Here is a 57,671-nt window from a genome sequence, read left to right on the forward strand (position 1 = left end):
TGGCACCTCGTCGATTGATCAGATCAAGGATAGGTGCCAACGACCACGAATGCCGAGTTTTTCAACAGAATCGGCCACGAGCGGCCATTCGACATCGCGACCCGAATCGCCGACAATCCTCCGAGGATGGTTCTAGCAGTATTTTCGGATTGATTGAATATCGCCCTATGACCGTGAGAGAAGGCGGCATTTGTGCCCGCGCCATCGCTTATCTGAAGCCCATGGTGCAAGACTCAACGCCAGCAATATCGTTGTCAGGCGAAGACTCGCCTGTTCTCCGTCCTCTCAGCGACGACCTATTGGTTTCATATGTCGTAGACGCATCTGATCATTTGGCTTTCGTTCAGCACCGGCATCTGGAACAGGAGTGTGTTTCGGCTGATCAGCTTCATTCAATCGCCGTTTCAAATTTGCAGACTCTTGCGGAAGAAAGACTGGTTGTTCGCGAGTACGGTTCCATATATGTTGCACTCATGGGAGGTAACTTCGAGGCGAGTCTTCTCATGCTTGATGCCATGTGGAATCACTGGTATGCACATGTCGCCCCACGGGGCTTTGTCGCAGTTGCTCCAGCGCGTGACCTCCTTGCATTCTGCGACTCATCTTCCGCACAAGGGTTAGTGGAGCTTCGGCAAGTCGTAGAGCGGTCCGGGGATTGCGACCATCGACTGCTCCCTCACTTGTACCGACGCATAGCCGGCGCATGGAGGCAACTGCTTGTCACGCCGTGATCAGGGACGGCGATTCAGGCGCTCTGCGAATTTAGGCAAGATAGACGCCAAGTCCAATAGGACAGATTCGCGTCTAACGACGATGCGAATGTCCGCTTTCGCTTCCGCGACTGTCTCTTCAGGGTCGGTAAGCGACCCCCACGCATATCAATGAAAACAACATCTCCGATCACGACAATGAGAATCCTGCGCTTTGCCCCGCTGCTTGCCCTCGCCGCCGCTCCCATCGCCCACGCTGCCGACAGCCAGTCCTGCAGCGACGAAACCGTCACGGCCATCGCCCGCTGGGCCGGCATCGCGAGCGCACGCATCGCCACGCGCGATGCGAATCGGCTCGTCGTCGCGTCGTCGTGCAAGGCCATGCCGAACGCGCCGGAAACGACGATCGCGGCCGTCGCATTCGATTCACTGCCGAAGAGCAAGAATCCCGACGAAAGCAAAAAGCTGCAGGTCATCGCGCTCGTCGAGGGCGACAAGGTCGTGGCGGCCGAGCGGTCGGTAGTCGAAGAGGATGCGGCGACGGAGATCGGCGAGAACAGCTATCGGATCGACACGGCGCCCTACCGTTTATCGCCCGATGTGCGCGCGTTCGGCGTCGTGTTTACCAGCAGCGCGCGCGGGCCAAGTTGCCCGGATGCCAACACCAGTGAGGAATTGACGCTGTGGGTGCGCGAAGGCAGCCGTATCCGCCCGGTGTTCGGCACCAACCTCTACGGCTGGGTCAGCGTCGAAGGCGACGCCTGCGGCCCGGGCGCAGGCGATGCGCGCAGCGAAGAGGCCCGGATGACGATCGCCGTCGAGAAAACGTCGAGCCACGGCTTCGCCGACCTGTCGATCACGGCGCACATCGCGCAGACGCAACGCAAGAACGGCGATTACTCGGATACGGGCAAGCGCACGGCACGCACGATCGTCCACTACGACGGCAAGTCCTATGGAATCGACATGTTCCGGAACTTCTGGTATTCGCCGGCCGCGATGAAACGCTTCAAGTAACGCCGTGGGCACGACACTGCCCCGCCCGCCTACTCCATCACCTTCGGCCCGATCGCATCGGTCGGCGCCGGCATCCGCAACGCGTCGTCCCGCACGCGTCGCGCCTCGCGCGCCGAATAGCGATCCTTGAGCCGCAGGAACGGTTTCTCGACGAGAAAGTAGCTGGCGGTCGCGGCAATCAGCGCCCACACGATGCCGAGCGGAAACGCATGCGCGACCGGCAGATCGGGATTCGCAAACGGCTGCTGCCACAGATAAAGACTGAACGAAATCGTGCCGACGAACACCACCGGCCCGGCGCGCAACCAGCGCGCGCACCAGAACTCGCTGCGGAAATTCAGCACGACGATCACGATCGCGATCAACGCGGCTTCGAGCGTCACACCGTACGTCGCATTCCAGAAACCGCCGAGCCGGTGTTCGGCGAGCGGCATGCCGAGCAGCACGACGAACACGAGCGCCGTCACGATCCGCGCCTCGCCGCGCCACGAGCCGATCCACGCTTCGAGCCGTTCGCGGTTGAGCGACGCATAGCAGCCGATCAGGATCGGATCGATACCCGTGTGCAGCATCATCCCGAGTTGTCCGCGCAGCGCCGGCGCGACGAAATACGTGGCGGCGCGCACCAGAGGCACGATCAGGATCAGTGCGGCCAGCCAGCGCGTGCCGGCCCGGCGCATGCCGAACACGAACAGCAGCGGCCAGAACCAGTAGAACTGCTCCTCGAGCGCGAGCGACCAGAAATGGCCGAGGTACCACGCACCGTCCGGATGCAACGCGTTGTCGCCGGTCAGCCCGAACCACGCCGAGTAATTCCACAGGTGCAGCGCCGCATAGAGCCATTGCCGGCGATCGACGTCGAACTCGCCGGCGAAGGCCATGATCGCAACGGCCGCGAGATACACATAGCAGGCCGGCCAGATCCGCAACGCGCGGCGCACGTAGAACGACGTCAGCGCGACGCCGCCCGTGCGCGCGAACTCGGCGCGCAGCACGTTGGTGATCAGGAAACCGCTCAACACGAAGAAGATCAGCACGCCGAGCCTGCCGTCGGCGATCAGCCGCAACGGCGCGTACCAGCCCGTATAGCCGCCGGGCAGCACATGCTCGGCATGACCGACGACGACCATCGCGACCGCGACGGCGCGCAACCCGGTCAACTGCGTGACGCGATGGTTCATCGGCTGGTGTCCGTTGGCACGGTAAAGGAACGGGAATCGGCCGGCGCCCGATTGGCCAGCCGACCCGCCGCCGGGATTTTGTATGAAAAATATCGGAATGAAATTGCTTCAAAAATCCGGGGAGCAAATACCGCCAGCGGCGGACGCCCCGCCACAACGCGCCAACGTCCGGCGCGACGAATGGGCATAATGACAAGCCTTGTCCGGCGGCGGCCGGGCCGATGCCCACGCAACGAATTTTGCGGCGCAGCAATCTCCGCAGCACCGTACGCGCCCGCACACCGGTCCGCGCCTCGTCCGCGTTCTCTCGACCCTCACCCGGAGTCTGCCTGTGTATCCACCGATCGAACCCTACGCCCACGGCCACCTCGACACCGGCGACGGCCACCGCATCTACTGGGAACGCTGCGGCAACCCGGCGGGCAAGCCCGCCGTGTTCCTGCACGGCGGTCCCGGCGCCGGCTGCGGCCCCGACCATCGCCGCCTGTTCGATCCCGAGCGCTACGACATCCTGCTGTTCGACCAGCGCGGCTGCGGGCGCTCGACGCCGCATGCGAGCCTCGAGAACAACACGACGTGGGATCTGGTCGCCGATATCGAACGCCTGCGGGAGATGGTCGGCGCCGAACAATGGCTCGTCTTCGGCGGCTCGTGGGGCAGCGCGCTGGCGATCGCGTACGCGGAAACCCACCCCGAACGCGTGAGCGCGCTGATCGTGCGCGGCATCTTCACGATGCGACGCGCGGAGTTGCTGTGGTACTACCAGGAAGGTGCGTCGTGGCTGTTCCCCGATCACTGGGAAGACTTCCTCGCTCCGATTCCGGAGGCCGAGCGCGGCGACCTGATGGCCGCCTACCATCGCCGGCTGACCGGCGACGACGAAGCCGCGAAGCTCGAAGCCGCACGCGCGTGGAGCGTCTGGGAAGGCCGCACGATCACGCTGCTGCCCGATCCCGCGCTCGCCGCGCACTTCGCGGACGGCCACTACGCGCTCGCGTTCGCGCGGATCGAAAACCACTACTTCGTGAACAAGGGCTTCGTCGAGGAAGGCCAGTTACTGCGCGACGCGCACCGGCTCGCCGGCATCCCGGGTGTGATCGTGCAGGGCCGCTACGACATCGCGACGCCGGCACGTACCGCATGGGAGTTGTCGAAGGCGTGGCCGGATGCGACGTTCGAGATCGTGCCCGGCGCCGGGCATGCATACAACGAACCGGGAATTCTGGAAGCGCTCGTCGCGGCGACGGACCGGTTCGCGGCCTGAGCAACGTAACGCGACGCGGAGCGTGTTTCCGTACCTGCTGGCACGCTTACGCGCCACACGATCACAACGCGGCTTCGACGATCGTCCTGCCGCTGATCGCCCGCTCGACGAGTTGTTCGTCGCCGACCTTGCGGATCGCGTCGTCGAGCAACCCTTCCGGTTCCTCGGTCGCCACCTTCAACAGGCCCGACAGCCCGCGCGCGTCGAGCACTACCAGCGTCTCCATCGAATCCGCGCGGCTCACGAGCACGCGGCGCAATGCCGGGCCCGCGCCGAAGCTCGCACAAAGCTCGATCGTCTCGCCGCCGAGCGGGTAGTCGAAGTGCTTGATCATGGTCTGCCGCCGTTGCATGGAAATGGCGCCGCGCGACGGCGCGGCGCCATGACGTCGACGCACCCGCGCGTGCCGCCGGCGCGCCGAACCGGAGTCCGAGCCGTTCGCCGGCATCACCATGCTAGGCGTGCAGTATTAACGAAGACTTAAAGCGCGCGATAAAGCGCGCGAGCCCCACCCGGCGGCCCTTCAAGCCGCATCGAGCGGCTCGACCGTCACGCCGACCCTCAGCTCCTGATCCGCGCCGCCGCCGCGGATCACGCCGCGCAGCGGCGTCACGTCCGCGTAGTCGCGGCCGACCGACAGCATCACGTAGTCGTCGCCCGGCGCGCGATCGTTGGTCGGATCGAGTTGCAGCCAGCCGCCGTCCTCGGGCCACGCCGGATCGTACACGTCGACCCATGCATGCGACGCGTCGGCGCCGATCAGCCGCGGCTGGCCGGGCGGCGGCTGCGTCAGCAGGTAGCCGCTGATGTACCGCGCGGCCAGCCCGAGCGAGCGCAGTGCGCCGATCATCACGTGCGCGAAATCCTGGCAGACGCCCTTGCGCAACCGCAGCGCATCGAGCGCCGACGTCGTGATGTCGGTGCTGTTCGGCGTGTACGCGAAATCGGCATGCACGCGGCGCATCAGGTCCCACGCAGCCTGCACGAGCGGCCGTTGCGGCGTGAAGCTCGCGGCCGCGTACGCGGCGAGTTCGGGGTCGCACGCGACGTGCGGCGACGCGAACACGAACTCGCTCGCCGGATCGTACGGTTGCCCCGCGCGGAACCGCAAGCGGTCGCGCACGGCCTCCCATGCGGTGGCATGCGCGGCGTCCGGGTTCGCGATCGCAGGCGGCGGCTCGCCGCGCGCGCCGAGCGACCACGCGGGCGGCGTCACGCGCACGGTGCTGCGGCTGCGCACCAGCAGCGTGTCGTGCGGCAAGTTCAGCGCGAACGATGCGCGCGCATTGCCGAACGCATCGAGTTCGGTGCCGACCGATTCCGGTGCGGGCTCGATGTCGAGCGAGAACGACAGCACCTGCTGGCGCGGCGTCGCGAGCGGTTGCAGGCGTGCCTGGTGCTGCGCGGATTCGACGCGCGCCGCGTAACGGTATTCGGTGTCGTGCGTGACGCGCAGCAACCGGCCCGGCGCGACGGCGGCCGGCGCATCCGTCGCGACCGGTGCCGAGGCCGCGGCAGCCGGCGCTTGCCGCGCGCTTACGGCGCCGGCCGGTGTTTTCGGCACGCCTTTCGTCGTCACCATAGCGTCCTGCCCGCCTCGCGCACGTGACTGAAATAGCGCTCGCCGATCCGGTTCGACAACTCCCACACCGCTTTCGCCGTCGTGTCGAGCGCGGCGAGCAGCTTATCGTGCCGACCGCCTTCGGCGGTCTCGCACAGCTCGTGCAACGACCACGCGGGTATGTTCGGAACCGTCTCGGCCAACTCGGACAGCGCATAGCCTTCGCTGCGCTCGACCTTCGTCAGCCGGCCGCGCAGCGCCTGCACGACCCAGCCGAGCGAGCGCGGGTTGTCGGTATCGAGCACGACGAGCGACAGCAGCGGCGCGACGTCGAAGCCGCGCTGGAACCGCGAACGGAACGTGATCGTGCTGTCGAACAGTTCCAGCACGAGTTCGAAGCCGTCCTGCCGATGCACGGCGCCTTCGTCGAACGCGAACTTCAGCACGCTGCACAGGAAGTCGAGCCGGTCGATCTGCCGGCCGATCGACAGCAATCGCCAGCCGTCGTCGCGCGTCATGTTGTCGGTCTGCGCGCCGGTGATCGCGCCGAGCAGCAGGCCGACGCGTTCCAGCAGTTGCAGCGCCTCGTTGCCGATCTGCTCCTCCGCCTCCGGTTGCCCTGCGCTGTCCGCGAACAGTTGCGTCGCATCGTCGATCAGCCGCCACTGATCGCTCGACAACCGCTCGCGGATCGCGGCAGCCGCGCCGCGCATGCCGAACAGGCACGACGCGATCCCCGACGTGCGATCGGCGCCGCGCGTCAGCGACGTCGCCAGCTCGTGCTGGAACGCGCGCGGCGCATCGACGGCCTGCGGCGCGTCGGCGGCGATCAGCCCGGTATCGCGACACAGCGCGTCGAGCAGTTCCAGATGCGCGGGACTGTCGACGTCGTCTTCGCCGCGCAGCCGTTCGAGCGCGGCACGCGCCAGGCGCATCAGGTTGGTCGCGCGCTCGGTGTAGCGGCCGAGCCAGAACAGGTTCTCGGCCGCACGGCTCGCGATCGCGCGCGGCCGCTCGACGAGATCGTCGGGGCCGAGGTGCGTCTGCAGCAGCGTCGTCGAATCGACGATGCCCTCGGTCATCACCCACGTATCGACGGTGCTGCCGCCGCGCGGCATCGGCGCGTTGAACAGCGTGTCGCGCGTGCCGACCCGCGACAGACCGCCCGGCAGCAGCCGCCAGCGCTGCGCGCCGTCGGCGAGCGCGAACACGCGCAGCAGCAGCGGCTTCGGCACGATGCGCGCGCTGCCGTTGCCGTCGGGCGCATCGGGTCGCGGCCAGGTCGGCGCCTGCGACAGCGGCAGGTCCGCCTGCACCGTGTAATGTTCGGGCCGCGCGAGAATTCGCGCGCGCCATTCCGCCAGTTGTGCCTGCGTGAGCCGCGCGCCGATCACCGGTTCGAACGCACCGCCTTCCTGCACGTCGGGTGGATAGGATGCCTTGACGATACCGCGCGCGAGCTGCGGCAGCGCGTCGTCGCACGCGGCCGCCTCGCCGCACCACCACGAATGCACGGCCGGCAGCGTCAGCGTTTCGCCGAGCAAGCCTTCCGCGAGACGCGGCATGAAGCCGAGCATCGCCGGCGATTCGAGGAAGCCCGAGCCCGGCGCGTTCGCGAGCAGCACGTTGCCCGCGCGCACGGCCTGCAACAGCCCCGGCACGCCGAGCATCGAATCGGGCCGCAGTTCGAGCGGATCGAGCCACGCGTCGTCGACGCGCCGCAGGATGCCGTGCACGGGTTCGAGCCCGCTCAGCGTCTTCAGGAACACGCGGTTGTCGCGCGCGGTCAGGTCGCCGCCTTCGACGAGCGTGAGGCCGAGATAGCGCGCGAGATACGCGTGCTCGAAATAGGTCGCGCTGTGCGGCCCCGGCGTCAGCAGCACGATCCGCGAATTCTTCGCGGCGGGGCTGAGCGACTGCATGCTCTGCAGCAGCGCACGGTACGCGGATGCAAGCCGCTGCACGCGCAGCCCGCGAAACCCGCGCGGAAAGAGCCGCGACACGATCAGCCGGTTCTCGAGCAGATAGCCAAGGCCGGCCGCGCCCTGCGTGTGCTGCGCGACGATCCGCCACTGGCCGTCGGGGCCGCGCGCGAGATCGAACGCGACGACGTGCAGCCACGTATCGCCCGGCACATGCGCGCCGCGCATCGCACGCAGGTAGCCGGGGTGGCCGGTGACGAGCGCAGGCGGCAACAGCCCGCGGTGCAGGATCGTCTGCGGCCCGTACAGGTCGGCCAGCGTCGCGTTGAGCAGCCGCACGCGCTGCAGCACGCCGCGCTCGATCGCGACCCAGTCCTCGGGCGTGACGATCAGCGGCAGCAGGTCGAGCGACCACGGGCCGACCGCGCCGTCGCCGGCGCGCTGCTCGTGCAGCTGGTAGAACAGGCCGTTCTCGCGCATGCGCCGGTGCAGCGCGTCGGCGCGGCGGTCGAGGTCGGCCACGCCGTCGCTGCCGATCGACGTGAAGAAATTGCGCCACGCGGGTGCCAGCGCGGGCGCGTTCAGGCCGGCCGCGCTGCCGCGCAGTTCGTCGTAACGGCCGGCGGCCGCCGGCGCCGCGAGCGCGGCGGCCAGTTCGGCGGCGTCCGGCTGGGCGCCGGAATCGAAAAGCGTGGGCATCGCGTCGAGAGCGGCGAGATGATCAAGGTCAATGGGCGGCACGATGTCGTTCCGTCGTCAGGGTGCAACCGCACATGCGCGCCGCCGCACCGGCGGCAAGCTACCGCGGCGCACGGCCGCAATCTGCCCGCATCCTAGCATTCCGGCGCGGCCGCCGGGAGGTCGCGAACCCCGCATCGTCGTCCGCCCTGTCATCGATCGATCACGGCCGCCGCAAATCGAGCGTGAACGGGAATTCACGGCTCGGCGCGGCCGCCGCGACATCCATCCGCCCCGGCGTGTGCCCGATCTCGACGAAGCGCGCGAGCCGGCGGCTCTCGGCTTCGTACGCATTGACGGGGAACGTCGCGTAATTGCGCCCGCCCGGATGCGCGACGTGATACCGGCAGCCGCCGAGCGAGCGTTGCAGCCACGTATCGACGACGTCGAACGTGAGCGGCGCATGCACGCCGATGGTCGGATGCAGCGCCGACGGCGGCGACCACGCCTTGTAGCGCACGCCCGCGACGTATTCGCCGACGGTGCCGGTCGGCTGCAGCGGCAGCGCGCGGCCGTTGACGGTCACGACGTGCCGGTTGTCGTTCAGCCCCGTCACGCGCACTTCGAGCCGTTCGACCGACGAATCGACGTAGCGCACCGTGCCGCCGATCGCGCCCTCCTCGCCCATCACGTGCCACGGTTCCAGCGCACCGCGCAGCGACAGCTGCATCCCGTTCACCGCGATCTGGCCGAACAGCGGGAAGCGGAATTCGAAATGCGGCGCGAACCACGCGGAATCGAACGCGAAACCGGCGTCGCGCAACTCGGCGAGCACGTCGTCGAAATCCATCTTCAGGAACGCGGGCAGCATGAAGCGATCGTGCAGCGCGGTGCCCCAGCGCGTGAGCGGCGTCGTGTACGGCGCGGCCCAGAAGCGGGCGACCAGCGCGCGCAGCAGCAGTTGCTGCACGATGCTCATCCGCGCATGCGGCGGCATCTCGAACGCGCGCAGTTCGAGCAGGCCGAGCCGGCCGGTCGACGAATCGGGCGAATACAGCTTGTCGATGCAGAACTCGCTGCGGTGCGTGTTGCCGGTCACGTCGATCAGCAGGTTGCGCAGCACGCGGTCGACGAGCCACGGCGGCATGTCCTGTCCGAACAACAGCTTGTTGCGCTGGATCTCCGCGAACGCGATGTCGAGCTCGTAGAGCTGGTCGTTGCGCGCCTCGTCGACACGCGGCGCCTGGCTCGTCGGCCCGATGAACAGCCCCGAGAACAGGTACGACAGCGACGGATGGTTGTGCCAGTACGCGATCAGGCTCGCGAGCAGGTCCGGGCGGCGCAGGAACGGGCTGTCGGCCGGCGTCGCGCCGCCGAGCACGAAGTGGTTGCCGCCGCCGGTGCCGACGTGCCGCCCGTCGACCATGAATTTCTCGCTGCACAGCCGCGATTGCCACGCAGCGTCGTACAGGAATTCGGTCTGGTCGACGAGTTCGTCGAAGCTCGCGGCCGGATGGATGTTCACCTCGATCACGCCGGGATCGGGCGTCACCTGCAGCAGTTTCAGTCGCGCGTCGCGCGGCGGCGGATAGCCTTCGAGCACGAGCTTGACGCCGAGTGCGTGCGCGGTCGACTCGATCGCGCCGAGCAGGTCGAGATAATCCTCGAGCGCGGCGAGCGGCGGCATGAACAGGTACAAGATGCCGTTGCGCACTTCGACGCACAGCGCGGTGCGCGTGATCCACGCGGCCGATTCGAAGCGCTCGGGGCGGCGATGCGGGTCTGCAGCGCCCGCTCGACCGCTCGCGGCCGCGCCATCGTCACGCCACTGCATCACGGTCGGCGCGGACGCTTCGCGCTGCACGCCGGCCAGATAGCGCGGCGCGTCGGCCGGGCCCGCGTAGCGGGCGCGGATCGCAGCGGCGTCCGGCAGCACATCGCGCGGCGCGAACGGATCGCGTTCGACCAGGTACGGATAGTCGGCGCGGGCCGTCCACGGCAGCGAATCGAGCGGCAGCCGATAGCCCATCGGCGAATCGCCGGGCACCAGATACATCCGCTCGTCGCGGAAAAACCACGGGCCCGTCTGCCAGCGCGGCCCGTCGAGGCCCGGACTATCGCGGCCCGACCGATCGCGGCCCGGCCCGTCATCCATGCGCTTGATCGGCAGCACATAGCCGACCACGCTGTCGAGCTGCTGCTCGAACACCTTGCGCAGCCGCGCACGTTCGAGCTCGTCGTCGAGGCGCGCGTCGAACGGATCGACGTTGACGGGCAACCGACGCTCGCGCCACAGGTAGTACCAGACGTCCTCGTAGCCGGGCCGGATGAATTCGCCGGTCAGGTTCAGCCGCGCGGCGAGCGCGTCGATGAAGCGCTTCGCGTCGTCGGTGGTATACGCGGACGGCTCGCGCTCGTCGGCGAACAGCGACGGATCGTGCCACACGGGCTGGCCGTCCGCGCGCCAGAAGATCGACAGCGCCCAGCGCGGCAGTTGCTCGCCCGGGTACCACTTGCCCTGCCCGAAATGCAGGAAGCCGCCGTCGCCGTATTCGGTGCGCAGCCGCTGCACGAGTTCGGTCGCGTAGCCGCGCTTGGTCGGGCCGAGCGCATCGGTGTTCCACTCGGCGCCGTCGCGATCGTCGATCGACACGAAGGTCGGCTCGCCGCCCTGCGTGAGCCGCACGTCGCCGGCGGCCAGCGCGCCGTCGACCTGCGTGCCGAGCGCCAGCACGGCATCCCACTGCGACTCCGTATACGGCTTCGTCACGCGCGGCGACTCGTACACGCGCGTCACGCTCATCTCGTGCTCGAACGACACTTCGCACTCGTCGATCAGCCCTTCGACCGGCGCGGCGCTCGTCGGCTGCGGCGTGCACGCGAGCGGAATATGCCCTTCGCCGGCGAGCAGGCCCGACGTCGGATCGAAGCCGATCCAGCCGGCGCCCGGCAGGTAGACCTCGCACCACGCGTGCAGGTCGGTGAAATCGACCGACGTGCCGCTCGGGCCGTCGAGCGATTTCACGTCGGGGGTGAGCTGAATCAGGTAACCCGACACGAAGCGCGCGGCGATGCCGAGATGGCGGCACAGCTGCACGAGCAGCCACGCGCTGTCGCGGCACGAGCCGGACGCGAGTTCGAGCGTCTGCGCGGGCGTCTGCACGCCGGGCTCCATCCGCACGAGATAGCCGATGTCGCGCTGAAGCCGCTGGTTCAGCGCGACGAGGAAGTTCACGGTGCCGGCCGGCGTGCGGTCCACGCCGTCGAGATACGCGCGAAACAGCGGCGCGGCGCTCGTCTGCGGATCGCATGCGAGATACGGCGCGAGCTCGGTCTTCAGCGCGTCGTCATAGCTGAACGGATATTGCTCGGCGCTCGCTTCGAGGAAGAAGTCGAACGGGTTGTACACCGACATCTCGGCGACGAGATCGATCGTGATCTCGAAGTGCTCGGTGCGCTCGGGAAACACGAGCCGCGCGAGATAGTTCGAAAACGGATCCTGCTGCCAGTTGATGAAGTGCTGCGCGGGCTCGACCGTCATCGAATACGCGAGGATCGGCGTCCTGCAATGCGGCGCGGGCCGCAGCCGCACGACCTGCGGGCCGAGGTTGACGAGCCGGTCGTAGCGATAGCGGGTGGTGTGATGCAGCGCGACGTGAATGGACATGGGAGCTCGAGTCGGGTTGGGCCGGCCGCGCACGCCGCGTCGCTTCCGACGCGGCGGCCCGGCATGGCGGATTCGGCGAAGGCGCGCGCCGGGTCAGACGAGTTCCGGCGTCTGCACGACGCTGATCTCGACGCCGACGGCCGTCGCGCCGAGCCCCGTCACCGGCTGCGCGTCGCGATGGTCGAGGCCGACCGCGATGCGCACGTAGCGTTCGTCCGGGCAACGGTTCATGAACGGGTCGAAGCCGACCCAGCCGAGCCCTTCGACATAGGCCTCGGCCCACGCGTGGCCGGCCGGCTGCTGCATCAACGCCGCGGCTTGCGGCTGCGTGCCGAGCGCCGCCTGCGACTGTCCCTGCGATTGCGACTGCACGGCATGCGACGCGCCGAGCGCCTGCTGCATGCCGTCGGCGCTCTGCAGCGCCAGCGCTTCCTCGTCCTCGACGTCGCCCGCCTGCTGTTTCGCATCGGCGATGCGCTGCATCGCGCTGTCGGCCAGCACGTAGCCCGAGATGTAGCGTGCGGGAATCTTCAGCACGCGTGCGGCCGCGATGAACGCGTGTGCATGGTCGCGGCTCGTGCCCTCGCCGCTTTGCAGCGCGGTTTCCGCATCGACGGCGGCGTCGCCGGCCAGGTTCGGCGCGTACGCGATGCGGCCGTGCACTTCCGTCATCAGCCAGTGCAATGCGTCGAGGCCTCGCGGCTCGATCGGCAGCGCGTCGGTCAGCGCGCGCACGGTGTCGCCCGCCTTCGTGAGCGCGGTCTCGCGCTCGAAGATCCACGGCGGCGCATAGCCTTCGGGATTCCCGAGTATGCCCGCGCGGTCCTGCGTCTCGACGACGCCGGCCGCCACGACGACGATCTCGGCCTTCGCGCCGCGATCGTGGCGCACGAGGTCGATCCGGTTGCCGAGCCCGTCGGCGTAAGACAGCGTCGGCTCGACGCCGTCGATCGTGACCTGCCACGCGCGCACCGTTTGCCCGGGGCCCGACTGCGGGCGCAGCCGCAACCGTTGCAGTGCATGGGTGGCCTGATCGTCGAACTGGTAACGCGAAATGTGTCGGATGGCGAGTCGCATGGCAAGCCTCAGTCGAAGTTGTAAGCCTGGGCGATTTCGAGCCCGAGGCTGTTGTTACGGCCGATGAAGTCGGTCAGGAATTCGTGCAGGCCGCTCTTGAAGATCCGCTCGACCGAGGTATCGGACAGCATTTGCAGAATCTTCGTGGCCGTGTCGTGACACGGGTGTGTCACGCCGTAATCCTTCGCGAGCAGGTTCAGGCTCGACACGACGCGCCCGTAGCAATAACGCAGCGAACGCGGCATGCGGCCGTTCAGGATCAGGTAGTCGGCGATGTTGAGCGGCTTGTACTGCACGTCGTACACCCAGCGATACGAACGGTGCGCGGCCACGCAGCGCAGGATCGTCTCCCATTGGTAGTTGTCGAGGATCGTGCCGACGTGCGACACCGACGGCAGCAGCAGGTGGTATTTCACGTCGATGATCCGCGCGGTGTTGTCCGCGCGTTCGACGAATGCGCCGATCTGCGCGAAATCGAAGATCTCGTTGCGCAGCATCGTGCTGTAGAAGCTGCCGAGGATCAGCGCGGTTTCGCGCTTCACCTGGTCGAGCACGGCCGGCAGCTCGCTTTCCGGCACCGGCTGCGCCAGCGCGCGGCGCAGCGCGAGCCACGCGCCGTTCACGCTTTCCCACGCCTCGCGCGTCAGCGCCGTGCGCACCATCCGCGCGTTCGAGCGCGCGGCCTCGATGCACGACAGCACGCTCGACGGATTGTCGCGGTCGCGCAGCAGATAGTCGGTCACGGTATCGGCCGCATACGCGTCGTATTTCTGCCGATAGCCGTCGTCCGCGCCCGAGCTGACGAGCACCGACGACCATTCGGCCGGCGCGTCGGCCGTGCGCGTGAGCGCCATCCGCAGCCCGGCATCGACGATGCGCGCGATGTTCTCCGCGCGCTCGATATAGCGGTACATCCAGTAGAGACCGCTTGCAGTACGTCCCAGAAGCATCTCGTGTCCACTCCGTCTTCGTTCGGTTCGCGCGCCGGCTCCGGCGCGCGCGGTCGTGCCCGGCTCAGTCGGCCAGCACCCAGGTGTCCTTGGTGCCGCCGCCCTGGCTCGAGTTGACGACGAGCGATCCTTCCTTCAGCGCGACGCGCGTGAGCCCGCCCGGCGTGATGCGGATGCGGTCCGACACCAGCACGAACGGACGCAGGTCGACGTGGCGCGGCGCGAGGCCGGCGTCGGTCAGGATCGGGGTCGTGGACAGCGCGAGCGTCGGTTGCGCGATGTAGTTCGCCGGACGTGCGCGCAGCTTCGCGGAAAATGCCTCGAGTTCGGCCTTCGATGCGCACGGCCCGACGAGCATCCCGTAGCCGCCCGAGCCGTGCACCTCCTTCACGACCAGTTCGTCGAGATGCTCGAGCACGTACTTGAGGCTGTCGGCCTCGCCGCAGCGCCAGGTCGGCACGTTCTCCAGCATCGCCTTGCGGCCCGTGTAGAACTCGACGATCTCCGGCATGTACGAGTAGATCGCCTTGTCGTCGGCGATGCCGGTGCCGGGCGCATTCGCGATCGTGATGTTGCCCGCGCGGTACACGTCCATGATGCCTGCCACGCCGAGCACCGAATCCGGACGGAACGTGAGCGGATCGAGGAACGCGTCGTCGACGCGGCGGTACAGCACGTCGATCGGCTGGAAGCCTTCGGTCGTGCGCATCGCGACGCGGCCGTCGATCACCTGCAGGTCGCTGCCCTCGACGAGGTGCACGCCCATCTGGTCGGCGAGGAACGAATGTTCGTAGTACGCGGAATTGTGGATGCCGGGCGTGAGCACCGCGACGGTCGGATTGTCGGCGTTGCCGCCCGGCGGGCACACGGCCGCGAGCGACTGGCGCAGCATCTGCGGATAGGTTTCGACCGGGCGCACCTTCACCTGCTGGAACAGCTCGGGGAAGAGCTGCATCATCGTCTCGCGGTTTTCCAGCATGTACGACACGCCGGACGGCGTGCGCGCGTTGTCTTCCAGCACGTAGAACTCGTTCTCGCCGGTGCGCACGATGTCGACGCCGATGATGTGCGTGTAAACGTTGCCGGGCGGCCGGAAGTCGATCATCTCGGGGATGAACGCCTCGTTGTGCGCGATCAGGTGCTTCGGCACGATGCCCGCGCGCACGATTTCCTGGCGGTGGTAAATGTCGTCGAGGAACGCGTTCAGCGCCATCACGCGCTGCTCGATGCCGAGCGACAGCCGGCTCCATTCCGCCCCCGAGATGATGCGCGGGACGATGTCGAACGGAATCAGCCGCTCGGCGGCCTCCGCGTCGCCGTAGACGGCGAACGTGATGCCCGTCTTGCGGAACACGCCTTCCGCATCGTGGGCTTTCTGGGCGAGGCTCGCGGGATTCTGCGTGTCGAGCCATTGCTTCAGGCGCGCGTAAGGCGCCCTTACCATGTCGCCGGATTGCAGCATTTCATCGAATGGCTTCATCGACCTTTTCTCCATCGATCGTTTTCCCCGGCATTGCGCATGCCGGACCGGCGTACTGAATGCTTTGCAAGGAACGTGCCTTGCTCGATCCCTTCGATATCCCCCCTGTTTTGCGCCGCCCAGGCACGCCCGTGCGGCATTACGCACCACAACGGTGCAGCGCCCGACGCGACGGGCGCCGGCGGTGCGCCGCAAGCGCGCACGGCCGATGCGGCGCCGCGCCCGACGAACATAGTTCTCCAGCGTGTCACGGATGTGCAATCTGCACTGCACCAAAAGCGGCGAGCCGGGCCCCCGCCACGGCCATGAACGGGCGGGCCGGCACGCACACGGCGCAGCCGGCCCTGGGGGGAAGTGCCGTCCGGGCGGCCGGGACAGTCCGACGCGGTGAACTGTCCGGTTAACCGGTCCGGCCCCTCAACGCTATGCAGCCGTAATCCCGCCGACAATGCCCATGCATATTTCGACTGACACCCATCGAAAAAAAACATCGGCCCGACCGGCGCGAGGCGCGGTACGCTAGAACGTTGGTCAGCAGACGGCGCCGCCTTTCAGGCGCCCGACTATAAAAAGCGAAGATCGAAATGGAAGCAAAGTGGCTGGAAGATTTCCTGAGCCTCGCGGATACCAAGAGTTTTTCACGGGCCGCGCGTCACCGGCACCTGACGCAGTCGGCGTTCAGCAGACGAATCGCCGCTCTCGAAACCTGGATGGACGCGAAGCTGGTGGACCGGAGCATCAATCCGATCGCGCTGACGCCCGCCGGCCAGATGTTCCGCGGGCTCGCCGCGGACATCCTGCGCAGCATGTATGCGGCGCGCAATCTCGTGAACGGCTATGACCAGTTCGCGGCGAGCGACCAGGTCGTGCGCTTCGCCGTCGCGCATACGCTCGTGTTCACGCTGTTTCCCGAATGGCTCAAGCGGCTCAACGGCGAGGTCGGCCACGTGACCGCGCGCGTCAATGCGGTGAACGTGCCGGAAGGCGTGCAGCAACTGGTCGAAGGCGAATGCGACCTGCTGCTCGGCTATCACCATCCGCAGTTGCCGATCGTGCTCGACCCGAACCACTTCCCGTTCGTCAGTCTGGGCGTCGAGCGGATCCTGCCCGTGTCGTCGCCCGACGCGCACGGCAAGCCGGTATTCCAGCTGCCCGGCACGCCCGATGCGCCGCTGCCGCTGCTCGCGTATTCGTCGGGCGCCTTTCTCGGCAACATCGTCGAGATGCTGCTGCTGAATGCGACCGAACCGTATGTCCTGCACCGGTGCTTCGAGACGCACATGTCCGAAGCGCTGAAAGGCATGGTCGTGGCCGGACACGGCATCGGCTGGCTGCCCGAAAGCTGCGTCGCGAAGGAGCTCGCGGACGGCACGCTCGTGTGCGCGGGCACCGGCGACTGGATCACCGAACTCGAAATCCGCCTGTATCGATCGGCGCGCAAGCGCGGGCTCGCGGCCGAGCAGCTGTGGGCCTACATCATGAACCGGCCGCGTACGGCGATCGACGCGCAGATCGGCGCAGAAGAGGCGGTCGCGCCGGCGATGCGCAGCGCGCGGCGAAGCGCGAGCGGCAGCCGCTGACGCAGCATTCGCGCCGTGGATATCCACGGCGCGCATGCGCGTTCCTTCAACGGCAATCGATAATCCCATCCGACGCCGTTAATCCCTCCTCGACTGTAATCGATCTCGATAAAACGCAAACGTTTGCGAATTCATATCGTACTTTTTACTGCTTTCCGTATTAAGTAAGAATATTCAGGCCGATTTTCAGGACAGAAATACCTTGTTACACAAGTTTCGATTTACCTGTAAGTATCGGAATAACCAAAAATGTCGCACCCTCATTTCATGATGTGCGATTCGAAGCCCTGTTTTCATGGATTCGCGCCGATCCCGCGTGCAATAGTTTCTTTTATCAGTCGTTATTTTTCGGCACGAACGTCGATACCTCCGACGTGATTCAAAGCGTGCTCGATCATCGCTACCGACGAGCAATTTTCGTGTTCGGCAATATCGACTTTATTCAGCAATAAGCGATCCTCACCAATCCCTCCTTATCCTATTTAGATAGGACCTTTTACCCTCGTCCCATTCGGGCCACACGCGGTTGTTGGTTCAAAAACCATCGTGTATCAATAGCGTGTCGCAAAAAGAACGTTGGCAAATTCGACTCGGGGTCGGTGCACGTCATCGACTCCGAACGGGAGATTGCAATGTCACCCTCGCTTCGACAGCATGCTCGCCCTTTCCTGAGCGCCGTGCTCTCCACGCTCTGCATGAACGCCATGGCACAGACACCGGCGACCTCGTCGCCGCCGGCGTCCGGTCCGGGGGCAAACCGGTACGTGATTTCGTATATCTGCGGCGATGCGCGGATCGACGGTACCGCGCCGCTGCCGCCCGACGGCCGCCCGTACAACCTGGGCGTGTCTTTCGTGTCCGGAAACACCGGGCAGCCGCTCTCCAACGTGCAGGTGCGCCTGCGCCGGCATGGGCGTGTGCTCGTCGAATTCAACGCGTCGGGATCGCGCTGCCTGTTCAGCGTGCCCGATGCGAGCTATCGGGTCGAAGGGACCTATCAGGGAGCAACCCAGTTCGCGATCGTCGAGACGGGCACGCTCACGACGCAGTTGCGATGGTGAGCGTCGCATCGCGTCGCTTCGATCACGTCATTCGTGGAACGCATCGAATCAAGGAGTCTTGAATGCCCCGTGCAGAACGACCGGACGACTCGCCTGTCCGTGAGCCGAAGCCCTCGTGGGGTCCGGGAAAGAATGCGGCGCTCAGCATCGCCGCGTTTGCCGCGATCTTCGGCGCTTTCGCGTATGTCGAGCGAGACGCGAGGATCGGCCATGCGAGCGTGACGCACGATATCGCCGGCGTGATCGGAACCGCCGTCGGCAAGTACCGCAAGCTGATCGTCGCCGCGACCGGCGGTGCGTCCGGCCCGGCGGCGACCGCCGGCTCGACGTCGACGCTCGCGCAAGCCGGGCCGGTTCCGCCGTCCGCCTCGGCTGCGCCTGCCATGTCGGCCGCAGTCGAACCGGCCGCGCCGCCGGCCGCGACGGCCCGTTCCGACACGGAACATCCGCGCCGCGCGCATCTGCCGGCGACGAAGCTCGCGGCCGCCCCGCACGCCGCGTCGACCGGCAGCCGTCCGGCGCGCCCGGGCGACGCGCACCGGACGTCACGTTCGCAAACGCTGGCGCGCACGAGAAAACATCCGGACCCCGTACCGAAACAGCAACCGCAGTCGTATATCGCCGACACGTCGCACATGGAGGCCACCAGCGTCACGCACGACGAGCTGGAAGGCGCCCGCGCTCTGGCCAAGGCGCGCTGGTGCGCACGGATCGACGAATGGAGTTGTGTAGAGCAAAACGCGAGCCGTGCACTCGCCATCGACCCGAAGAACAGCGAATCGCGCGCGCTGCTTGGACAAGCGATCCGCAACCGCCTGTGAACCGGTCGGACGACGCCGGGCCTCGCTGCCCGGCGATGCGACGACCGGTGACGAGCGTCGTCGGGCGTGCAACCGATGTGATCGTTTCAAAGTGAGGACACACCGTGGCCAACAATCGTCGACAACAATGCACCACCGTCGCTCCGCCGAATCGGCGGATCCTCCTGCATGCGCCGCTGCTGTGCCTGCTCGTCGCGTCCAGCTCGTGCCTTGCCGCCGAAGGCGACGCGGAGCCGCGCAGCGCGAGCGAAATCGCCGGATCCCGCGGCGCGCCGGATGCGCTGCCGCCCGACCTGCAACCGACGGGCGCGGCGACGCAGGTCGCGCAGGGTTCGGGCGCGCAGCCCCCTTACGCGCCGACGCCGATCGCTCGGGCCTCGGATGCGTCGATGCAGAGCGCGCAGGGATCGAACCCGGCGATGCCGACCACGGTCGTGGTGGACCCGGATGCCGCGCAACCGAGCGCCGCGGTGCAGGCGCCGCCCTCGGCGAATGCCGCCGCAGCGGTCGAGCCTGCGTCGAACGCGCCGATGCTGCTGGCCCAGGCATTCGACACTTCGCCGCCCGATACGTCTGCGCCGCGCGAGCGAAAGTCGGATGCACCGCAGCAGCTCGCCCAGACCGCGCCCGCTGCACCGCCGGCTACGCCCGCTACGCCGACGCTCACCGCTCAGGCATCCGGCACGCCGATGCCGAATGCGCCCGCGCCCGTGACCCAGCCGTCCGGCACCGCACCGCCGTCGTCCCCGCAACCGACTTCACAGTCGCCCGGTGCGCAGCTCCCCGGCGAGCCGACCCAACGATCGCAGGGGCCCGACGTCGAAGCACCGAACGCACAAGCGCCGAATCTGCGCACGGCCGATGTCGCGACGGTGCGCAACGACGTGTTCGGCCTCGCGGCGAGCGGCGGCGCGGTCAAGGCGCTCGACGAAGCGAAGGCTCGCCCCGACGCGTTCTCCGCCGTCGACATCGCGCAACTGGAAGAACTGTCGATTCGCCAGCAGGTGCGCGGCGGACGCGACAAGTCGCGTTCGATGACGAGTTCGGACCGCTTCGACGGAATCGACAGCGCGCTGCGCGCGGCCGACGACCTCGACAAGCGGATACCGGCCACACCGGAGTACACACCGGTGCGCACCGCGCTCGCGGGCGACCGGGTAGTCGCCCTCGCGGCACGCGGCGACATGAAGACGGCCGTCGCGACGTTCGAGACGATTCCGTCCAACGCGGAAATCTCGATCGACGCGCTCGCGGCCGTCGGCGACGCCTATCTGTATCTGAGTGAGCCGGCCAAGGCGAACGTCGTGTATGCGCGCGCGCTGAAGCAGGCCACCGCGTCGCCGACGGATCGCGCGACGCGCGGCTTCCAGTACGGCTCGCGTACGCGTCCGATCGAGTTGCAGGAAGGGCTGTTCTGGTCGTACGTCGACCAGGGCCGCGCGGCGCAAGCGAAGCAGGTGCTCGACGACATGGAGAAGTCGCTGCCGCCGGCCAAGCAGGTGACCCACGTCGGTCCGGGAGAAAGCGACTACCTGCGCTACTACCGGCTGCGTGCGCAATACCTGATCTTCACGGGTCACGCCGACGAAGGGATCGCCGCACTCGAACAGCTCGAGCAACAGGTGCCGTTCAACGCGGAGATCCGCGCCGCGCACGCCGATGCGGTGTCCGGCCAGGCCCATCCGCGCCAGGCGATCTCGATGTATCGCGCGTCGCTGACCGATCACCCGGACAGCGTCGAGATGCTCGCGGGCCTCGGCCGCGCGTCGCTCACGGCGGACGACTACGCGACCGCGAAGACCGTCGACCAGACCCTGGGCAACACGTTCCCCGATAGCGGCGCCGTGCGCGGCTTCAAACGCGACTACAAGGCATACCGCAGCCCGGTGTTCACGACCGACCTCAGTTTCGAGCACGGCAACAGCGCGCTGGCCGACAACAGCTTCACGTCGGACAGCTATGTGTATTCGCAACCGTTCGGCGACAACTGGCGCGTGTTTTCGCACACGTTCTACGGTTTCGCGCAGACCGACGGCGGCAGAGTCAGCCGCACGCGCACGGGCATCGGCGGCGACTACCGGCACGGCCCGCTCACGGTGCTGGGCGAAGTCACGCGGTCGATGGGCTCGGACGGCCGAACCGGCGGCCGCGGGACGATCGCGTATGCACTGAACGACTACTGGACGGTCGGCGCCGGGCTCGACACCAACGACAACTCGCTGCCGTGGAAGGCGTATGCCGCGCACATCTGGGGCCGCTCCGCGAACGTCGAGGTCGTGTATCGCCAGAACGACCGGCGCGAAGTCAAGCTGAGCTACGGCGTGAGCCGCTACAGCGATTCGAACCTGCACCAGGAGATCGCGGCGACCGCCACGCAGCGCGTGTACACGTCCGCGAACCAGCTCGTCAACGTGTCGCTGAATCTCGGTACCGACAGCAACACGCGCCGGGACGCGCCCTACTTCAGCCCCGGGCGCGACTATGCGGCCGCGGCGACCGTCATGCATCAACTGACGCTGTGGAAGAAGGGCGACACGGGGCTGCAACAGCGCCTGTCGGTGTCGGGCGGCGCGTACAACGAGCGCGGCTTCGGCACCAGCCCGCTGTGGAGCGCGCGTCTCGAGCATGCGTGGACGTTCAAGCACGACATCACGCTGAGCTACGGCGTCGAGGTCAGCAGCCACGCGTACGACGGCCAGCGCGAGCGCTCCGAAACCGGCTTCCTGTCGCTCAACCTGCCGTTCTAGCAAGGAGATCGGGCAATGCTTCAATCCAGACGGACCTTCATGTGCGGATGCCTCGGCACGTTTGCCGCCTGTTCGCTGTTTCCGGGCGTGACCAACGCCAGGATGATCGACCTGCTGCCGCCGTCCGATCCGGCCGACGGCAAGACGTTTCGCGTGATCTGCATGCACGACGTGCGCGACAACCTGATGGCGTCGTTTTCGTCGCCGAACGCGATCATCGATCCGTTCGCGGTCGATACCGGCACGCTGACCGCGATCTTCTCGTGGCTGCAGACCAACAACTACCACACGATCACGGTCAAACAGATTGAGGAGTCGCGGCGCGGCGGCAAGCCGCTGCCGCCGCGCTCGGTGCTGCTCACGTTCGACGACGGCTTCCGCAGCCACTACACGAAGGTGCTGCCGCTGCTCGAGCGCTTCAAGTATCCGGCCGTGATGGGCCTCGTCACCGCGTGGATCGATACGCCGCCGGATACGCCGATTCGCATCAGCGACAAGGTTCAGGTGCCGCGCGACTACTTCCTGTCGTGGGACGAGGTGAAGAAGCTCGGGCAATCGGAATTCGTCGAACTCGGCTGCCACACCCACAATCTCCATCACGGCGCGGTCGCGAACCCGCAAGGCAACGAATTGCCGGCGACCACGTCGCATCTCTACCTGCAGGACCAGAAACGCTATGAAACCGACGCCGAATTCCACGCACGCGTGCACGACGACCTGCAGACCTGCGTGCGGCAGATCCGCGAACGCACCGGTCTCGTCGCACGCTCGATGGTGTGGCCATACGGCGCGGAAAACCAGCCCGTGCGCCAGATATCGACGTCGCTCGGCATGGACATCCAGTTCAGCCTCGATGCCGGCCCGAATACGCCGGACGTACCGCTCGACCGGCTGAGACGGATCCTGATGATGTACGACGTCGACATCGGCGGCTTCGAGCGCTCGATGCGCGAGCCGGCGTCCAATCGCGGCGACGTCGACGTGCCCGAGCGCACCGTGCAGGTCGATCTCGACCAGGTCTACGATCCCGATCCCGCGCGCCAGGAAGCGAATCTCGGCAAGCTGATCGAGCGCATCTACCGGATGCAGCCGAAATCGGTGTACCTGCAGGCGTATGCGGACCCGAAGGGCACGGGCGTGGCCGAAGCGGTGTATTTCCCGAACCGGCACCTGCCGATGCGCTCCGACCTGTTCTCGCGCGCCGCGTGGCAGCTCAACACGCGCTCCAACGTGCAGGTGTACGCGTGGATGCCGGTGCTCGCGTTCCGGCCGCCGGCCGACAAGCAGCGCGGGCTCGAGGCCGTCAGCGCCTACGGCGGCGCGCCGGCCCGCGAGAACGGCACGCGGGTGTTCCGGCTGAGCCCGTTCGATCCCGATGCGCGGCTGATGATCCAGCAGATCTACGAGGATCTCAGCAAGCACGCGTCGTTCAGCGGCATCCTGTTCAGCGACGACGCCGTGCTCGACGACTACGAGGATGCCAGCCGGCATGCGCTGCGCACCTATGCGCAATGGGGGCTGCCGGCCGACGTCGGCAAGATCCGCGAGAACCCCGATCTGATGAAGCGCTGGACACGGCAGAAGACGCGCTACCTGATCGACATGACCCGGCAGCTCGAGCAGATCGTGCTGGCCCACCAGAACGTCGGCGACGTGTTGACCTCGCGCAACATCTTCGCGATGCCGGTGCTCAAGCCCGAATCGGAAGCGTGGTATGCGCAGAACTACGACGATTTCCTCGCCGCCTACGACTACGTCGCGCTGATGGCGATGCCGTACATGGAGCAGGCGAAGGACCCGGAGGGCTGGCTGGACCAGCTCGTGAAGGTGGTGCGCACGAAGCAGCGCGGGCTGCAGCGCACCGTGTTCGAACTGCAGTCGTACGACTGGCACGCGCGCAAGGACGTGCCGGCCAGCACGCTGCTTGCGCAGATGCGGCGGCTGCGCAGCGAGGGCGCCGTGAATTTCGGCTACTACCCCGACAACTTCCTGAACGGCCATCCGGAGCTCGACGCGATGCGCGACGTGATGTCGCTGAAGTCGCGCCTCGACCCCACCTCGATCAACGCGCTGATGCAGATGCAGCAATCGCCGGGAACCAAGACGCCATGAACACCCACAGCCTCATCCAGCGCCTGCAGGATTTCGTCTTCTACTATCCGTTCTTCATGTCGTATCTGTGGATGATCGGCGGTGTCGTGCACTACTTCCTGCTCGAGGAGGGCCGCGAGCTGTCGACGCGCACGATCGCGTCGAGCGGCATCCCGAAGGTCTCGATCGTCGTGCCCTGCTTCAACGAAGCCGCGAACGCGCGCAGCGTGATCGCCCATCTGAACGGGATGCAGTATCCGAACTACGACATCATCGCGGTCAACGACGGCAGCAAGGATCGCACCGGCGACATCCTCAACGAGCTGGCCGTCGAGATCCCGCGGCTGCTCGTGATCCACCATGCGCGCAACGAAGGCAAGGCGGTCGGGCTCACGACCGCGGCCGCGGTATCCAACGCGGACTACCTGCTGTGCATCGACGGCGATGCACTGCTCGCGCACGATGCGATCGGCTGGATGCTCGAGCATTTCCTGACCGACCCGGGCGTCGGCGCGGTGACGGGCAACCCGCGCATCCGCACGCGCACGTCGCTGCTCGGCCGCATGCAGGTCGGCGAATTCTCGTCGATCGTGGGGCTGATCAAGCGCACGCAGCAGGTATACGGCCGCATCTTCACGGTGTCGGGCGTGATCACGATGTTCCGCAAGACCGCGCTCGCCGACGTCGGCTACTGGAGCTCGGACATGCTGACCGAGGACATCGACATCAGCTGGAAGCTGCAGTGCCGCGACTGGCGCGTCGTGTACGAGCCGCACGCGCTCAGCTGGATCCTGATGCCCGAGACGGTGAAGGGGCTCTACCGGCAGCGGCTGCGCTGGTCCAAGGGCGGCATCCAGGTGCTGCTCAAGTACGCGGGCACGCTGATGCGGCCCACGCAGATGATGATGTGGCCGCTGTTCGCCGAATACCTGATAGGCATCGCGTGGGCGTACTCGATGTCGTTCATCCTGCTGCTCGCGCTGATCGACGTCGCCTACCCGCTTCCGCCGAACTGGCATGTGTCCGTGGTGCCGCACTGGCACGGGATGCTGCTGGTCGCGACCTGCATCCTGCAACTGATCATCGGCAGCATGATCGATCGTCAATACGACGAGAAACTCCTGATGTACTTCCTTGACACCATCTGGTACCCCGTCGCGTTCTGGCTGATCAGCATGATCACCACCGTCGTCGCCCTGCCCGCCGTCGTACTGCGGGGCCGAGGCAAGCGCGCCGTTTGGGTCAGTCCCGACCGAGGCATTCAACATGAAGAACGCGCCGATTATTGACCTTTCCCTGCGCGCCCCGCGCGACATGATCGCCGAACGCGGCGGCATCGTCGGGCCCGTGCTCGTCGCGTGGTTCCGCCTCGTGCGGCCCGCGCTGGTCGGGGGTGTATGGGCATCGATCTGCATCTACACGTACCGCTACCTGTTGCCGTTCAACGAGGCCGAAATGCCGATCGAGCAGATCGTGTTCTACGTGACGAGCATCGCGCTGATCGCCGGCACGATCGTCATGTGGCTGATCGCGGGGCGCGTCGTGCATCCGCTCGCGTACCGCTTGCGCGTATCGAAGATGCTGCGGCGCTCGGCCAGCGTCAAGGTGCGCTCGGTGCCGCCGACCGCGTTCGCGAGCGCACGCCGGCGCGGCGCGCGGCGCACGACGCGCATTCTCGTCGCGTCGCACGATGCGAACGGGTCGATTTCGGGCATCGAATGGGTCGCGCACGCCGGCCCGCAGCCCCGCGAATGAATCGCCGGAGACGTGCCGCGCCGCTCGCGCCGCCTGGCCGCGCGGCGTGGCACCGCTTCCGGCATCGTGCTGGCGCGCGTCGCGCGCCGGCCGGCAACTTCCTGGAGACGAGGTGAATCATGTGCGGAATCGTCGGAGCAAGCGGCCTGAACAATCAAGTGCCGCAACTGGTCAATGCGCTGAGCCGGCTCGAATATCGCGGCTACGATTCGTGCGGCATCGCCGTGCAGGGCGACGGCCGCCTGCACAGCGAACGCACGCTGCGACGCGTGACGGACCTGCAGGATCGCGTGCTGACGCTCGGCCTCGAAGCGCAGACCTGCATCGCGCATACGCGCTGGGCGACGCACGGCGCGCCGTCGGAAATGAACGCGCACCCGATCATGTCGGGCGACACGATCGCCGTCGTGCACAACGGGATCATCGAGAACCACGACGCGCTGCGCGCCGAGCTGCGTGAACGCGGCTACACGTTTCGCGGGCAGACCGACACCGAGGTCATCGCGCACCTGATCCACAGCCTCTATCGCGACGACCTGTTCGACGCGGTGGTACGCGCCGTCAAACGGCTGCACGGCGCGTACGCGATCGCGGTGCTCGGCGCGCGCGAGCCGCAGCGCCTCGTCGCCGCGCGCGCCGGCTCGCCGCTCGTGATCGGCATCGGCGCCAAGCAGAATTACCTCGCGTCCGACTGCGCGGCGCTCGGCGATCTGACCGACCGCTTCGTGTACCTGGAGGACGGCGACGTCGCGCTGATCACGCCGGAGCGCATCGCCGTCGTCGATGCGAGCGGACAGGAAGCGCGGCGCCCGTTGTGCGAAGTGAAGGCGCGCGCGGACGATGCGGCGCTCGGCCCGTACCAGCACTTCATGCAGAAGGAAATCTTCGAGCAGCCGAAGGCGATCGCCAGCACGCTCGACGGCATCGACACGATCACGCCGGCGCTGTTCGACGCGACGGAAGGCACGGGCGCACTGCTGTCGCGGGTGAGAAGCGTGCTGCTGCTCGGCTGCGGCACCAGTTACTACGCGGGCCTGACCGCGAAGTACTGGCTCGAAAGCATCGCGGGCGTGCCCGCCCAGGTCGAGATCGCCAGCGAATTCCGCTACCGCGACACCGTGGCCGATCCGCGCACGCTCGTCGTCGGCATCTCGCAGTCGGGCGAAACGGCCGACACCATCGGCGCGATCGAGCAGGCGCGCACGATGGGTCAGGACCTGTCGATGGCGATCTGCAACGTCGCGACCAGCACGATCGCGCGCAACGCGCCGCTGCGGTTTTTGACGCGGGCCGGCACCGAGCTCGGCGTCGCGTCGACCAAGGCGTTCACCACGCAGCTCGTCGCGCTGTTCGTGCTGACGCTGACGCTCGCGCAACTGCGCGGCCGGCTCGACGCCACGCAAGTCGCGACGCACCTGAAGCAGTTGCGCGCGCTGCCCGAGCGCATCGGCCACGCGCTCGCGCTGGAAACGCAGATCATGGGCTGGGCCGCGAAGTTCGCCCGCACCGAGAACGCGCTGTTCCTCGGGCGCGGCATCCACTTCCCGATCGCGATGGAAGGCGCGCTGAAGCTCAAGGAGGTGTCGTACATCCACGCGGAAGGCTATGCGGCCGGCGAGCTGAAGCACGGCCCGCTCGCCCTCGTCACGAGCGCGATGCCGGTGGTCACGATCGCGCCGGACGATCGCCTGTTCCAGAAGCTGAAATCCAACATGGCCGAGGTGCGCGCGCGCGGCGGCCGGCTCTATGTGCTGGCCGGCAATCAGCTCGAAATCGACGCCGACCGCGACACGCACGTGATCCGCGTGCGCGAATCGGGCGACCTGCTGTCGCCGATCGTCAACGCGATTCCGTTGCAACTGCTCGCGTATCACGTCGGCTGCGCGCGCGGCGCCGACGTCGACAAGCCGCGCAACCTCGCGAAATCGGTGACCGTCGAATGATGCGGCGAACGCGCCCGGTACGGGCGGCCATGCGTCTGGCTGCGGCCGCGCTCTGCGGCGCGGGCGGCATCGGCGCGGCGCCGGCGGCCCTCGCCGGCGCGCCGGCCGTGCATACGGTCACCGTGTCGAGCGCGCCGTCGCCGCAGGACACCGGCGACCCGCGGCGCTTCATGCACGGCATCGGCGTGGCCGACGCCGGCGACGGCAAACGCTGGGTGTTCTTCAGCAGCTCGGGCATCGTGCCGCGCGGTGCGCTGCGCAGCGGCAACTGGCCGCATGACGTGTACGTCGGCGAATGGCAGCCCGACAAGCCGCGCGTGCTGCACGTCCGCACGTTCATCAGCCGCCCCGAGGCGCAGGAACCCGTATCGATCGCGCAGAACGCGCACGGCGACATCTTCGTCACGTTCGAAGACGGCTGGAACGCGCCGCAGGAAGTCAGCCAGCGCTACGGCGTCTACCGCCGCGACCTGAAGCCGATCAAGCCCTACCCGAACGACGTCGAATCGGGCGGCCATTCGGGGCATGTCGCGACGGTCGCCGACCGTTTCGTCGTGTTCTATTCGGCCGACTGGGTCAACGGCGGCGGGGTCGACAACCTCGGCAGCGGCAACGGCGTCTACCTGAAAACCTACGACGCGGCCGGGCGCGTGCTGAACCATGTCGCGGTCGCGCCGCGCCGCCGCGAGTGGTGGCCCGTGATCGCGGGCTCGCCGCGCAACGCGCTGCTCGTGTGGCAGAAGTTCATCGAAGGCAGCACGGACGCGGCGCTCGAATACGCGATGTTCGACCCGGTCACCGCGAAGCTGGAAAAACTCGGATCGCTGAACGACGCCATCCAGTACTACGTGTATTCGGCCGCCTACGTGCCGGAGATCGACCGTTTCCTCGTCGTCACGACGACAGCCGACGATCGCGGCGTCGCGATGCTGATCGCCCCGGACGGCCGTCGCACGGCGACGCTCGATTGCCTGCCCGCGTCGGTGCGCGAATCGGACATCGGCGTCGCCGGCACGCACGCGTATGTGCCGACCCGCGACGGGCGGCTGCTGACGCTCGCGCTGGCGCCGGCGGACATGGCGGTGAGCGGCGTGCAGCGCTCGCCGATTCCGTGGGGCTCGACCGGCGTCGCCGGTTTTCCGGCGCGAGGCGCGGCGATGCACTTCGTATCGCTGACGCCGTCGGGGATACGCGAAGCCGATTTCGAACCGGAGCAGCGTACGCCGATGCCGAAGAACGAAGTGTCGTGTTCGAGCCACTGACGGCACGCCGGTAACACGCTGTCGCGAACGCGGGCGGGCCGCGCGTCGCCACCTGCCCGTCGCCTTCGTCCGTCCGCCCCGCGTTACGCCAGCACGTCGCTCATTCAGCCATCGAGCCGCCGGGCACGCTGTCGCGGCCCTGTTCGGGCATGACCGCCGCGCCTTTGCACACCGCTTTGCACACCGAATTCGCCAGCACCGCCCGTACCGGATAGACTGTCGCCCGATTCCTTCCATCGGCCGCGGCGTCCCGCCTCCTGCCGCCGCCGGAACGCCCCTTCCCGGAGAACGAATGCTGAAGCGCCAGTGGTTTTCGCTTGTGCTGCTGACGGTTTGCCTGCTCGGGCAACGCGCGTCGGCCCAGTCCACGCTCGAACTCGACACCGACGGCACCGCCCGCGCCCTCACCCGACAGACGTTGCTCGCGCGTCCGGACGCGACCGACATCCACGTGCCGCGCGACATCGCGTACGGCCGGCCGATGACGTTCCGCGCGGTGCCGTTCGCCGCGCTGCTCGGCGACACGCCGCTGCCGGCCGCCGGCGTGCTCGAAACGCGCGCGGCCGACGGTTTCGCCGCGCAACTGCCGCTCGATCTCGTGCGCCGCCGCGCGCCGGCCGGCGCGATTCCGTGGCTCGCGATCGAGGATCCGGCTCGTCCGTGGCCGAAGCTGCCCGGCAAGCAGGTCAGCGCGGGGCCGTTCTATCTCGTCTGGCTCGGGCCGGACGCGTCGTCGGTGCGCGGCGAGCAGTGGCCATACCAGATCGTTCGCATCGCGATCGAATCGTCGCCGCTCGCGCGCTGGCCGTCGCTCGCCGTCGATCCCGCGTTGCCCGCGGACGACCCGGCGCGCGCGGGCCAGCACCTGTTCGTCACGCAATGTCTCGCGTGTCACCGCATCGACGGCGCGGGCAGCAGCCACGCCGGCCCGGACCTGAACGCGCCGATGAATCCGGTCGACTATTTCCAGCCTGCCGCGCTGCGCCGCTACATCCGCAACCCGGCGTCGGTGCGCGACTGGCCGGGCCGCAGCATGCCGGCGTTTCCGCCCGATCAGTTGAGCGACCGGGAGCTCGACGAGATCGTCGCGTATCTGGGATACATCGCGCGCCGCAAGGCCGGCAAGTAAGCCGCGCGCCGGTTACCCGCCCGTCGCGCCTACGCTTCCTGCGCGCTCTTCAGCACCGCGTGCAACAGCACGTCGGCGCCGGCCGTCGCCCATTCCGGCGTAATCGCTTCGGCCTCGTTGTGGCTGAGCCCGTCGACGCACGGCACGAAGATCATGCCGGTCGGCGCGACACGCGCGACGTAGCACGCGTCATGGCCCGCGCCGGACACGATGTCCATGTGCGACAGCCCGAGCGCACGGGCCGCGTCGCGCACCGTCTCGACGCAGCGCGGCGCGAACGGTATCGGCGCGTACGTGAAAATCTGCTCGATCTGCGCGCCGAGGCCGGTTTCGTCGGCCACGCGCGCGAGTTCCGCGCGCAGCACCGCGTCCAGTTCGTCGAGCACCGCATCGTCGGGATGGCGGAATTCGACCGTGAAGAAGCAGCCTCCCGGCACCGTGTTGCGCGAATTCGGCCGCGCTTCGATCATCCCGACCGTTGCGCGCGCATCCGGTGCGTAGCGGCGCCCGAGCACTTCGACGAACGAGATCATCCGCGCCGCGCCGACCAGCGCGTCGCGACGGAACGCCATCGGCGTCGTGCCCGCGTGCGCGTCGACACCGGTGAGCGTCACCTCGTACCAGCGCTGCCCCTGCCCGGCGGTCACGACGCCGATCGTCTTGCCGGCCCGCTCGAGAATCGCGCCCTGCTCGATATGCAGTTCGTACGCCGCGTGCACCGGATAGCCGCCGACCGGCTCCGTGCCCGCGTAGCCGATCCGTTCGAGCTCCTCGCCGATCGTGCGGCCGGCGCCGTCGGTGCGCGACAGTCCATATTCGAGCGTATAGACGCCCGAGAACACGCCGGCCGACACCATCGCCGGCGCGAAGCGCGAGCCTTCCTCGTTGGTCCAGATCACGACGTCGACCGGGCGCTCGGTCTCGATCCCCGCGTCGTTCAGCGCGCGCACGACTTCGAGGCCGCCGAGCACGCCGTAGATGCCGTCGTAGCGGCCGCCGGTCGGCTGCGAATCGGCGTGCGAGCCCGTCATCACCGGCGCGGCGTCGGGATTGCGGCCCGCGCGGCGCGCGAACACGTTGCCCATCCGGTCGACGCGCACCGTGCAGCCGGCGTCGTGCGCCCACTGCACGAACAGGTCGCGCGACTCGCGGTCGAGATCGGTCAGCGCGAGACGGCAGACGCCGCCCTTCGGCGTCGCGCCGATCTGCGCCATCCGTTCGAGCGACGCCCACAGACGCTCGCCGTCGACGCGCGGCAGGGTCACGGCGGCGTCACGCATCGCCGTGCTCCGGTGCGCTTTGCAGCGCATAGCGGAAGTCGCAGCGCCGGCCGCCCTGCATGATCGTGCTCGTGCGCGTGAGCACGATGTCCGGCGCATAGCCCTGGATGAAATAGCTGTCGCGCGCGCAGCTCAGCAGGTGCCCGATCTCGCCGAGCCCCATCGCGCGATACATCTCCGCGTAACTGCAGCGATGCACGTCGTAGTCGTAGTGCGCGTCGTCCGCGCGCCGGACCTCGACGTCGAGCGCATCGTCCTTCTCCCACAGCACCTGCAGCGCGATGAACGACTTCACGCTCGTGCCGCCCGGCTCCTGCGCGGCGAACGTACGGCCCGCGTCGACGGCCGCGCCGCGCACGGCTTCCGCGATCACGGCCTGCGCGCGCTCGGCGCCGAACTCGCGCTTCATGATCTCGTAGATCGGCTTGATGATTTCCGCTTCGATGCGGCGCCGCGCGAGGATGCCGAGGCGCGGGTCCTCGGGTGCGGCGGCGGATGTCGGGTTCGCTTCGGTCATGGGGATCGTCCTGGTCGTTTTGCGGTTACTTGGCTGCGGTGCGCGAGCCGCCGAGCACGTCGACGACGGCCCACTTGCCGCCGCGCACCTGATAGATCGTGAAGGCCGGGTCCTTCAGGTTGCCTTCGGCATCGAACGCGATGCGCCCCGTCACGCCGGGCCGCTCGATCGCGCGCACGGCCGCGACCAGCTTCGCCGGCTGGGTCGTGCCGGCCTTCTGCGCGGCCGCGATCAGCGTCGCGGCGGCGTCGTATGCGAACGGCGCGTGCAGTTCGATCGGCGCGTGAAAGCGGGCCTGGTATTGCGTGTCGAACGCCTTGCCGCCCGGCATCCGGTCGAGCGGCAAGCCGGGCTCGAGCGCCGTCACGCCGTCGCCGTCCTTGCCGGCGAGCGACAGGAAGGTCTGGCTCACGAAGCCGCCCGCACCGAGCAGCGGCGCGCTCACGCCGAGCTGGCGCATCCGGCGCGCGATCGGCGCGGCTTGCGCGTCGAGGCCGCCGAAGAACACGAGATCCGCGCGCTTGCCCTTGATCGCGGTCAGCACGCCGCTGAAGTCGGTCGTCTTGTCGTTCACGTACTGACGGTCGACGATCGTGCCGCCGTTCGCCTGCACGCCCTTGATGAACTGGTCGGCCAGCCCCGCGCCGAACGACGTGCGATCGTCGATCACCGCGATGCGCTTCGCCTTCAGCGTCTTCACCGCGTACGCACCGGTGAAGTTGCCGCCCGCATCGTCGTGCCCCATGATGCGGAACGCCGTCGCGTAGCCCTGCTGCGTGTATTGATGGCCGGTGGAGGCCGGCGCGATCTGCGGAATGCCCGCGTCGCGGTACACGCGCGACGCCGGCACGCTGCAGCCCGTGTTCCAGTGACCGACGACGCCGATCACGTGCTGGTCGACGAGTTGCTGCGCGACCGCGACGGCCGTGCGCGGGTCGGACTGGTCGTCGGCGGCGACGAGCTTGTAGAGGACCGGCTTGCCGCCGATGGTCGGATGCTTCGCGTTCGCGTCGTCGATCGCGAGTTGCGCGCCGTTCTGCAGATCCTTGCCGATCCGCGCGGACGGGCCGGTGAGCGGCGCGGCGAGACCGATCAGGACCGTCCGTGGAGCGGACTGGGCGAACGCGGGAACGGAGGCGACCAGGGCGGCCGCCGAGAAGGCGACGCTGGCGGAGAGGAAAGCGATTTTCATGTGCGGGGGCGATCCGTCGAATCAAAAACATGAAAAATATTAAATATTCGACACCCAAGCCCCAAATACCCAATTGTTGGATGCTTATGCCGTTCCCGACACATTAGCGCAGTTCCCTGTAAATACAGGATATTTTCGTGTTGTCGCTTACCCTGACTTTTCGATAAAATTCGATACATGAAAAATATCGAACAATTGCCGCACGATCCGCCGCTGCGCGCGGTGCGTGCGTTCGAAGCATTTGCGCGTCTCGGCTCGGTCACCGCGGCGGCGGGCGAACTCGACATCACGCCGTCGGCGGTCAGCCATCAGCTGCAACTGCTCGAAGCGTTCATCCAGACGCCGCTGACGGTACGCGAAGGCCGTCTGCTCGTGCTGACCGACGAGGGGCGCGACTATTACCGGTCGATCAGCGCGGCGTTCTCGGTGCTGCGCAGCGCGACGCGCTTCGTGCGCGACCGGTCGTCGCTGCGCCAGATCACCGTCAGCCTGATTCCGCTGCTCGGCATCGGCTGGTTCATTCCCCGGCTGCACGCGTTCCTGGCCGACAACACCGATGTCGACGTCACGGTGCTGTACGCGCATCACCGCAACTACCGCAGCGATGCGTCGGACCTGTCGATCCGCTTCGGCACCGGCGACTGGCCCGGCTACCGCTGCGAGCGGCTGCTACCGGGCGCGATGGTGCCGATGTGCAGCCCGTCGTTCCTGAAGCGTCACGGGCCGTTCCGCACGCCGGCCGATCTCGCGCGCGCACCGCTCGTGCACGACGAGGATCGCAGCACGTGGGTCAACTGGCTGCAGGGCGCCGGCGTGCGGCACGTATCGCACGCGGTGGGACCGATGTTCGAGGATGGCCAGCTCACGCTGAGCGCCGCCCGCGCGGATCTCGGCGCCGCGTTGCTGCGCGCGCCGCTGGTCCAGCGCGAGCTGGCGAACGGCGAACTCGTGCAACTGTTCGATCGCGCGCTCGACGACGGGCGCGACTACTACCTGTGCACGCGCGAGGATGCGGACCTGCCGGACGGGGCGCGACGGCTGGCGGCGTGGTTGCGGAAGATGGCGGGGATTTGAGCGGAGCCCCGTCCCGCGCCGTCCAGCCGCGGCCTTGCGCGCTTTCAAGCCGGCATATATGATATGCATATCATATATCGGAGGTTGTCATGAGCCGGATCCTGGTCGATCTGTCGGATGGCCAACTAGACGCGTTGGCCGTCATCGTCGAGACTCAACACCGTCCCCGCGCCGCCATCATTCGTGACGCGATCGACGCCTACATTGCCCTGAACAAGCACCGGCTGGCCGACGACGTCTTTGGTCTCTGGAAAAATCGCACGACCGATGGGCTCGCCTATCAAGAGGAATTGCGCTCGGAATGGTAAAAGCCCTTTTCGACACCAACATCCTGATCGATTATCTGGGCGGCGTGGAATCCGCCCGTGCGGAGCTAAGCCGCTACGACTATCGTGCAATCAGCGTGATCTCGTGGATGGAAGTCCTCGTCGGGGCGTCCGCAAGTGACGAGGCGCCCATCCGTGCATGGCTCTCGTCGTTTGATGTCATCGCACTCGACAGCACGGTCGCGAATCGCGCCGTGACGATTCGCAAGGACCGCCGGATACGGTTGCCCGACGCAATCGTGTGGGCATCCGCGCAAGTGAACGGGCTGTTGCTCGTATCGCGCAACACGAAGGACTTTCCCGCCTCCGAACCCGGCGTCCGCGTGCCGTATCAGATCTAAGCCGGCGTACGCGAGCGCGTACGCCTTCCCCGCACATCCCCCGAGCCGCGCTCATGCCGAGCGGGCCCTACTCGCGTCGACGTCCTCCGCCCTCTCTACCTCCCGCCAATCAAGGGCCGGAAGCAGATAGAAAATCCCGATGCCGCGGATTGAAACAAGCAATTTCACAACTTCAGGGTGAACCCGGATACTGGCAACACTCCACTCACCCCTGACGAAAAGGAATTGTCCAGATGCCGATCATCAACACCCAAATCAAGCCGTTCAAGGCAACCGCATACCACAACGGCGAATTCGTGCCCGTTTCGGAAGAGAACTTCAAGGGCAAGTGGTCCGTCGTCGTGTTCTATCCGGCCGACTTCACGTTCGTCTGCCCGACCGAGCTGGGCGACCTCGCCGACCGCTACGCGGAATTCCAGAAGCTGGGTGTCGAAATCTACGGCGTGTCGACCGACACGCACTTCACGCACAAGGCATGGCACGACACGTCGGACACGATCGGCAAGATCAAGTACCCGATGATCGGCGACCCGACGCTCACGCTGTCGCGCAACTTCGACGTGCTGATCGAGGAAGAAGGGATGGCGCTGCGCGGCACGTTCGTGATCAACCCGGAAGGCGAGATCAAGCTGTGCGAAATCCACGACAACGGTATCGGCCGCGACGCAGGCGAGCTGCTGCGCAAGGTCCAGGCGGCGCAATACATCGCGGCGCACCCGGGTGAAGTGTGCCCGGCCAAGTGGACGCCGGGTGCGGAAACGCTGACCCCGTCGCTCGACCTGATCGGCAAGATCTGACGATCGCGCCGCGCGCCTCGCACGAGGCGCACGACGGCGGGCCGCCGCATCGCGCGGCCCGCGCCCTCCTCCGGCACGACGTGCCCGACCAGAATTATCAATACGGAATCCGAAACGCCATGCTCGACGCCAATCTCAAGAACCAACTCAAAGCGTACCTCGAAAAAATCGCGCGCCCGATCGAACTCGTCGCCTCGCTCGACGACGGCGCGAAATCGCAGGAACTGCTGGCGCTGCTGACCGAGATTGCGTCGCTGACGGATCGCGTGACCGTGATCGAACGCCGCGACGACGCCGAGCGCAAGCCGTCGTTCTCGATCGGCGAGCCCGGCAAGCCGGCCGGCATCCGTTTCGCCGGCATTCCGATGGGCCATGAATTCACGTCGCTCGTCCTCGCGCTGCTGCAGACGGGCGGCCATCCGATCAAACTCGACGACGACGTGATCGAACAGATCCGCGCGCTCGACGGCGACTACGCATTCGAAACGTATTTCTCGCTGTCGTGCCAGAATTGCCCGGAAGTCGTGCAGGCGCTGAACGTGATGTCGCTGATCAACCCGCGCATCCGCCACGTCGCGATCGACGGTGCGCTGTTCCAGGATGAAGTCGAGTCGCGCCAGATCATGGCCGTGCCGACGATGTTCCTGAACGGCGCGTCGTTCGGCCAGGGCCGCAGCAGCGTGAAGGAAATCCTCGCGAAGCTCGATACGGGCGCCGGCGAACGCGCGGCGAAGTCGCTCGAAAACAAGCCGGTGTTCGACACGCTGATCGTCGGCGGCGGCCCGGCGGGTGCGGCGGCCGCGATCTACTCGGCACGCAAGGGCATCGCGACGGGTGTGGTCGCCGAGCGCTTCGGCGGCCAGGTGCTCGACACGATGGCGATCGAGAACTTCGTGTCGGTACAGGAAACCGAAGGGCCGAAGTTCGCGACCGCACTCGAACAGCACGTGAAGCAATACGACGTCGACATCATGGACGTGCAGCGCGCCGACGCGCTGATTCCGGGCGACGTGCACCAGATCCGCCTCGCGAACGGCGCGGTACTGAAGGCGAAGACGATCGTCCTCGCGACCGGCGCACGCTGGCGCGAAATCAACGTGCCCGGCGAGCGCGAATACCGCAACCGCGGGGTCGCGTACTGCCCGCACTGCGATGGCCCGCTGTTCAAGGGCAAGCGCGTCGCGGTGGTCGGCGGCGGCAACTCGGGCGTCGAAGCCGCGATCGACCTCGCGGGCATCGTGAAGGAAGTCACGCTGATCGAATACGGTGCGCAACTGCGCGCGGACGAAGTGCTGCAACGCAAGCTGCGCAGCCTGCCGAACGTGACGATCGTCACGCAGGCGCAGACGACCGAACTGACGGGCGACGGCAGCAAGCTGAATGGGCTCGTCTACAAGGATCTGCGCTCCGGTGAAACGAAGCGTGTCGATCTCGAAGGCGTGTTCGTGCAGATCGGCCTCGTGCCGAACACCGAATGGCTGAAGGGCACGGTCGAGCTGTCGAAGCACGGCGAGATCGTCGTCGATGCGCGCGGCGCGACGTCGGTGCCGGGCGTGTTCGCGGCCGGCGACGTGACGACGGTGCCGTTCAAGCAGATCGTGATCGCGGTCGGCGAAGGTGCGAAGGCGTCGCTCGGCGCGTTCGATCACCTGATCCGCCAGGACGTGGCGGCGCCGGCAACCGCTCAGCCGCAGGCCGAAGAAGCGGTCGCCGCCTGACGCGCGTCAGCCCGACGACATCAAAGTTTGTCTCTCTTGGCCCCGCATGCCTTGGTCGGCGTGCGGGGTCCTTTTTATGCCGACGCCGATCGCGCTTACTTGGTCGCGGTCGGGCCGCCGTCCGCCGGCGCAGGCGCCGTCGACTTGAAACTGCTCGACTGCCTGACCAGTTGCTCGGTCATCGCGGCCGCCACCGGATTCGCGCCGGACGACGAACCGCCCTGCCGGTACGAACCGGTGCTCGCCGGCATCGAGGATACCGGCGACATCGACGGCGGCGGCAACGACGGGTCGAGCTTCGCCGATTCCCTGACGAGCGCGGCCGTCTCCGGCGTTTCGGATTTCGTCACGGCCGGCGGCGCGGCGGCGGCGTGGCGCTCGAGGCCGTCGCGCTTGCGCGGCGCGCGCTGCGTGACCTGCGCGGGCGCAGCCGACTGAGCGCGTTTGGCGGCCGGGGCCGGGGCGGGGGCCGGAGGCGAAGCCGGGACCTGCGCCGATGGGGTCGAATCCTGCTCGTCGACCGTCACGACGTTGACCTTCGGCGGCGGTGCGACCGGCTTCGTTACCGGTTGCGGCTTGTCGCTGACGACCGGAATCGCCGGCGCAGCACCGACGCGCGCGGGGGCGGCCGGCGCGGGTGTGGGCGCGGACGGAGGCGGCGCGGCAGCCGCCAGTTTCGGCGCAGTCGCGGCGGCCGGTGCCGGCGGCGCGATCGTGCCCTGCACCGCGTGATCGTTGCCCGCGGGCGCCGCGGCAACCGGCGCGGACGAATCGCCGATGCCGGCATCTTCGATCGCACGGTGATCCGCGCGCAGGAGCATCACGTACGCGGAGCCGGCCGCGGCCACCAGAAGCCCGCCGGCGATCATCATGGTTTTACGGGTACTTGTCATGCTTGCTCACCGATCATATCCACGTGAACAAGCCATGATACGCGGCCGACGTCCGTTGATCCCGCATGAATACATTTGGTTGCATTGATCACGGTGGCGCGCCGTCGGCCCCGGCGATGCCGCGCCGCACTATCGTCGGACGAGAAAAATACCGCCCTCCTTCGCCCGTCAGATGCGTCAGATGCAGAAGATCGCGACCGCGATCCCGCCGAACAGCAGCCACTTGACGACGTAGTACACGGTGCGATTCCACGCCTTCAATCGCTTGCCGGCGCGCCGAATCGCATACAGGTACCTGAACGCACGATTGAGTCCGCCCGTGCGATCGCCGGTTTCGTTCGGCGACGCCGCCGCGCGCATCAGCAGTTGCCCGAATGCATCGTTGACGCGCTGCGCCCAGCGATATTTCATCGGGCGATCGATGTCGCAGAACAGGATCACGCGATCGTGCGCGGTGCGGTTTTCGGCCCAGTGCAGGTACGTCTCGTCGAACATCACGGCTTCGCCGTCGCGCCATGCATACGACTCGCCGTCGACGACGATCCGGCACGCGTCGTCGTTCGGCGTATCGAGCCCGAGGTGGTAGCGCAGCGAGCCCGCATACGGATCGCGATGCAGCCCGAGCTTGCCGCCCGGCGGCAACTGCGCGAACATCGCCGCCTTGATCGACGGAATCCGCGACAGGATCTCGACCGAGCGCGGGCACAACGCCTGCGCGGACGGATGCGGCGCGTCGTACCACTTCAGGTAGAAACGCTTCCAGCCGTGACGAAAGAATGAATTGAAACCGATGTCGTTGTACTCGCCGGACGCCTTGATCCGGCTCGCGTCGCGCAACGCGAGCGCTTCGCGGCGAAACGTGCGCCATTCGCGCTGCAGCACCGCCAGCTCCGGAAAGCGATCCGTGTCGAGAAACGGCGTGGTCGGCACCGACGAGAACGCGTACGAAAAGCAGTTCAGCGGTGCGGTAAAGGTCGAGTGGTCGGATAGTTGCCTGAACAACCGGTGCCGAACCTTGCCGCGCCGATGCGTGTACACGACACACGCAATGAACACGATCAGCAGGACCCAGCGCATCGATATTTCCCCCGTGGTTCTTTTGGCGAAATTCTAAAGACGGGGAAAATTTCCTGCATCGACGCGCAGGCGGAACGACGGGCGGCGGGACGACACGCCGCGAACGTCGGTCGACCGAGGCTCAAACGCCGAAAAGCCCGCGTTGACGGGCTTTTCGGGCAATCTTCACGCGCACGCGGCATGCCGCCGACGCACGCACAGGCGGCGATTATTCCGGAAACGGCAAATCAGTTTGTCCGTCTGCGCGCATACCGAACGTGTTGAGCGTCATCGCGACGAGCGCGTAATAGCCGAGCAGCGCGACGAGGTTCACCACGGTCTCGTGGCCGAAGCGCGCCTCGGCACGTGCGAACGTCGCATCGCTCACACGGCGCGTGTCGTACAACTCGGTGGCGAACGCATGGATCAGCGCGTCGTCGTCCGATTCGAAGGGCGGCGCGACGCCAAGCCGGATCGCGTCGGCGGTTGCCGCCGGCAAGCCGGCATCGAGCGCGATCGGATGATGGATGTGCCACTCGGCCTGCGAGCGCCAACGCGCGGCCGTCACGAGAATCGCGAGCTCCGACAGGCGCAGCGGCAGCCCCGTGCGGTAGCGGCAGAACGCACCGAGCTTCTGCGCGTGCTGGGCCAGTTCGGGGCTCGCGATCCAGCCGAGGAACGGCCCGTTCAGGTTGCCGCGCGGGCCGCTGAGGATGTCGGCGAGCACGGCCTTCTGTTCGTCGGTGGCCGATGCGGGATCGAAAGGAGGCAGTCTGTTCGTCATGGTGAAAACTCGCTGAGATCGGGCGTCACGCGCCGGCCGACGCGAGCGCCGCGCCGATCGCGCCGGACAGCCGTTCGACGATCGTGTCGATCTGCTGCGCGGTGCAGACGAACGGCGGCGCAACCAGAATGTGATCGCCGTGCACGCCGTCGATCGTGCCGCCCATCGGATACACCATCAACCCGCGCTGCATCGCTTCGCGCTTGACCGCCGCATGCAGCTTCAGCGTGGGATCGAACGTGGCCTTGGTGTCGCGATCGCGCACGAGCTCGACGCCGACGAACAGCCCGCGGCCACGCACGTCGCCGACATGCGGATGCGCGCCGTAGTGCTCGCGCAACGACGCACGCAACTGCTCGCCGCGCGCCTTCACGTTGTCGAGCAGTTTCTCTTCCGCGATCACGCGCTGCACTTCGAGCGCGGCCGCGCACGCGGTCGCATGGCCGAGGTAGGTATGACCGTGCTGGAAGAAGCCCGAGCCGTCGACGATCGTCCGGTAGATGCGGTCGCTCACCAGCGTCGCGCCGATCGGCTGGTAGCCCGCGCCGAGCCCTTTCGCGATCGTCAGCAGATCGGGCGCGACTTCGTCTTCGTCGCACGCATACAGGTAGCCCGTGCGCCCCATCCCCGACATGATCTCGTCGAGAATCAGCAGCACGCCGTACTTGTCGCACACCGCGCGAATCTTCTTCAGGTAGGTACGCACCGGCGGCACCGCGCCGGCCGTGGCGCCCACCACCGTTTCCGCGACGAACGCCGCGACGTTTTCCGCGCCGAGTTCGACGATCTTGCGTTCGAGCTCGTCCGCGAGGCGCTGCGCGTACGCTTCGTCGGTTTCGCCCGCCAACTGGTCGCGGTACGCATAGCACGGGCTCACGTGATGCGCTTCGATCAGCAGCGGCAGGAACGGCTCGCGCCGCCACGCGTTGCCGCCGATCGCGAGCGCGCCGAGCGTATTGCCATGATAGCTCTGGCGGCGGGCGATGAAATGACGCCGCTGCGGCTCGCCCTTCTCGACGAAATACTGGCGCGCGAGCTTCAGCGCGGCCTCGATCGCCTCGGAACCGCCCGACACGAAGTACACGTGCTCGAGCCCGGCCGGCGCGGCATCGACGAGCCGGTCGGCCAGTTCCTCGGCCACGTCCGTCGTGAAGAACGACGTATGCGCGTACGGCAGTTGCTGCGCCTGCCGCTTGATCGCGTCGATCACGCGCGGGTTGCTGTGGCCGAGACACGATACGGCCGCGCCGCCGCACGCGTCGATATAGCGTTTGCCGGTCGAATCGATGATCTCGATGCCGTCGCCTGCGACGGCAACGGGCAAGGTGGCGCGCGGGGCGCGATGGAAAACGGTCGTCATGCGTGGCCTCATGGATCAGGATGCGCGGTGTGCGCGTCCGGACGGCACGATGCGCGTCGCGAAGCGCTGCGTGCCGTGTTGATGAACGGTGAAGTCGATCGCGGCGTCGCGAATCGCGAACACCGCGGTCGCCAGCGTGTTTTCGTCGTCGGGGTCGGCCGGATCGTCGCGATAGATCGGCAGTCCTTCCGGCGCACGATCGCCGAGCACGCGCAGCAGCGCGGCTTCGTCGATCGCGTCGATGTCGCGCGTGAGCGCGTCGACGCGCTGCTGGCGATCGCCGGACGATTGCGTGACGATCTGCGCTTCCGCATCGCAACCGGGATGCACCAGATGATTCGCATGGCCCGCAAGCCGTGCGACGTCGACGACCGAACAGCGCGCGACGCTCGCCTCGATGCTCAGCAGCCGCGCATCGCCGGTCGCACCGAGCGTGTGATGAAAACCGCTCGCGCGCGCATGCGTGCGCAGCACGTCGGCGGCCGCGTCGAGCGACGTCGCGTCGAGCACCGCCCGCGCGAGGATCATGCGCGGCACGCCCGGCGCCGGCGTGCGAATCCGCAGGTTGTTGATCGCCTGCGCGATGCCGGCGCGGTTCGCGGCGAACGTATGCCCCGGCAGCGACCCGGGGTAATAGAAACTGACGAATCCGGGCTTGCCGGCGGGTTGCACGTCGACGAGCAGGCAACGTTCGCGCAGGTACGGATCGCCGTCCTCGTTGTGCGCGATCCAGCGCGTGCCGTCCGCGCCGCGCGCGGCGAGCGTCGTGCAGCCGTCCGGCGCGTTGTGAATCAGCTCGCCGCGGCAATTCCACAGAAAAATGTCCTCGGCCGGCCAGCCGATGCCCGCCGCGATCCCGTCCAGTTCCGCGACGAGATCGGGGTACGCGGCCAGCGCGGCCTGCCGCAGCGCAGCGACGAACGGATGGCCGCGCCAGCGGCGCACGGCCTGCCATGCGCTGCTCTGCTGCATGTACGGATCGAACACGGGGCGGGCAAGCTCGCCGAGGCGCACGCCGATGTCGAACGGCGTGCCGGCGATGACGGGTGAAAGGGAAAGCGGCATGTCGGGTGTTTCGGTTTCGTTCAGGATACGTGCTTCAGGAATTCCTTCAGGCGCGGCGTCGGCGGCCGGTCGATCAGGTCGGCCGGATGACCGTCCTCGGCAATGCCGCCCTGATCCATGAACAGCAGCCGCGTGCCGACCCGCTTCGCGAAGCCGATCTCGTGCGTGACGACGATCATCGTCATCCCTTCGGTCGCGAGATCCTGCATCACTTTCAGCACTTCGTGGCGCAATTCCGGATCGAGCGCCGACGTCGGCTCGTCGAACAGCATCAGCCGCGGCCGGATCGCGAGCGCACGCGCGATCGCGACGCGCTGCTGCTGGCCGCCCGACAGCTCCGACGGGTAATGATTCGCGCGCGATTCGAGGCCGACCTTGTCGAGCAGCGCCATCGCCTGGTCGCGCGCGTCGGCGCGCGACGCGCCGCGCACCTGCATCGGCCCGAACATCACGTTCTCGAGCGCGGTCATTTGCGGAAACAGGTTGAACTGCTGGAACACCATGCCGGCTTCGAGCCGGATGTTGCGGATCGTCGCCGCGTTGCCGCGCACGCTCTGGCCATCCACCAGCAGCTCGCCGCCGGTGATTTTCTCGAGCGCGTTGATACAGCGCAGCATCGTCGATTTGCCCGAACCCGACGGGCCGACCACGACGACCACCTCGCCCGCGTCGATCTTCAGGTCGATGTTCTTCAGCACCGGCACATGGCCGAAGCTCTTCGACACGTTCTGGAATTCGATCATGCTCATAAGATTTTCATCCGCTTTTCGACGAGACGAAGCGTCAGCGTCATCGCACCGGTCAGTATCAGATAGATGATCGCGACCGCGGTCCAGATCTCGACCGCCTGGAAATTGCCCGCGATGATTTCCTGCCCCTTGCGCGTCAGCTCGCCCACGCCGATCACGATGAACAGCGACGTGTCCTTCAGGCTCACGATGCACTGGTTGCCGAGCGGCGGAATCAGCCGCCGGAACGCCAGCGGCCCGACGATCTTCAACAGCACGCGCGGCATCGACAGCCCCATCGCGAGCCCCGCTTCCGTCAGCCCCTTCGGGATCGACAGCAGCGCGCCGCGCACCACTTCCGCGAGATACGCGCCGGAATTCACCGTGATCGCGATGATCGCGGCCGTCAGGCCGTCGATGCGGATATGCGCGAGCAGCGGCAGTGCGAAATACAGGAACATCACCTGCACGACGATCGGCGTGCCGCGAATCAATTCAATATAGACCTGTGCGAGCACGTTCATCGCCTTCGGTCCGTATGCGCGGAACATGCCCGCGACCATCCCGACGACGAAGCCGCCCACCAGCCCGAAAAATGCGATGAACACCGTCAACCGGACCCCGTCCATCAGGTCCGGCAACGCCGCCCAGATCGCCGACCAATCGAAATTCACTTGTCGCTCCCCGTTCGATTCAAGACCCGCGCGGCCCCGGGGCCGCGCGCCGATGCGCCGTCACGCTCACATCTTCGGCGGCTCGGCGCCGAACCACTTCTTGTAGATCTGCGCGTAGCGGCCGTCGGCCTTGATCTTCACGAGCGACGCGTTGACCTTCGGCACCAGCGCGCTGCCCTTCGGGAAGCCGATCCCGTACTTGTCGCCGCTGACCGGCTGGCCGGCGACCTTCACCTTGCCCTTGCCTTCGTTGTTCACGAAGAACAGCACGTTCGGCGTGTCGTGCATCGCCGCGTCGACGCGGCCCGCTTCGAGCGCGAGATAAGCCTGGTCGATGTTCGGGAACTGGCGGACCTCCTTCGGCTTCAGGTGCGCCTTGATCCAGTCGATCGTCGCGGTGCCCGTCTTCGCGGCGATCACCTTGCCGTTCAGGTCGTCGATCGACTTGATCGACGTGTTGCCGGCTTGCACCATCGCCGCAAGCCCGCTGTCGTAATACGGCGCGGAGAAGTCGATCGCCTTCTTGCGCTCTTCCTTGATCGTCATCCCCGACAGCGCGACGTCGATGTTCTGCGTCTGCAGCGCCGGAATCAGGCCCGCGAAATCCATCGGCTGGATCGTGTATTTCCAGCCCTGGTCCTTCGCGATCTCCGCCCACAGGTCGAGATCGAAGCCGACGTACTTGTCGCCCTGCTTGAACTCGAACGGCATGAACGACGTATCGGTCCCGACGACGAGCGTCTTGGTGTCCGCGTGCGCGAGGCTGGCGCCGAGTGCGGCGACGACCGCGACGGCTTTCAGGAAGGAACGGCGACTCATGGATTCTCTCCGCATGATTGAGCGATGTGACCGGCCAACGGACCGGCGGAACGACGACATCGAGTCGCACCGCAACATGCGATTTCTAATTAGACATTAGTGCAACAAGTGTTGTCAATGGCGATACTACGACACCAAAAAAGTCCGCAACAGATAAATGCATCGAGACAAACCCGGGCCGCGCGGCGCGGATAGATCGGAGGAAAGCGGGAGGATGGCGGAGCCCAATGCCCGCCGGTCGTGGCGCGCCGGCGGATGGCCCGGCGCGGGGCGGAAGACGACGCGCCGTGCCGGAACAGCCGTGCGCGTCACGCCGGCAACCGCCGGCTCGATTCAATGCAGGTGACGCAACGCTCGGACAACGGCCAACGGGCAACGCGCCGATGCCGCGTCGCTCACGCCGCGACCCCGCTCGCCTGATGCGAGACGAGCCGCGCATACGCGCCCTGCCGCGCCATCAGGTCCGCATGGCGTCCGGCCTCGACCACCGTGCCCTGCTCGATCACGAGGATCAGGTCGGCATGGCGCACGGTCGACAGACGGTGCGCGATGACGATCGACGTGCGCTGCGCCATCAGGTCCTCCAGCGCCGCGCGGATCTGCTGCTCGCTGATCGTGTCCAGGTGCGACGTCGCCTCGTCGAGGATCAGCACCGGCGCATCCTTCAGGAAGGCGCGCGCGATCGCCACGCGCTGGCGCTGGCCGCCCGACAACTGCACGCCGCGCTCGCCGACGCGCGTCGCGAGCCCGTCCGGCAGCCGCGCGACGAAGTCGCCGAGCGCGGCGTGATCGATCGCGCGCCGCACGTCCGCGTCGGATGCGTCGTTCGCGGCGAGCCGGATGTTCGCTTCGAGCGTGTCGTTGAACAGGTAGGTATCCTGCGCAACGAGCGCGAGGTGCTGCCGCAGGTCGTCGAGCCGCAGGTCGCGCAGGTCGACGCCGCCGAGCGTCACGCGGCCCTGCTGCGGATCCCAGAAGCGCAGCAGCAAGCTCGCGACGGTCGACTTGCCCGCGCCCGATGCGCCGACCAGCGCGACCGTGCTGCCGGGCGGCGCCTCGAAACTCACGCGATCGATCGCGGGCACGCTGCGCCCCGGATACGTGAACGACGCCGCCTCGAACCGCACCGTCGCATCGCCGGGCATCGCGTGTGCGCCGTCGGTCACCGTCACGGGCTCTTTCTCCAGCGCGCGCAAGCGGCGCGTCGAGGCGATCGTGTCGGCCAGTTGGCGCGCGACCTGGCCGATTTCGGCCACCGGCATGAACGCGGCCACCGCGACCAGCACCAATAGCGGCAACGACTCGCGCGGGAACCCGCCGCGTGCGCACAACCACGCGCCGAGCGCCGCGACCGCCAGCCCGCCGAGCCCGCTCGCGACTTCCAGCGCGGCGCTTTGCGACGACAGATCGTCGAGCAGCTTCGCGCGCTGCCGGCGGTACGCATCGACCTCGGCCACGAACGCTGCGCGCCGGCGCGCGATCGCCTGGAACGCAGTCAGTTCCGCGAGCCCCTGGATCGTTTCGGTCAGGTGCGCACCGAGCTGGCCGAGCGCTTCGCGCGCACCGGTGCCGAGCCGGTCGACGTCGCGCCGCGCCAGCACCGGTGCGAGCCCCGCCCACAGCAGGAACGGCAACAGCACGAGCGCCAGCGGCCACGCGACCGACGCGAGCAATGCCAGCACACAGGTCGGCACGAGCACCGCGACGAAAGCCGGCGCCAGCGTATGCGCGTAGAAATATTCGACGGTCTCGACGTCCTGCGTCGCGAGCGACACGAGATCGCCGGAACGGCGGTGCAGCAGTCCGGCCGGCGCGAGCCGTTCGAGCGTCGCGAACAGCGCGATGCGCATTTCCGCGAGCAGCCGGTACGCCATGTCGTGCGCGAGCCAGGATTCGAGCCAGTGCAGCACGGCCGCGACCGGCGCGATCGCGAGCAGCGCGACCACGAGCCCGCTGCCGACATGCCCCGTCGGCACCGCGCCGACCACCCGTGCGCCGATCACGCCGACGCCGATGAATGCGAGCACGCGACCGATCCCGAACAGCACGGTCAGCATCACCTTGGCCTTCCACGGACGCACGAAGCGCAGCAACGTCTGCAACGTTTCCGGCCAACCGATCGTCGCCGCATCGTCGTTCAGCGGCCGCACCTGCGGGCCCGACGACGCGCGCGCGGTCGCACCGGCCGCCGCCGTCGCGCCGACGGATTCGGCGACCGCTTCCAGTTGCGGCCCCATCAGCCGTCGATACGGGCCGTCGCGCGCGATCAGCGCCGCATGCGTCCCTTCGTCGACCACCCGCCCCTGGTCGAGCACCAGGATACGATCGGCGCCGATCACGCTGGACAGCCGGTGCGCGAGCACGAGCGTCGTCCGTCCGTGCGTGAGCCGGTCGAGCGCCTGCTGGATCAGCGCTTCGTTCTCCGCATCGACCGACGCCAGCGCCTCGTCGAGCAACAGGATCGGCGCATCGCGCAGCAGCGCGCGGGCAATCGCGATGCGCTGGCGCTGGCCGCCCGACAGCATGAGCCCGCGTTCGCCGATGCGCGTCGCGTAGCCGTCGGGCAGCGCCGAGATGAAATCGTGCGCGTTGGCCGCGCGCGCGGCCGCGATCATGTCCGCGTCGCTGGCGTCCGGGCGGCCGAGCCGCAGGTTGTCGGCGACGCTGCCGTCGAACAGCGTCGCGTCCTGCGCGACGACCGCGATCATGTCTCGCACCTGGTCGGCCGAGAGCGTACGCACGTCGTGGCCGCCGATCCGGACCGCACCGCCCTGCGCGTCGTGCTGGCGCAGCAGCAGGCGCACGATAGTCGACTTGCCGGCCCCGCTCGGCCCGACGATCGCCACCGTCTCGCCCTCGCGCACCGAGAAACTCAGCGCCGCATGAGCCTCCGCGCGGCGCCCCGGATACGCGAAGCTGACGTCGTCGAACGCGATCTCCGGGCGCAGGCCCGTCACGCGCGGCGCGTCGGCGGCCGGCGCCCGACTGCCCGCGTCGAGCAGCGCATGGATCGCATGCGCCGCGGACTGGCCGATCATCCCCTGATGCAGCACCGCACGCAGGTCGCGCAGCGGCCGGAAGATCTCGCTGCCGGCCATCAGCACGATCAGCAGCGCTTCAAGGCTCATGTCGCCGTGCCGCACACGCCACGCGCCCACCGCGATCGCCGCGGCCGCGCCGAGGCCGGTGCCGAGATCCGTGAAGAACCGCGTCAGCAGGCCGAGCGCGAGCACCCAGAACGTGCTGTCCGACAGCGCGCGCGCCTTCGCGGCCAGCTTCGCGCCGAATGCGGTGCTCTGCCCGAACGCCTTCAACGTCGGCAGGCCCTGCACCGCGTCGAGAAACTCCTCGCCGAACGCCTTGAACGCGGCCGAACGGGCGAGCGCCGCACGCTTGTCGGCGCGATGCACGAGCTGCGGCAGCGCCAGCGTGACGAGCGCCGCGACCAGCAGGATCGCGGCCGTCGGCACGTCCCACCACGCGAGCACCGCGAAGATCATGAGCGGCGCGCACGCGGCGATCACGAGCTGCGGCAGGTAAACGCCGAAAAAGGTCTGCAACTGCTCGACGCCGTCGACGACGGCCAGCATGACGCCGCCCGTGCGTTCGCCGTTGAACCATGCGGGGCCGAGCGCGGCGATCCGGTCGAACAGCCGCGCGCGCAGCGTCGCCTGCACGCGGCCCGCCGTATGCTGCGCGAGCACCGTGCGGCGATGATCGAGCCAGGCACGCAGCAGCACGCAAGCCGCCGTTGCAGCGACGGCCTCGCCGATGTCGCGCGCCGGCGCGCCGGAAAAAACCAGCGCCAGCACGCGACCGAGAAATACGAAGCGCAGGATGCCGACACCCATCGCGAGCAGCCCGAGCGCGACGGCCGCCGCCACCCGCCAGCGCAGTCCCGCCATCATCGCCCATAGTCGTCGGTCGAAATACATGAAGCCCTCCAGTCGGTGTTTCGTTGCGTTTTTCTTGACCGGATCGAGGCTACCCGCGCCGCCCGCGCGCGGCAAAAGATGATTTTTCAACGGGTGTTGAGTCAACTACAATACCCCGCATGTCGCACCTACCTCCCCTCAGCGCATTGCGTGCTTTCGAGGCGACCGTTCGCCTCGGCGGGTTCGCGCGCGCGGCGGTCGAGCTGAACGTGTCGACCAGCGCGGTCAGCCATCAGATCCGCTCGCTCGAGGAATCGCTCGGCGCGCGGCTGCTCGAACGCAGCACGGGGCTCGGCGGCATCAGCCTCACGCCGGCCGGTGCGCGCCTGCTGCCGGCCGTCGGCGACGCGCTGTCGCGTCTCGCCGACGCGTGCGCCGAGATTCGCGGCACCGCGCAACGGCTCACCGTCTCCGCCAACGCGCCGTTTTCGTCGATGTGGCTCGCGCGCCGGCTGGCGGAATTCTCGTCGCTTCATCCCGACACCCCGCTGCACGCGGTCGTGCTCGACGACGAGCCGGATTTCGCGCGCAGCGGCGTCGATCTGGCGATCGTGCACGTGCCCGCGCACCGGCTGCGGGCCGACGACGACGTGCTGATGCGGGAAACCGTGTTTCCGGTGTGCAGTCCCGAACTGTTTCCGTACGCATCGGGGTACGTATGCCGGTCGCGGCTGCTGCAGGAGATGCACGAGGACAACCCCGAGATCGACTGGCGCAACTGGGCGTCGGAATTCGGGCTGCCGAGCGACTTCGAGACGAAGATCGTCCGCTACAGCAGTTTCAGCCAGGTGATCGGCGCGGCCGTCGGCGGCGCGGGCATCGCGCTCGGCCGCGTGCCGCTGATCGAGCCCGAACTGCGCAGCGGGCGCCTGGTGCCGCTGGTGCCGGGCCTCGCACGCGACGCGTCGTGGCGCTTCGTGCTGCGCCGCCATCCGTCGACGCGGCACCGGCTGCTCGATCCGTTGATCGCGTTCCTGCGCAGCGAAGCCAACGCGCCGCCGTTCGTGTCGAAAATGGTTGCGTCCGCATCCAACGACAGTCACGCGCGAGGCACGAGCGGCGCCTGACCGGCCGGCATGCGAGGCCGGCCTCGCGTCGCCCGGCGGCCGCTTACGGCGTCGCGAAGAACAGCGCGACGACGCACGCCATCCCGCCGAACCACACGAGCGAACGCAGCGACGCCCAGTTCAGCAGGTACATCAGCGCATAGACGATGCGGATCGCGACGAACGCGATCGCGAGCTGGTCGACGCGATGCACGTTCGCGCCGTTGTGCCATGCCACCACCAGCGCGGCCGTGAACAGCGCAAGCGCTTCCCACGCATTCTGATGAGCGGCCTGGGCGCGTGCGCGCCAGCCGTCGAGCTTCGCCAGGTACGCGCGCGGCGCACGGTTGTCGTAGCCCTTGCGGGCCTTGGCGAGAAACGTCATCGGGAACGGCAACAACGCGACGATGAACAGGCACAGCTGGGACGTCGTCATCCAAGTCTCCTCCATTATGATTACATTGAACAATGACAAGATCGCCGAGAGCTTAGCATCGCGCCGTGCCGTTCGCGCACCGGTTTTCTAGACGGGAGACTCGGCCGCGCAGGCCGCCGGCGACGAGCCCGGCCTGCTACGACACCAAAATTTCCACCAAATCGTCGACAAATACGTTAATTAAAACTGGTCGATCACCAATAAGATAGCGCTCAACACTGGCTTGGCACGCGGTCGCGCCAAGCCCGCCGTTTCCTCCGCGCCGCCGTGCGCCGAACGACATCCGACCCGAGCCCTTGCCATGCCCCGTCCCATCGTCGCCCATATCCGCCCGGACGCCGTCCGCCACAACCTCGATTTCATCCGCCGCACCGCTGCGCAATCGCGCGTGTGGGCCGTGATCAAGGCCAACGCGTACGGCCACGGCATCGAACGGATCTACCCGGGCCTCGCGGCCGCCGACGGCATCGCGCTGCTCGATCTCGACGAAGCCGTGCGCGTGCGCGAGCTCGGCTGGGACAAGCCCGTGCTGCTGCTCGAAGGGATCTTCGAGCCGGCCGACGTCGAGCTGGCCGATCGCCACCGGCTGACGGTCGCCGTGCACTGCGACGAACAGCTCGACCTGCTGATCGCCGCGAAGCCGCGGCAGCCGATCGACATCCAGCTCAAGATGAATTCCGGCATGAACCGGCTCGGCTACCGGCCGGCCGCGTTCCGCGCCGCGTGGGAGCGCGCGGCGCGCGCGCCGTCGATCGGCAAGATCACGCTGATGATGCATTTCGCGAACGCCGACGAAGGCGAGGTCGACTGGCAGCTCGAGCAGTTCGACGCGACCACGGCCGGGATTCCGGGCGAGCGCTCGGTATCGAATTCGGCGGCGGTGCTGTGGCACCCGCACGCGCACCGCGACTGGGTGCGCCCCGGCACGATCCTGTACGGCGCTTCGCCGACGGGCGCGGCGCGCCATATCGCCGACACGCCGCTGATGGCCGCGATGACGCTGACCAGCCGGATCATCGGCGTGCAGACGCTCGCCCCCGAAGAGACCGTCGGCTACGGCCGGCGCTTCACGGCCGACCGGCCGATGCGGATCGGCGTCGTCGCGTGCGGCTACGCGGACGGCTATCCGCGCCACGCGCCGACCGGCACGCCGATCGCCGTGGACGGCGTGATGACGCGCGTCGTCGGCCGCGTGTCGATGGACATGCTGACCGTCGACCTGACGCCGTGCCCGCACGCGGGCATCGGCTCGAGCGTCGAGCTGTGGGGCGACCAGGTGAAGGTGGACGACGTCGCGGAAGCCAGCGGCACGATCGGCTACGAGCTGATGTGCGCGCTCGCGCGCCGCGTGCCGGTGGTGATCGTGCCACCCGGCGCGTCGAGCGTGCAGCCGGCGCCGCGGACCGGCAGCTACGGGCGCTGACCGGCGGCGGTTCGGCGGTTCGGCGGTTCGGCGATACGCGACCGCGCCGCCGCACCTGTCGCGCTACATACCGGCGGCCCGCTCGCGCGCACCGGCGACGCCGCGGTACGTCGTTGCGCGTCGTGCAACGACGCGCGCCGATGCGCTCCGTGCCCCCTTCCGTCGAAACATCACGAACGCCACGTCGGCTTCCGCTTCTCGAGGAACGCGTCGATGCCCTCGCCCGCGTCCTCTTCCATCATGTTGCGCGCCATCACGTCGCCCGCATACGCATACGCTCCGTCGAGCGGCATCTCGCGCTGACGATAGAACATCTGCTTGCCGACCCGCACCGCGGCCGGGCTCTTCGCGACGATCTCCGCGACCTTGCGCGCGACGGCCGCATCGAGCGCGTCCTCGGGCACGGCTTCGTTGACGAGTCCCCACGCGGCGGCCGTCGCCGCATCGACGAAGCGCCCGGTCATCAGCATGTCGAACGCGCGCTTGGCCGCGACGTTGCGGCTCAGCGCGACGGCCGGCGTCGAGCAGAACAGCCCGACGTCGATGCCCGACACCGCGAAGCGCGCGGTGTCGGCCGCGATCGCGAGGTCGCACGCGGCGACGAGCTGGCAGCCGGCCGCCGTCGCGATGCCGTGCACGTGCGCGATCACCGGCACCGGCAACGCGCGCATCGCGAGCATCACGCGGCTGCACTGCGCGAACAGCGTGCGGTAGTAGTCGAGTTCGGGCTTGCCGCGCATCTGCCGCAAGTCGTGGCCGGCGCAGAACGCCTTGCCTTCGGCGGCCAGCACGACGCAGCGCACGTGCGGATCGGCAGCCAGCGTATCGAACGCATCGTGCAGGGCCGAGAGCAACGCTTCGGACAACGCGTTGAACTGCTGCGGGCGATTCAGGCGCAGCGTGACGACGCCGTCGTGCGTGTCGCGCAGCAGGATCGGATCGGCGGTCTGTTGATCGGGTTCCATGGGGCTCCGCTGGACGGGGTTCGACAGGGTGCGCGGCGAGGCGAACGCGTGACCATCGCGCCCGCCCGCTCGCGGCATGACGAGGAAATGGTCCTCCACATTCCGCGGCGCGTCCAGCCGCGCCGCCGCATGCGCGTGCGCCGCGGCCTGCCGGCCACTGCGCCACGCCCCTGCCGCTCGTGCGTCATCGGCGCGGCTGCGCGGCTTGCGCGCGACCTGCCGTCCTCGCAGCCAGCGCGGCGATCGCATAGGCGCCGCAGCCGAGCGCCGCGACTGCCCACAGCGCATCGGTCGGATCCGGCAACAGGATCGTCGCGGCGCCTGCGACGGCCACGCCGAGCAGGCTGCCGGCCTGCCGTGCCGCGTTGAGGAACCCGGATGCCACGCCCGCCGCATCGGCAGGCACCTGTTCGAGCACCGTCGCGATCATCGGCGCCACCGACAGCGCGGTCCCGGTGCCGAATGCGACCATGGCCGTCCAGACCGCCGGCCACGGCGCACGCAGCGCGAGCGCAAGCGCGATCGCGGGAACGGCCAGCGCCGCCATCGCGAGGCCGTTCGCCATCAGCGTGACCGGACGCACCCGGCCGTGCAGTTTTCCCGACAGCAGATTGCCGAGCGACAGACTCAGCGCGAACGGCAACAGCGTCAGCCCCGTCTGCCGCGCACTCATGCCGAAGCGCCCGTGCAGGTACAGGCTCAGCACGAACAGCAGCCCGAAGTACCCGACATAGACGAGGCTGCCCATCAGGTTCATCGCGACGAAGATGCGGTTGCGAAACCATGCGAGCGGCACCATCGGATCGCGGGCACGCCGCTCGACCGCGATCAGCACGGCGGCGGCGAGCGCGGCGATCAGCAGCGCGCACCGGACCTCGGTGGCGCCCACGCCGCGCGTCGGCAGTTCGATCACCGCGAAACACAGCGCACCGAGCGCCGTCGCCCCGACGCACTGGCCGGCCCAGTCGAACCGGCGCACGTCCTGCGCGGCCGATGCCCGAACGAGCGCCGCCGCGCCGGCAAAGGCCACCGCGCCAGTCGGCACGTTGATCAGGAATGCGCTGCGCCAACCGAAATCGTCGACCAGGATCCCGCCGAGCACCGGCCCCACGGCGACCGCGACCGACGCGATGCCGGCCCACACCGCGATCGCCCGCGCCCGCTCGGCCGGCACGTCGAAGGTGCTGCGCACGATCGCGAGCGACGCGGGCAAGAAGAGCGCGGCGCCCATGCCCTGCCCGAAACGCGCGACCACGAGGACCGCCACCGACGACGCGACGCCGCACGCCGCCGACGCGGCGACGAACAGCGCCAGCCCGGCGAGATACACGTGCTTCGCGCCGAAGCGGTCGGACAGCGCGCCGCCCGCGAGAATCAGCGCGGCGAAGCTGAGCGTGTACGCGTCGACGATCCACGCGAGCTCCGCGACCGTCGCGCCGAGGCTCGTGCGCATCGCCGGCAGCGCCACGTTGACGATCGTCGAATCGAGTACCGCCATGAACATGCCGACCGCGACGAGCGCCAGCGTCCAGCGCTGCTCGCGCGCCGTCGGGCGGCTCGGCGCCGCCGCGGCGACAGGAACGGAAACGGAATGGCAATCGGACATGACACCTCCAGGCAGATGCCGGGAGTCTAGGACCGCGCGCCTGATGCGGAAAAGTGATAATTTCGCATTTGCCTGATGCAGATTTGCATCATCCGATGCCGCCCACCGCTGGCTGCCCGATTGTCCGTTGAGCGACTTCACCCGGTAGCGGTAGACAAGAATCATGCAGGTGATCCCGACCCGTGGAAGAACCTGCCTGTCAACCGCACGCCTTGCCTTCCCGCCATCCATGGCGGGGTTTCTCGGAGCACATTCTGATGAACTGGGACAACGCCCGCTTCTTCCTCGCGCTGGCGCGCACCGGCACGCTGCGCGGCGCCGCGGCGCAACTGAACGTCGACCAGGCGACGGTCGGGCGCCGGATCGCCGCGCTCGAGGACGAGCTCTCGGCCCGGCTGTTTCTCCGCACACCGTCCCTCTATGTGCTGACGACCGCGGGCGAAGCCCTGCTCGAACCGGCTGAAACGATGGAGCGGGCGTCGTTGACGATCGAACGCCGCGTGATGGGGCTCGACGAGCAACTCGCCGGGTCCGTGCGCGTCGCCACGACCGACACGCTCGGCAAGCGCTTCGTCGTTCCCGCGATCGCCCGCTTGCGGCGCAGGCATGCCGGCATCGACGTCGTGTGCGTGACGTCGGCGCAAATCACCAACCTCACGCGCCGCGAAGCGGATCTCGCGATTCGCACGTTGCGGCCGGAATCGCCGGACCTGATCGTCAGGCGGCTCGGGCATCTCGAAACCGGCATCTACGCATCGCGCCGCTATCTGGCCGAACGCGGCGAACCGGTCGCGGGCAGCGCGTTCGACGGGCACGATCTGGTGATGTATCAGCAGCCGGTGGTGCCGACGATGTGGGACGCGCTGTGCGGCGAGCCGACTTCACGCGGCCGCGTGATGTTCCAGACTTCGTCGACGATGATGCTGGTGGAAGCCGCGCTGGCGGGGCTCGGCATCGCGGAGCTGCCGTGCTTCCGCGCCGACGCCGAGCCGGAACTGGTGCGACTCATGCCGCAGCGGTGCAATCATTTCGACGTGTGGCTCGTCGCCCATGCCGATCTCTACAAGACCGCGCGCGTGCAGGCGGTGATCGAAGCGGTCGTCGACGAATTCGCGACGGCGGCGGCCCCCGCCCGCTAACGGGCCGGTGCGTCAGCGCGGCTGGTACTCGCCATCCGCCGCCGACCAGCGAAACGTCCGGCGCCATTTGCCGCCGCGTTCGCGCAACTGCAAGTCGTGGAAGCCGTCCGTCGACGTCGACAGCACACTAAGCGTATTGCTGCCTTCCGTGATGTCGTGATCGCGCGTGCCGTCGCGATGCCAGTCGCCGGCGATATCCCGGTAGAACATCATCGGCTGCGCGAACACGACGCGCAGCGTCTTGCCGTCGATCCGGAACAGGTACAACGCCTCGAACGATGCGCCGCCGCCGGAATAGCCGATCGACCAGCCCGCCCGTACCCCGAACGCGGCATCGCCCGCCCGCAGCGTATACGGCGCGAGATCGAACCGCGACCACCGCTCGGGCCGTAACGCGACATCGCGCGACTGCTTCGCCTGCTCGAGGTAGTCGGGTCTGTCGAGATTCGTGTTGCTCCAGTCGGTCGCCTGTTCGAGCGGCTCTTCGGTGCGCGCGACGAGGCGCGGCACGCCGTCCGGACCGCGCTCGAACACGCCCAGCCAGACCAGCTCCTTCCGGTCATCGGCGTCGGCATGGCTCTCGAAGCCTTCGCAATCGGTAGGCGCACTGAATCGCAGCACCTCGCGCGCAGACTCGTCGGTCGGCGCCACGCAGACGATCGCGACGAACGCGCCAGGGCGCTGCGGCCACGGTTTCGCGCCGACCAGCACGACACGCGCAAGCGGCTGGCCCGGGGCAAGCTGCGCCACCAGCCTCTCCTTCGTGAAGCCGGGCGGCAGGTGCACGCCGAAACCGTCCGCTTCCGCGCCGCTCATGTCGCGTGCGTACGCGACGCGTGCTTCCGGCGAACCGAGCTTCCCGGGCACCTGATCGAGCGAATGCGCGGTGCCGGCTGCGTGCGCGGAGAAGCCCGCGAATGCAGCGCCGATCGCGACGAGCCACGGTATCAAGCGAATTGTCATGCGGGAATGTCCTGTGAAGTAACGAGGCAACATACTGCGACGCCGCACACGCAATCGTGTGCGCGACAACCGGATCGGCCCATAGTGTCACGTGCGTTTCATGATGTTCTGCTTGCCGGATTCGACGCGTTTCAGCGCGCAGCAGGCGGTCACTTCCGCTTGCGCCCGCTGCGCCACACACGCACGCCCGACCGCAACTGACCGACACCGACGACGAAAAAGACCGACCCCATCGCGCCGAATGTAAGCACATCGCCCCAGATCGCGCCGAACGTGTTCATCCGCGCAGTCATCTCCGGCGCGTCCGGCGCATAGCGCACCTCGACCGTCGCGCCGTCCTCGACGCTGACGTCGCCGCCCTGCGGATATTCGACATGTTCGCCCGCGAGCGTCGTGAACGCGATCTCCGGATGATGCGGTCCCGCGTTCAGCTTGACGACGCGCCCCGGCACGACGACTGACGTGCGCAGGAACTCACGCGTCGACTGCGCATACAGGGCGACGCCGATCAGCATGCACGTGCCCACGACGGTAAAGACGATGCCCTTTGCGATCAGCGTTTCGACGTGTCGGGCTGCAGCGCGGCCGGATCCGGACATCATCCGTTTCGCGCTACGGACGCGACCGATAGAACGACACGTCGATCCGGGACTGTGTCTTGCAGAGATACATCACGCCGCGCCCCGTTTCGTCGGTCACGCCTTCGTACGATCCGTTGCAGCCCGTCACCTTGTACCGCGCGAACGGAACGCGCTTGCCGTCCGTCGGACGGACCAGCACCGGAATGCGTCCCATCGGGCCATCGCCGATCGTGCGGACGAGCACCATGCGCGCCGCATCGATCGGCGCGTCGGAACGCATGTAGATCGTGCGCCCCTGCGCGTCGGTCGTGCCATCGACTTCGAGTTCCCGGCTGTCCTGGGCGGCACTGGTGTAAAGCACGAACGCATAACGCGTGTTCGGCAGCGCCTGCCTGGTGGCGGGGTCGTGCAGCACGAAATAGCATCCGTTTGCGCCCCGCCCGGCCGACGCCTGCCCGTTGGCCTGCGTCGGATTGCACGTGTACGACGAGCCGCCGCCCGCGGCCGCCGTTGGTGCGTTCTGTGGCCCCGTGTTCGCGCATCCGCCTGCCAGCGCGGCGACCAGCGATACGCACGCGCCGCGCAGGCGCGCGGGCCGACCGATTCCGGTTTTCATTGGAAGGTGTTCCGTTCCCGATGTTGTCAATGCCGGGCGTGCCGTGCATGACACACCGGCACGCCGCCCTCGGCAACCGGCAGGATACGGACATCGCGGCGCGCTGTAAATTGCGCCCGCAACCGGTCACGCCGCGGCCGCGCAACCCGAACCGCAGCGTTGAACGCCGGCGCGGCATCGGGCCCCACGCTGGCCGCGCGCGTCAGCCCGCGAGCTTCTTCAGCGCGTCGAGCACCGCGTCGCCCTTGAACGGCTTCACGATCCAGCCCTTCACGCCGGCGGCCTTGCCGCGCTCCTTCATCGCCGGGCTGCTTTCGGTCGTCAGCATCACGACGTTGACCGCCGTGTTCGCCAGCTCGCCGCGAATCTTCTCGACCATCGTCAGGCCGTCCATGTTCGGCATGTTCACGTCGCTGATCACGAGGCGCACGCCGGGCGTCG

Annotated in this window: 47 protein-coding genes (1 of these 47 running past the window's edge); 20 read left to right on the forward strand and 27 right to left on the reverse strand. The window is 67.8% G+C overall.

Translation table 11 applies throughout. The features are described 5' to 3' along the window. Positions 1 to 908 precede the first annotated feature (908 nt). Positions 909 to 1,727, forward strand: coding sequence for a hypothetical protein (locus WS96_RS29425; RefSeq protein ID WP_059837355.1), 819 nt, complete (start codon positions 909 to 911; stop codon positions 1,725 to 1,727). A 29-nt stretch (positions 1,728 to 1,756) separates the two neighbouring features. On the opposite strand, the gene WS96_RS29430 is transcribed toward WS96_RS29425, so the two are convergent. Further along, the gene (locus WS96_RS29430) at positions 1,757 to 2,908 is read right to left on the reverse strand and encodes an acyltransferase family protein (RefSeq protein WP_059837357.1); all 1,152 of its coding nucleotides are present in this window, start codon (positions 2,906 to 2,908) and stop codon (positions 1,757 to 1,759) included. A 331-nt stretch (positions 2,909 to 3,239) separates the two neighbouring features. On the opposite strand from WS96_RS29430, the gene pip reads away from it, so the two are divergent. Further along, positions 3,240 to 4,172, forward strand: a complete 933-nt coding sequence (pip, locus tag WS96_RS29435) for a prolyl aminopeptidase (RefSeq protein ID WP_059822631.1) — start codon at positions 3,240 to 3,242, stop codon at positions 4,170 to 4,172. Between the two features lie 61 nt (positions 4,173 to 4,233). Here the strand turns inward: pip and WS96_RS29440 are convergent, their stop codons facing one another. The 7 genes from WS96_RS29440 to WS96_RS29470 form a co-directional block, all read right to left on the reverse strand. Continuing rightward, a complete protein-coding gene (locus WS96_RS29440; protein ID WP_059837830.1) occupies positions 4,234 to 4,506 on the reverse strand; it encodes a hypothetical protein in 273 nt (90 codons plus the stop codon). A gap of 189 nt (positions 4,507 to 4,695) precedes the next feature. After that, on the reverse strand, positions 4,696 to 5,754 hold the full coding sequence (locus tag WS96_RS29445; protein WP_059837359.1) for a transglutaminase family protein: 1,059 nt from the start codon (positions 5,752 to 5,754) through the stop codon (positions 4,696 to 4,698). Further along, positions 5,748 to 8,354, reverse strand: coding sequence for a circularly permuted type 2 ATP-grasp protein (locus tag WS96_RS29450; RefSeq protein WP_059837361.1), 2,607 nt, complete (start codon positions 8,352 to 8,354; stop codon positions 5,748 to 5,750). The genes WS96_RS29445 and WS96_RS29450 overlap by 7 nt, the downstream gene beginning before the upstream one ends. 202 nt (positions 8,355 to 8,556) lie before the next feature. Then, on the reverse strand, positions 8,557 to 12,000 hold the full coding sequence (locus tag WS96_RS29455) for a transglutaminase family protein (protein ID WP_059837362.1): 3,444 nt from the start codon (positions 11,998 to 12,000) through the stop codon (positions 8,557 to 8,559). A gap of 93 nt (positions 12,001 to 12,093) precedes the next feature. Further along, the gene (locus WS96_RS29460) at positions 12,094 to 13,077 is read right to left on the reverse strand and encodes a transglutaminase family protein (protein WP_059837364.1); all 984 of its coding nucleotides are present in this window, start codon (positions 13,075 to 13,077) and stop codon (positions 12,094 to 12,096) included. A gap of 8 nt (positions 13,078 to 13,085) precedes the next feature. Then, on the reverse strand, positions 13,086 to 14,027 hold the full coding sequence (locus tag WS96_RS29465; RefSeq protein ID WP_059500757.1) for an alpha-E domain-containing protein: 942 nt from the start codon (positions 14,025 to 14,027) through the stop codon (positions 13,086 to 13,088). 64 nt (positions 14,028 to 14,091) lie between these two features. Then, positions 14,092 to 15,507: a circularly permuted type 2 ATP-grasp protein gene (locus WS96_RS29470; protein ID WP_059822643.1), complete on the reverse strand. Its 1,416-nt coding sequence runs from the start codon at positions 15,505 to 15,507 to the stop codon at positions 14,092 to 14,094. Between the two features lie 584 nt (positions 15,508 to 16,091). On the opposite strand from WS96_RS29470, the gene WS96_RS29475 reads away from it, so the two are divergent. The 10 genes from WS96_RS29475 to WS96_RS29525 all read left to right on the forward strand — a co-directional run bounded on the left by WS96_RS29475 (position 16,092) and on the right by WS96_RS29525 (position 29,896). Continuing rightward, the gene (locus tag WS96_RS29475; RefSeq protein WP_059795682.1) at positions 16,092 to 17,087 is read left to right on the forward strand and encodes a LysR substrate-binding domain-containing protein; all 996 of its coding nucleotides are present in this window, start codon (positions 16,092 to 16,094) and stop codon (positions 17,085 to 17,087) included. Between the two features lie 632 nt (positions 17,088 to 17,719). Next, positions 17,720 to 18,148 carry a hypothetical protein gene (locus WS96_RS29485; protein WP_059500760.1) on the forward strand — a complete coding sequence of 143 codons (429 nt, stop codon included), beginning with the start codon at positions 17,720 to 17,722 and terminating at the stop codon, positions 18,146 to 18,148. Between the two features lie 62 nt (positions 18,149 to 18,210). Next, positions 18,211 to 18,969 (forward strand): hypothetical protein, encoded by a 759-nt coding sequence (locus WS96_RS29490; RefSeq protein WP_059837368.1) that lies wholly within the window; start codon positions 18,211 to 18,213, stop codon positions 18,967 to 18,969. 104 nt (positions 18,970 to 19,073) lie between these two features. Then, entirely contained in the window at positions 19,074 to 21,716 is a 2,643-nt protein-coding gene (gene pgaA / locus WS96_RS29495; protein ID WP_059837370.1) for a poly-beta-1,6 N-acetyl-D-glucosamine export porin PgaA, read from the forward strand. A 15-nt stretch (positions 21,717 to 21,731) separates the two neighbouring features. Then, positions 21,732 to 23,828, forward strand: a complete 2,097-nt coding sequence (gene pgaB / locus WS96_RS29500; protein ID WP_059837372.1) for a poly-beta-1,6-N-acetyl-D-glucosamine N-deacetylase PgaB — start codon at positions 21,732 to 21,734, stop codon at positions 23,826 to 23,828. After that, complete coding sequence (gene pgaC, locus WS96_RS29505; RefSeq protein WP_059837374.1) at positions 23,825 to 25,096, forward strand: poly-beta-1,6-N-acetyl-D-glucosamine synthase; 1,272 nt, start codon at positions 23,825 to 23,827, stop codon at positions 25,094 to 25,096. Before pgaB ends, pgaC begins: the two co-directional genes overlap by 4 nt. Further along, a complete protein-coding gene (locus WS96_RS29510) occupies positions 25,074 to 25,562 on the forward strand; it encodes a hypothetical protein (RefSeq protein ID WP_059837375.1) in 489 nt (162 codons plus the stop codon). The genes pgaC and WS96_RS29510 overlap by 23 nt, the downstream gene beginning before the upstream one ends. Positions 25,563 to 25,681: 119 nt before the next feature. Continuing rightward, positions 25,682 to 27,505 (forward strand): glutamine--fructose-6-phosphate transaminase (isomerizing), encoded by a 1,824-nt coding sequence (gene glmS / locus WS96_RS29515; protein WP_059837377.1) that lies wholly within the window; start codon positions 25,682 to 25,684, stop codon positions 27,503 to 27,505. Next, complete coding sequence (locus WS96_RS29520; protein WP_059837380.1) at positions 27,502 to 28,767, forward strand: hypothetical protein; 1,266 nt, start codon at positions 27,502 to 27,504, stop codon at positions 28,765 to 28,767. The genes glmS and WS96_RS29520 overlap by 4 nt, the downstream gene beginning before the upstream one ends. 292 nt (positions 28,768 to 29,059) lie before the next feature. Beyond that, positions 29,060 to 29,896 carry a c-type cytochrome gene (locus tag WS96_RS29525; RefSeq protein ID WP_059837382.1) on the forward strand — a complete coding sequence of 279 codons (837 nt, stop codon included), beginning with the start codon at positions 29,060 to 29,062 and terminating at the stop codon, positions 29,894 to 29,896. A 29-nt stretch (positions 29,897 to 29,925) separates the two neighbouring features. Here the strand turns inward: WS96_RS29525 and WS96_RS29530 are convergent, their stop codons facing one another. The 3 genes from WS96_RS29530 to WS96_RS29540 are packed head-to-tail and all read right to left on the reverse strand — an operon-like array spanning position 29,926 to position 32,885. Next, entirely contained in the window at positions 29,926 to 31,176 is a 1,251-nt protein-coding gene (locus WS96_RS29530; protein WP_059837832.1) for a Zn-dependent hydrolase, read from the reverse strand. Beyond that, on the reverse strand, positions 31,169 to 31,693 hold the full coding sequence (locus tag WS96_RS29535; protein WP_059837384.1) for an L-2-amino-thiazoline-4-carboxylic acid hydrolase: 525 nt from the start codon (positions 31,691 to 31,693) through the stop codon (positions 31,169 to 31,171). The genes WS96_RS29530 and WS96_RS29535 overlap by 8 nt, the downstream gene beginning before the upstream one ends. A 25-nt stretch (positions 31,694 to 31,718) precedes the next feature. Then, on the reverse strand, positions 31,719 to 32,885 hold the full coding sequence (locus WS96_RS29540; protein ID WP_059837386.1) for a branched-chain amino acid ABC transporter substrate-binding protein: 1,167 nt from the start codon (positions 32,883 to 32,885) through the stop codon (positions 31,719 to 31,721). A gap of 177 nt (positions 32,886 to 33,062) precedes the next feature. Here WS96_RS29540 and WS96_RS29545 point away from each other — a divergent pair, with 177 nt between their 5' ends. From WS96_RS29545 to ahpF, 5 genes are all read left to right on the forward strand, one after another. Further along, positions 33,063 to 33,959 (forward strand): LysR substrate-binding domain-containing protein, encoded by an 897-nt coding sequence (locus WS96_RS29545; RefSeq protein ID WP_034205068.1) that lies wholly within the window; start codon positions 33,063 to 33,065, stop codon positions 33,957 to 33,959. An 89-nt stretch (positions 33,960 to 34,048) separates the two neighbouring features. Then, positions 34,049 to 34,267, forward strand: coding sequence for a ribbon-helix-helix protein, CopG family (locus tag WS96_RS29550; RefSeq protein WP_059837388.1), 219 nt, complete (start codon positions 34,049 to 34,051; stop codon positions 34,265 to 34,267). Then, positions 34,261 to 34,626 (forward strand): type II toxin-antitoxin system VapC family toxin, encoded by a 366-nt coding sequence (locus WS96_RS29555; RefSeq protein ID WP_059837390.1) that lies wholly within the window; start codon positions 34,261 to 34,263, stop codon positions 34,624 to 34,626. The genes WS96_RS29550 and WS96_RS29555 overlap by 7 nt, the downstream gene beginning before the upstream one ends. 233 nt (positions 34,627 to 34,859) lie before the next feature. Then, complete coding sequence (gene ahpC / locus WS96_RS29560) at positions 34,860 to 35,423, forward strand: alkyl hydroperoxide reductase subunit C (RefSeq protein WP_034179823.1); 564 nt, start codon at positions 34,860 to 34,862, stop codon at positions 35,421 to 35,423. A gap of 119 nt (positions 35,424 to 35,542) precedes the next feature. Further along, entirely contained in the window at positions 35,543 to 37,141 is a 1,599-nt protein-coding gene (ahpF, locus tag WS96_RS29565; RefSeq protein ID WP_059837393.1) for an alkyl hydroperoxide reductase subunit F, read from the forward strand. A 95-nt stretch (positions 37,142 to 37,236) separates the two neighbouring features. On the opposite strand, the gene WS96_RS29570 is transcribed toward ahpF, so the two are convergent. From WS96_RS29570 to WS96_RS29610, 9 genes are all read right to left on the reverse strand, one after another. Beyond that, positions 37,237 to 38,034 (reverse strand): hypothetical protein, encoded by a 798-nt coding sequence (locus WS96_RS29570; RefSeq protein ID WP_059837395.1) that lies wholly within the window; start codon positions 38,032 to 38,034, stop codon positions 37,237 to 37,239. A 177-nt stretch (positions 38,035 to 38,211) separates the two neighbouring features. Beyond that, positions 38,212 to 39,111, reverse strand: coding sequence for a lipid A hydroxylase LpxO (lpxO, locus tag WS96_RS29575; RefSeq protein ID WP_059822663.1), 900 nt, complete (start codon positions 39,109 to 39,111; stop codon positions 38,212 to 38,214). A 208-nt stretch (positions 39,112 to 39,319) separates the two neighbouring features. After that, positions 39,320 to 39,874, reverse strand: coding sequence for a carboxymuconolactone decarboxylase family protein (locus WS96_RS29580; RefSeq protein WP_059822665.1), 555 nt, complete (start codon positions 39,872 to 39,874; stop codon positions 39,320 to 39,322). A gap of 25 nt (positions 39,875 to 39,899) precedes the next feature. Continuing rightward, the gene (locus WS96_RS29585) at positions 39,900 to 41,234 is read right to left on the reverse strand and encodes an aspartate aminotransferase family protein (protein ID WP_059837396.1); all 1,335 of its coding nucleotides are present in this window, start codon (positions 41,232 to 41,234) and stop codon (positions 39,900 to 39,902) included. 15 nt (positions 41,235 to 41,249) lie between these two features. After that, positions 41,250 to 42,299: a C45 family autoproteolytic acyltransferase/hydolase gene (locus WS96_RS29590; protein WP_059837398.1), complete on the reverse strand. Its 1,050-nt coding sequence runs from the start codon at positions 42,297 to 42,299 to the stop codon at positions 41,250 to 41,252. 20 nt (positions 42,300 to 42,319) lie between these two features. After that, positions 42,320 to 43,048, reverse strand: coding sequence for a glutamine ABC transporter ATP-binding protein GlnQ (glnQ, locus tag WS96_RS29595; RefSeq protein ID WP_034205076.1), 729 nt, complete (start codon positions 43,046 to 43,048; stop codon positions 42,320 to 42,322). Next, positions 43,045 to 43,701, reverse strand: coding sequence for a glutamine ABC transporter permease GlnP (glnP, locus tag WS96_RS29600; protein ID WP_059837400.1), 657 nt, complete (start codon positions 43,699 to 43,701; stop codon positions 43,045 to 43,047). The genes glnQ and glnP overlap by 4 nt, the downstream gene beginning before the upstream one ends. A gap of 66 nt (positions 43,702 to 43,767) precedes the next feature. Continuing rightward, the gene (gene glnH / locus WS96_RS29605) at positions 43,768 to 44,520 is read right to left on the reverse strand and encodes a glutamine ABC transporter substrate-binding protein GlnH (RefSeq protein WP_059837402.1); all 753 of its coding nucleotides are present in this window, start codon (positions 44,518 to 44,520) and stop codon (positions 43,768 to 43,770) included. Between the two features lie 395 nt (positions 44,521 to 44,915). Then, positions 44,916 to 48,455, reverse strand: coding sequence for an ABC transporter ATP-binding protein/permease (locus tag WS96_RS29610; RefSeq protein ID WP_059837834.1), 3,540 nt, complete (start codon positions 48,453 to 48,455; stop codon positions 44,916 to 44,918). Positions 48,456 to 48,574: 119 nt separating this feature from the next. Here WS96_RS29610 and WS96_RS29615 point away from each other — a divergent pair, with 119 nt between their 5' ends. Then, positions 48,575 to 49,522 (forward strand): LysR family transcriptional regulator, encoded by a 948-nt coding sequence (locus tag WS96_RS29615; RefSeq protein WP_059837404.1) that lies wholly within the window; start codon positions 48,575 to 48,577, stop codon positions 49,520 to 49,522. 43 nt (positions 49,523 to 49,565) lie between these two features. On the opposite strand, the gene WS96_RS29620 is transcribed toward WS96_RS29615, so the two are convergent. Further along, a complete protein-coding gene (locus WS96_RS29620) occupies positions 49,566 to 49,937 on the reverse strand; it encodes an MAPEG family protein (protein ID WP_059837406.1) in 372 nt (123 codons plus the stop codon). Between the two features lie 301 nt (positions 49,938 to 50,238). Between WS96_RS29620 and alr the strand changes: the two genes are divergently transcribed. Next, positions 50,239 to 51,360 carry an alanine racemase gene (alr, locus tag WS96_RS29625; protein ID WP_059837408.1) on the forward strand — a complete coding sequence of 374 codons (1,122 nt, stop codon included), beginning with the start codon at positions 50,239 to 50,241 and terminating at the stop codon, positions 51,358 to 51,360. Positions 51,361 to 51,530: 170 nt separating this feature from the next. Here alr and WS96_RS29630 read toward each other — a convergent pair whose 3' ends face one another. Both WS96_RS29630 and WS96_RS29635 read right to left on the reverse strand, forming a co-directional pair. Next, positions 51,531 to 52,325, reverse strand: a complete 795-nt coding sequence (locus WS96_RS29630; RefSeq protein WP_059837836.1) for an enoyl-CoA hydratase — start codon at positions 52,323 to 52,325, stop codon at positions 51,531 to 51,533. A 184-nt stretch (positions 52,326 to 52,509) separates the two neighbouring features. Next, on the reverse strand, positions 52,510 to 53,931 hold the full coding sequence (locus tag WS96_RS29635) for an MFS transporter (protein WP_059837410.1): 1,422 nt from the start codon (positions 53,929 to 53,931) through the stop codon (positions 52,510 to 52,512). Positions 53,932 to 54,188: 257 nt separating this feature from the next. Between WS96_RS29635 and WS96_RS29640 the strand changes: the two genes are divergently transcribed. Continuing rightward, positions 54,189 to 55,070, forward strand: coding sequence for a LysR family transcriptional regulator (locus WS96_RS29640; RefSeq protein WP_059837411.1), 882 nt, complete (start codon positions 54,189 to 54,191; stop codon positions 55,068 to 55,070). 12 nt (positions 55,071 to 55,082) lie between these two features. Here WS96_RS29640 and WS96_RS29645 read toward each other — a convergent pair whose 3' ends face one another. The 4 genes from WS96_RS29645 to WS96_RS29660 all read right to left on the reverse strand — a co-directional run. Then, positions 55,083 to 56,033 (reverse strand): hypothetical protein, encoded by a 951-nt coding sequence (locus WS96_RS29645; RefSeq protein WP_059837414.1) that lies wholly within the window; start codon positions 56,031 to 56,033, stop codon positions 55,083 to 55,085. A 149-nt stretch (positions 56,034 to 56,182) separates the two neighbouring features. Next, entirely contained in the window at positions 56,183 to 56,635 is a 453-nt protein-coding gene (locus tag WS96_RS29650) for a DUF3592 domain-containing protein (RefSeq protein WP_059837416.1), read from the reverse strand. Positions 56,636 to 56,645: 10 nt separating this feature from the next. Further along, positions 56,646 to 57,230, reverse strand: a complete 585-nt coding sequence (locus WS96_RS29655; protein ID WP_059837419.1) for a hypothetical protein — start codon at positions 57,228 to 57,230, stop codon at positions 56,646 to 56,648. Positions 57,231 to 57,432: 202 nt separating this feature from the next. Further along, a protein-coding gene (locus tag WS96_RS29660; protein WP_006486240.1) for a response regulator crosses the window boundary here: on the reverse strand, positions 57,433 to 57,671 show its 3' portion. The gene runs 127 nt beyond the window's last position; 239 of the gene's 366 nt are visible here — the last part of the coding sequence; its start codon lies off the right edge, out of view; it ends in the stop codon at positions 57,433 to 57,435.

It is taken from the genome of Burkholderia sp. MSMB1835 (assembly GCF_001526365.1).
Lineage (GTDB): Bacteria > Pseudomonadota > Gammaproteobacteria > Burkholderiales > Burkholderiaceae > Burkholderia.

Excerpts from the sequence above, each read along its gene's own strand:
- WS96_RS29645 (WP_059837414.1), bottom strand. The coding sequence starts at position 56,033 with ATGACAATTCGCTTGATACCGTGGCTCGTCGCGATCGGCGCTGCATTC.
- WS96_RS29450 (WP_059837361.1), bottom strand. The coding sequence starts at position 8,354 with ATGCCCACGCTTTTCGATTCCGGCGCCCAGCCGGACGCCGCCGAACTG.
- WS96_RS29590 (WP_059837398.1), bottom strand. The coding sequence starts at position 42,299 with ATGCCGCTTTCCCTTTCACCCGTCATCGCCGGCACGCCGTTCGACATC.
- WS96_RS29615 (WP_059837404.1), top strand. The coding sequence starts at position 48,575 with ATGTCGCACCTACCTCCCCTCAGCGCATTGCGTGCTTTCGAGGCGACC.
- WS96_RS29490 (WP_059837368.1), top strand. The coding sequence starts at position 18,211 with ATGCCCCGTGCAGAACGACCGGACGACTCGCCTGTCCGTGAGCCGAAG.
- WS96_RS29430 (WP_059837357.1), bottom strand. The coding sequence starts at position 2,908 with ATGAACCATCGCGTCACGCAGTTGACCGGGTTGCGCGCCGTCGCGGTC.
- WS96_RS29655 (WP_059837419.1), bottom strand. The coding sequence starts at position 57,230 with ATGAAAACCGGAATCGGTCGGCCCGCGCGCCTGCGCGGCGCGTGCGTA.
- WS96_RS29650 (WP_059837416.1), bottom strand. The coding sequence starts at position 56,635 with ATGATGTCCGGATCCGGCCGCGCTGCAGCCCGACACGTCGAAACGCTG.
- WS96_RS29425 (WP_059837355.1), top strand. The coding sequence starts at position 909 with ATGAGAATCCTGCGCTTTGCCCCGCTGCTTGCCCTCGCCGCCGCTCCC.
- WS96_RS29570 (WP_059837395.1), bottom strand. The coding sequence starts at position 38,034 with ATGACAAGTACCCGTAAAACCATGATGATCGCCGGCGGGCTTCTGGTG.
- WS96_RS29610 (WP_059837834.1), bottom strand. The coding sequence starts at position 48,455 with ATGTATTTCGACCGACGACTATGGGCGATGATGGCGGGACTGCGCTGG.
- WS96_RS29465 (WP_059500757.1), bottom strand. The coding sequence starts at position 14,027 with ATGCTTCTGGGACGTACTGCAAGCGGTCTCTACTGGATGTACCGCTAT.
- WS96_RS29535 (WP_059837384.1), bottom strand. The coding sequence starts at position 31,693 with ATGACCGAAGCGAACCCGACATCCGCCGCCGCACCCGAGGACCCGCGC.
- WS96_RS29455 (WP_059837362.1), bottom strand. The coding sequence starts at position 12,000 with ATGTCCATTCACGTCGCGCTGCATCACACCACCCGCTATCGCTACGAC.
- WS96_RS29475 (WP_059795682.1), top strand. The coding sequence starts at position 16,092 with ATGGAAGCAAAGTGGCTGGAAGATTTCCTGAGCCTCGCGGATACCAAG.
- WS96_RS29555 (WP_059837390.1), top strand. The coding sequence starts at position 34,261 with ATGGTAAAAGCCCTTTTCGACACCAACATCCTGATCGATTATCTGGGC.
- lpxO (WP_059822663.1), bottom strand. The coding sequence starts at position 39,111 with ATGCGCTGGGTCCTGCTGATCGTGTTCATTGCGTGTGTCGTGTACACG.
- pgaC (WP_059837374.1), top strand. The coding sequence starts at position 23,825 with ATGAACACCCACAGCCTCATCCAGCGCCTGCAGGATTTCGTCTTCTAC.
- WS96_RS29440 (WP_059837830.1), bottom strand. The coding sequence starts at position 4,506 with ATGATCAAGCACTTCGACTACCCGCTCGGCGGCGAGACGATCGAGCTT.
- WS96_RS29545 (WP_034205068.1), top strand. The coding sequence starts at position 33,063 with ATGAAAAATATCGAACAATTGCCGCACGATCCGCCGCTGCGCGCGGTG.
- glnH (WP_059837402.1), bottom strand. The coding sequence starts at position 44,520 with ATGAGTCGCCGTTCCTTCCTGAAAGCCGTCGCGGTCGTCGCCGCACTC.
- WS96_RS29485 (WP_059500760.1), top strand. The coding sequence starts at position 17,720 with ATGTCACCCTCGCTTCGACAGCATGCTCGCCCTTTCCTGAGCGCCGTG.
- WS96_RS29460 (WP_059837364.1), bottom strand. The coding sequence starts at position 13,077 with ATGCGACTCGCCATCCGACACATTTCGCGTTACCAGTTCGACGATCAG.
- WS96_RS29550 (WP_059837388.1), top strand. The coding sequence starts at position 34,049 with ATGAGCCGGATCCTGGTCGATCTGTCGGATGGCCAACTAGACGCGTTG.
- WS96_RS29640 (WP_059837411.1), top strand. The coding sequence starts at position 54,189 with ATGAACTGGGACAACGCCCGCTTCTTCCTCGCGCTGGCGCGCACCGGC.
- glnQ (WP_034205076.1), bottom strand. The coding sequence starts at position 43,048 with ATGAGCATGATCGAATTCCAGAACGTGTCGAAGAGCTTCGGCCATGTG.
- WS96_RS29530 (WP_059837832.1), bottom strand. The coding sequence starts at position 31,176 with ATGCGTGACGCCGCCGTGACCCTGCCGCGCGTCGACGGCGAGCGTCTG.
- WS96_RS29620 (WP_059837406.1), bottom strand. The coding sequence starts at position 49,937 with ATGACGACGTCCCAGCTGTGCCTGTTCATCGTCGCGTTGTTGCCGTTC.
- pgaB (WP_059837372.1), top strand. The coding sequence starts at position 21,732 with ATGCTTCAATCCAGACGGACCTTCATGTGCGGATGCCTCGGCACGTTT.
- WS96_RS29445 (WP_059837359.1), bottom strand. The coding sequence starts at position 5,754 with ATGGTGACGACGAAAGGCGTGCCGAAAACACCGGCCGGCGCCGTAAGC.
- WS96_RS29585 (WP_059837396.1), bottom strand. The coding sequence starts at position 41,234 with ATGACGACCGTTTTCCATCGCGCCCCGCGCGCCACCTTGCCCGTTGCC.
- WS96_RS29580 (WP_059822665.1), bottom strand. The coding sequence starts at position 39,874 with ATGACGAACAGACTGCCTCCTTTCGATCCCGCATCGGCCACCGACGAA.
- WS96_RS29470 (WP_059822643.1), bottom strand. The coding sequence starts at position 15,507 with ATGAAGCCATTCGATGAAATGCTGCAATCCGGCGACATGGTAAGGGCG.
- glmS (WP_059837377.1), top strand. The coding sequence starts at position 25,682 with ATGTGCGGAATCGTCGGAGCAAGCGGCCTGAACAATCAAGTGCCGCAA.
- ahpC (WP_034179823.1), top strand. The coding sequence starts at position 34,860 with ATGCCGATCATCAACACCCAAATCAAGCCGTTCAAGGCAACCGCATAC.
- WS96_RS29520 (WP_059837380.1), top strand. The coding sequence starts at position 27,502 with ATGATGCGGCGAACGCGCCCGGTACGGGCGGCCATGCGTCTGGCTGCG.
- alr (WP_059837408.1), top strand. The coding sequence starts at position 50,239 with ATGCCCCGTCCCATCGTCGCCCATATCCGCCCGGACGCCGTCCGCCAC.
- WS96_RS29525 (WP_059837382.1), top strand. The coding sequence starts at position 29,060 with ATGCTGAAGCGCCAGTGGTTTTCGCTTGTGCTGCTGACGGTTTGCCTG.
- WS96_RS29540 (WP_059837386.1), bottom strand. The coding sequence starts at position 32,885 with ATGAAAATCGCTTTCCTCTCCGCCAGCGTCGCCTTCTCGGCGGCCGCC.
- WS96_RS29635 (WP_059837410.1), bottom strand. The coding sequence starts at position 53,931 with ATGTCCGATTGCCATTCCGTTTCCGTTCCTGTCGCCGCGGCGGCGCCG.
- WS96_RS29510 (WP_059837375.1), top strand. The coding sequence starts at position 25,074 with ATGAAGAACGCGCCGATTATTGACCTTTCCCTGCGCGCCCCGCGCGAC.
- WS96_RS29630 (WP_059837836.1), bottom strand. The coding sequence starts at position 52,325 with ATGGAACCCGATCAACAGACCGCCGATCCGATCCTGCTGCGCGACACG.
- ahpF (WP_059837393.1), top strand. The coding sequence starts at position 35,543 with ATGCTCGACGCCAATCTCAAGAACCAACTCAAAGCGTACCTCGAAAAA.